The following is a 54,089-nucleotide window of genomic DNA, read 5'->3' as shown; positions in this document are numbered from 1 at the left end:
CTGGGGCACCCTCACCGATCTCAATTCAGCCTCGATCGGCATCGAGCTCGACAACGATGGCCGCAGCCCGTTCAGTGCGGCGCAGATCGAATCGCTGATCGTGCTGCTGCGCGATCTCACCACCCGCCTCAACATTCCGCCGCGACAGGTGATCGGCCATGCCGACCTGGCGCCGACGCGCAAGCAGGATCCGAGCCGCTTCTTCCCGTGGCAGCAGCTGGCCGAGGCCGGTTTCGGGGTCTGGCCGCGCGCGGCCGACGGCGCAGCACCGGAAGGCTTCGACGCCTGGAATGCGCTGGCCCGCTTCGGCTATCCACTGGACAACCGCGACGCCACCGTCGCCGCATTCCACCGCCGTTTCCGTGGCCGCGACGACCTGCCGAAGACGCTGGATGCCGAGGACGCCCGCATCCTGCATTCGCTGTTGCTGCAGACGCAGTGAATGGTATTGCCGGTAGGCGGCCGGCAACGGTGTAGTCCCTCGGGAATCTGACCCGGATCACGGAGTGGGGGGGGCTTCAAGATCTTTTGCAATCCATTCGATATTGTTCAACGAGGTGAATGCCTAACGTCGCCCGACATCATTGATCGAGCGAATCACCTCCCATGCGCTACTCCAAAACCCAGGTGCTGCTGCACTGGATCTCTGCGGTCATCATCCTCTGGGCCACGATCAGTGGCTTCTACGTAGCGCTTCTGGACGTTCCGCATGCCCTTGCGGAAGCCATCGGATTCTTCAACGTTTCCATCACCACGGTATTGATTCCGTTGTTTGTGGTGCGCCTGGTGATCGCCGTCTCAAATCACCGGGCCGCACCCGCCAGCGGAGCGGATTGGGTGGCCTTGATTGCCCACGCGGCTCTGTATCTCGTCACGATCATCGTGCTGCTGACGGGCGTACTGATGATGGAGCGTGAGATCAACGTCTTCAATGTGGTGATCTTTCCACAGCCCATCACCGACCCGCAGCTGACAATGTCGTTCAATACTGCACACCGCTACGCATGCGTGGTTTTGGCCGGGCTCCTGTTCCTGCACATTTCCGCCGTGGTCAAGCATCATCTGTCGGGCAATCCGATCCTGAAGCGGATGAGCTGGTAAACGCCATTGAAGGGCTGCACCGCAGCAGGTCATTTGCACTACATTGGACCGATGACCACATTTGACGCCCGTTCGAACCGCAGGTACTGGAGCCTGGGTACCCTCGTCCTGCTGGCGGGGTGTTCCACGTTGGGAGCACCACCACCAACATCGCCTGCGCCACCGCCTGCCACTTACGCCCAGGCCGCATGGAGCGCATTGCCGCCGGTCTCCGACAGCGACCTGCAGGCCGGTTTCGTCGCCTGGCGCAGCAGCTGCACCCGCCTGAAGAACGATGCGGTCTGGGCCAAACCCTGCGCCACCGCGGCAGCGGTGTCAGACAAGGACCCGGCGGCGATCCGCCAGTTCCTGCAGCGCGATTTGGATGTCTATGCATTGCGTGCCGGCGGCCACCAGGCCGACGGACTGATTACCGGCTACTACGAGCCGATCTATGCCGGCAGCCTGACCCGCACCGACAAGGCGACGGTGCCGGTCTATGGCACGCCGGATGATCTGGTGGTAGTGCAGCTGGAGAGCCTCTACCCTGAATTGAAGGGCAAGCGCCTGCGCGGGCGCGTCGAAGGCAAGGTGCTCAAGCCCTATGACGATGCCGGTACCATCGCGGCCAAGGGCGCCAAGGCGCCAGTGCTGGCCTGGCTGACCGACCCGATGGACCTGCAGCTGCTGCAGATCCAGGGGTCCGGCCGCGTGCGCCTGGCCGATGGCAAACAGGTGCGGCTGGCCTATGCGGAACAGAACGGCCACCCGTACCGTGCCATCGGCCGTTGGCTGGTGGACCAGGGCCAGCTGAAGAAGGAAGACGTCACCATGGATGCGATCCGCGCCTGGGCCCGGGCCAATCCCGCGCGCGTGCCGGAACTGCTGCGCAGCAATCCCAGCTACGTGTTCTTCGTGCGCAACCCGGACAGCCCGGAAGGCCCGCGTGGTTCACTGAACGTGCCGCTCACCGCCGGTTACAGCGTGGCAGTGGACCGCACCGTGGTGCCGCTGGGCAGCCTGCTGTGGCTGTCGACCACGCGCCCCGATGGCACGCCCGTGGTACGCCCGGTGGCTGCGCAGGACACCGGCGGCGCTATTGCCGGCGAAGTGCGCGCGGACCTGTACTGGGGCAGCGGCGATGCCGCCGGCCAGCTGGCCGGCGACATGAAGCAGAAGGGCAATATCTGGATGCTGTGGCCGAAGGGCGTGGCCTTGCCGGCGCCGGCCCGGTGAAGCACCCACCTGCGCGCTGCAAGGTCGGGCGATAATGGCGCCATTCCGAACTTTCCGGCCGCGCCTGCGGCCAGGACCCCTGCAATGACCTACGCAAAGCACAACGCAAAACCCGGCGCGAAATCCTCCGCAAAGAAGTACTACAAGCACTGGGCCGAATCGGGCCTGGGCAAGGGCAACGTGCTGATGGAAGCGCGCGGCGAGAAGATCGTGCGCCAGGTGGAAATCTACGGCACCAAGATGGTCTGGGCCGACGAGCACGCCCACAGCGACGACCGCTTCCTGCTGGCCGACCAGCCGGTGTCGTTCCTGGATTTCGACGAGGACGACGAGATCAGCGCGCGCGAATTCGAAAGCGCCTGGAAGAAGGCCAGGGAAGCCACCGGCTACCCGGTGTAACGCTGCCCGGCCGGGGTCAGAGCCCTTTCCTGACGGAAAGGGATCCGACCCCGGATCCGCGTTTTGCACTACATTGGTGCAATGTCCGACCCCGCACCCCCGCCGTCCCTCGATGCCCTCGGCACGCCGCTGGCCTGGGCCGGGGCCGATGGCTGCATTGCCGGCTGCAATCCGGCCTTCGCCCGCTGGCTGGGCGTCAGCGCCCGGCGCCTGCTGGGTCGGCCGTTGGCCGCGCTGGAAGTGCAGGGCGAGGCACTGGCGCATTTCCTGGCTCGCGATGAGCGCGACAGCCTGCGCCTGAACCGGCTGGCACTGGCGGTGCCCGGTGAGGCGCCGCGCTTCGCCGAGGGCTGGATGAGCCGCCGCGACGATGGCGGCTGGTTGCTGGAGGCGCATCCGGTCGACGAATTCCCCGGGCTGGACCCGACCCAGGCCCTGCCCAGCGCGCTCAGCGCGGCGCTGAAGGGCTTGGCCCACGAGCTGCGCAACCCGCTGGCCGGGCTGAAGGGCGCGGCGCAGCTGCTGGCCCGCCGCGCGGCCCAGCGCGATGCCAGCGAACGTGAGCTGATCGAGCTGATCGGCTCGGAGATCGAGCGCCTCAACGGCCTGCTCGACCAGCTGCTGTCGCCGGCCCCGGCCGCGCCGCATGCCGAACTGAACATCCATGCCGCACTGGAGCGCGTGCTGCGCCTGGCCGAGAGCGAAGCTGGCTGGGCGGTGCGCCTGCAGCGCGACTACGACCCCAGCATTCCCGAATTCCATGGCGACGCCGACCGCCTCACCCAGGCGGTCTGGAACCTGGTGCGCAACGCGATCCAGGCCGGCGCCGGCAACATCACCCTGCGTACCCGCGTGGAGCATGGCGTGCGCATCGCCGAGCAGCTGCACACGCTCGCCTTGCGCCTGGAAATCGCCGATGACGGCCGTGGCGTGCCGGAGGAACTGGCCGAGCATCTGTTCCTGCCCTTGGTGAGTGGCCGTGCCGAAGGCACGGGTCTGGGCCTGGCGCTGGCCCAGCAGGTGGCGCGCGAACATCGCGGCACGCTGACCTACCGCTCGCGTCCGGGCCATACCGTGTTCACCCTGCTGCTGCCGATCGTCAGCGGCGCCGCCCTGGCCGAGGAGGCCCCGCGCGATGTCTGAGTCTTCTTCGTCCCCGCAGCGCATCTGGGTGGTCGACGACGATCGTGCCGTGCGCTTCGTGCTGTGCACAGCACTGCGCGAGGCGGGCTACCAGGTCGTCGATTTCGACAGCGCCGCCCCCGCCCTGCAGGCGTTGAGCGAAGGCCCGCCGCCGGCGCTGCTGTTCACCGATGTGCGCATGCCTGGCGACGATGGCCTGGTGCTGCTGGACAAGCTCAAGGCCGCGTTGCCGCAGTTGCCGGTGGTGGTGATGTCGGCCTACACCGATGTGGCCAGCACGGCCGGTGCGTTCCGCGGTGGCGCGCATGAATTCCTGTCCAAGCCGTTCGATCTGGACGATGCCGTGGCGCTGGCGCAGCGTGTGCTGCCGGCCGTTGCACCGGCACTGGCGGCGCCCACACCGGCGGCGGAAGCGCATGGCGACCAGCCGCCGCAACTGGTGGGCGATACCCCGCCGATGCGCGCGCTGTTCCGTGCCATCGGCCGCCTGGCGCAGGCACCGCTGGCGGTGCTGATCACCGGCGAGACCGGCACCGGCAAGGAGCTGGTGGCCAATGCGCTGCATCGCGAATCGCCGCGCGCGCAGGGGCCGTTCGTCGCGCTCAATACCGCCGCGATTCCCGCCGAACTGCTGGAAAGCGAGTTGTTCGGCCACGAGGCCGGCGCCTTCACTGGCGCGCAGCGCCGCCATATCGGTCGCTTCGAGCAGGCCAATGGCGGCACGTTGTTCCTCGATGAGATCGGCGACATGCCGTTGCCGCTGCAGACCCGCCTGCTGCGCGTGTTGGCACAGGGCGAGTTCTTCCGCGTCGGTGGCCGCGAACTGATCCGGGTCGACGTGCGCGTGGTCGCAGCCACCCACCAGGATCTGGAAGGCCTGGTGGCGCAGGGGAAGTTCCGCGCCGACCTGCTGCACCGCCTGGACGTGGTGCGGTTGCAGCTGCCGCCGCTGCGCGAGCGCCGCGAAGACATCGCGCAACTCGCCAGCACGTTCCTGGCCGCCGCCGCGCGCAAGCTGGATACGCCGCCGAAGCGCCTGACCGCCGCCGCACTGCAGGCACTGCGCGAGCACGACTGGCCGGGCAACGTGCGCGAGCTGGAAAACGTGTGCTGGCGGATGGCCGCGTTGGCCGCCGCCGACACCATCGGCGTGGCCGACGTCGATACCGCGCTCAACCGTACACGCGGTCGTCGCAGCAATACCGCCAGCGCCGATCCGGGGCAGTGGGAAGCGCTGCTGGCCGAATGGGCACGCCGTCAGCTGGCCGAAGGCGTGGACGGGCTGCACGCGCAGGTTCGCGAGCGGGTCGACCATGCACTGCTGGAGGCCGCGCTGCAGATCACCCATGGCCGCCGTGCCGAAGCCGCGGCCCGCCTCGGCCTGGGCCGCAATACCCTTACCCGCAAGCTGGGCGCCGGGCGCCGCCGCGGGGCCCATTGAACGGTCCCTGCACGCGATCCTCGCGCCCGCTTGCCGAACTGTTGATCGTTCATGGACGATGCAACGCTTAGTGTCATCTGCAAGGAGTCTTTGATGCGTCTGTCCTTTGCCATCCTGCCGTTGTCCGCCGCCGTGCTGCTGTCTGCCTGCGGCAGCGCGCCGAAAAAGACCGAACCTACTCCGCCGCCGCCGACTGTGGTCAGCGCAGCGAAGCAGGGCGAGGCCAATCTTGCGCCGGCCTCGGCCAGCATTGTCAGTGGCCGCATCGCACTGATGGTGGAGCCCGGTGGCATCCACATCACCGGCCTGATCGGTGGCCTGCAGCCGATGCAGCAGGCCGGTTTCCACATCCACGAGCGCGGCGACTGCAGCGCAGTGGATGCCAGCAGTGCCGGCAACCACTTCAACCCCGGTGGCGCTGCGCATGGCCGCGCCGGCACCGGCAAGCATCACCTGGGCGACATGGACAATCTGCGTGCCGATGCTCAGGGCCGCGCCAACGTCGATATCCACCTCAAGGGCGTTACCCTTGGCGGAGGCGCCGCCACCGATATCGCCGGACGTGCACTGGTCGTGCATGCCAACGCCGACGACTATCGCAGCCAGCCCGCCGGCAATGCCGGCGTCCGCATCGCCTGCGGCGTGATCCGGGTCGTCCGCTGATCACCGCAGGCTTCATCCAGGGAGAGATTCCAATGCGTCTGATCCACACTTCGCTGTTTGCGGCCATCGCCGCGCTGGGCCTGGCGGCCTGCAACCAGCAGCCGGCCGCTCCGCAGACTGAAACCCCGCCGGCCGCTCCGGCCGAGGGCGCCACCACCGAACCGGCTGCAACGCCGGTCCCGGCGGCTGCGCCGGCCGGCGACACCTCGGCCACCGCAGAACTGGCACCGACCCAGGGCAACGAGACCAAGGGCAGCGTCACCTTCAAGGTGGTTGACGGCAAGGTCCACGTGACCGGCCAGATCAGTGGCCTGAAGCCGGGCAGCGAACACGGCTTCCACATCCACGAGAAGGGCGACTGCAGTGCCCCGGACGGCATGAGCGCCGGTGGCCACTTCAACCCGGGCAAGCAGGATCACGGCAGCGTATCCGCCGATCCCCACCACGGCGGCGACATGCCCAACATCAAGGCCGACGACAAGGGCGTGGCCACCATCGACGGCCCGGTGTCGAGCAACGTCAACATCGGCAAGGGTGATGACTTCGACATCATCGGCCGTGGCCTGATCGTCCATGCCGATGCGGATGACTACAAGACCCAGCCGACCGGCAACGCCGGCGCGCGCCTGGCGTGTGCGGTGATCCAGAAGGCCCCGTAAGGGCGCTTTTGCTGGAAACGAAAAACGCCGGTGCAAGCCGGCGTTTTTTCTTGATCGGTAGTGCCGGCCGCTGGCCGGCAAACGCAGATCCGGAGGTTGCCGGCCAGCGGCCGGCACTACCCACAGATCATCCAGATCAGCGCGCCAGCAGCTCGCGCGCGTCCTGCCCGGCTTCGCAGTGCACGAACAACACCGGCACCCCATGTGCTTCCAGCACGGCGGCCATCTGCCGCTGGCGCATCAGGAACTGCTCGTAGATGCCTTTCAGGCGGTCGCAGTCGTTCTTGCTGTGGTCGTAGTGCGCGCACCAGCCGGCCGGGTCGAACAACGCCATGCGCGCCTCGCCATGCGTGTAGCGCAGCAGCGGCTCGGGCGCGGCGTTGAGCCATTCGTCTTCGCCCGGCGCCATGATCGCGGTCTCGATCAGCGGCCACAGCGCGGCCAGGCCCTGGTTGTCGTACTGCATCGACATCATTGCGGCCAGGTCGTTCACGGTGAAATAGCGCGCGTGCTCGATGCGCGCACCAAAGGTGTTCTGCGCCATCAACGCGGTGTCGGCATGGGCCATGCCGTTGGCCAGCAGCGTGTCTTCCAGCGCCTCGGCCACCGCGTGGGTGGTGGCCACGTCGCTGCCGGTCAGCAGGAACGGCACCACGCGCAGGCCACCGCCCACCAGGCCGGCATCGGCCTGGAACGGCAGCGGTACATCACCGTTGGCATCGGTACCGAACGCCAGCAGGCGCGGACCCTGGTTGCGGCCCGGCGCACGCATCTGCAGTTCTTCCAGGCGGCGGTGGATCGGCCAGCCCGGGCGCAATACTTCGGCCGGGTCGAAATGCGCGGCGGCGAACACCAGGTCCAGCTCGGCCACCTGCGGCACCAGCTTGGACAGGTCACGGCCGACGCGTTCGGCCAGTTCACCGGCCTGTTCAGCGCTGAGCACCGCCTGGCGGGGGATTTCACCGCCGGCCAGTTCCAGGGCCAGCACGCCAAGGGCATTCATCGCGGGGTCGGGTTTGCTCATGGTTCCACGGTTGGCCCATCACAGGGCGGCAGCTACACTTGGCTCCATTATGCCTGCTCCGCCGTGCAGGCCATGTTGCAGACACCCTCATCCATGCCAGGTATCTCCATGCCCAACGCTCGTCCCGTCGCCATCCTCGGTGGCGTCCGCATTCCGTTCTGCCGCCAGAACACCGCGTATTCGGATGTCGGCAACCTCGGCATGTCGGTCCGTACGCTGGGGGCGCTGGTCGAACGTTTCGGCCTGCACGGCCAGCAGCTGGGTGAAGTGGCGATGGGTGCGGTGATCAAGCACTCCAGCGACTGGAACCTGGGCCGCGAAGCCACGCTGTCCTCCGGCCTGTCGCCGCTGACCCCCGGCATCACCCTGCAGCGCGCCTGCGGCACTTCGCTGGACAGCATCATCACCGTTGCCAACAAGATCGCGCTGGGCCAGATCGAATCGGGCATCGGCGGCGGTTCGGACACCACCTCCGACGTGCCGATCGTCTACGGCAAGAAGCTGCGCGCGCGCCTGCTGGCCGCCAACCGTGCCAAGAGCACCGGCGACAAGATCCGTGCACTTACTTCCGGCTTCAAGTTCTCCGAGCTCAAGCCCGAGTTCCCGGGCGTGGCCGAGCCGCGCACCGGCAAGAGCATGGGCGACCACTGCGAGGACATGGCCAAGGAGTGGAACATCTCGCGCGACTCGCAGGACGAGTGGGCGGTGTCGTCGCACAAGAAGCTGGCTGCCGCCTATGAGCGTGGCTTCTTCAACGACCTGATCGCACCGTTCCGTGGCGTCGAGCGCGACAACATCCTGCGCCCGGATACCTCGCTGGAGAAACTGGCGACGCTGAAGCCGGCGTTCGACAAGGTCTCCGGCCGTGGCACGCTCACCGCTGCCAACTCCACCCCGCTGACCGACGGTGCCGCCGCCGTGCTGCTGGCCAGCGAAGAGTGGGCGCGTGCCCACGGCCATGAGCCGCAGGCCTATCTGCGCGATGCGCATGTCTCTGCGGTGGACTTCGTGCATGGCGAAGGCCTGCTGATGGCACCGACCGTGGCTGTGCCGGAAATGCTCAAGCGCAACGGCCTGACCCTGCAGGACTTCGACATCTACGAGATCCACGAGGCCTTCGCTGCACAGGTGCTGTGCACCCTGCGTGCGTGGGAGAGCGAGGACTACTGTCGCAACCGCCTGGGTCTGGATGCACCGATGGGCCGCATCGACCCGGACAAGATCAACCTGCTGGGCTCGTCGCTGGCCACCGGCCACCCGTTCGCCGCCACCGGCGCCCGCGTGATCGCGACCGCAGCCAAGCAGCTGGCCGAACGCGGCGGTGGCCGCGCGCTGGTGTCGATCTGCACCGCCGGCGGCATGGGCGTGGTGGCGATCGTCGAACGCTGAGCATGACGGTAGTGCCGGCCGCTGGCCGGCAAGCGCTGGTACGAAAACGCCGCCCGATGGGCGGCGTTTTTCTTGTTCCGGTGGGGGCCGACCGTTGGTCGGCACGCTTCACGGCAACCGCGGGTTGCCGAATTCGTCGCGCTCTTCGTTAGCGTCATACACCGGCGGCTGCACCGCGATCGGCTGCTCTTCCACCGTGGCGCGCAGAGGAGTCTCGGTGCCGCGCACCAGTTCCACGCTGTCCTCGCCGCGCTGCAGTCGCAGTGCATTGGCCAGGCACTGCGCGGCCAGCGCGTGCTCGCCACGCTGCGCGAACAGTTCACCCAATGCCTCCCACGCCGGGGCACCGGCGCCCGCGGCGATGGCCTCGTGCAGGAATGCATCGGCAGCGTCCCACTGCTGCTGGGCCAGGGCCACGCGGCCCTGTGCCAGGCGCAGCGCGGCCGAGTCGTCATGCACGTTGCGCCAGCGCGCCAGGTTGCTCTGGCGGGTGGCAAGGCGCTCGGCGGGAAGGCGACCATACAGCGCCACCAGTTCGTCGTCCCAGCGATGGTCCAGCGCTTGCTCCAGCGCCAGCAGCGCGGGCTCGTCCCAGTTCAGTGCCACCGCGCGGCTGGCATAGGCGCCAACCACGTCCGGAGTGGGGCGCAGCGCCTTGGGCGTGGCTTCCCACTGCGCAGCCAGCGCATTGACGTCGGCCGCTTCCAGCAGCGCCTGTGCCGCCAGGCGTGCTTCCAGCTCGCTGTTCGCGTCGGCCGGCAGCACCTTGCTCTGGCGCAGTGCACCCAGCTGGCCATACGCCTCGTGGGCGCGACCGGCCTGTGCCAGCGCTTCGGTTCGCAGCCACAGACCACGCGGCGGCAGCGGCTGGATCGCCGCCACATCCAACGCGTTGATCGCATCCACCGGCAGGTCGCGCGCCAGTAGCTGTTCGGCGCGCAGCAGCGCCTGCAGGGTGGCATCGCTCTCGCCCAGACGCTGCAGCAGCGCCTCGCCGGCGGGGCCATCGGCACGCGCCTGCGCACTGCGCACGGCGTTGGCCAGCGCCACCGCGCTCACTTCCGGATCCTTGGCGGCGCCGTCCAGCAGCTTCTCGGCACGCTGCCACTGGCCGTGCTCATAGGCCTGCAGGCCGTCGATCAGGCGCACCCGGCCCTGCCTGCGGCGGTAGCGGCCCCAGGCGCGGAACGGTGCAGCGATCAGGCTCCACAGCAGCCACAGCACCAGCACCGCAATCACCGACAGCAGCGCCACCTTCGGCAGGTTGCTGTGGTAGTCGTAGCCGCCGTAGCGCAGGGTCACTTCGCCGAAGCGGTTGAGGTCATCGGCGCCGAGCCATTGCGCGGCAACCACGCCGATGGCCACGGCCAGCAACAGCACGACCAGGGATTGCAAGGGTTTCATGGGGGATTACCTCCGGTCGGTCTGGGTACGCAGCTGCTGCAGGGTGCTGCCAAGAACAGCGTTGCTGGCCTGCAGCGGAAGCTCGCGCAAGGCCTTCAGTTCAGCACGTTGCGCGCGCAGGGCCGGTGAATCCGGCCAACGCCGCTGTGCCCAATGCTCCACGCGGTCCAATGCGGTATTGCGGCCCGTGCGGTCGCCGCGCTCGATTGCGGCACGTGCCAACGTCAGTTCCAGCTGCAGCGCATCGTCGGCATTGCGCTGCTCGGCGGCAGTCAGCGGGCCGTTCTGGCGGCTCGGGGTGATGTCCACGAACGGCGCCAGCGTGGCCTGCCACCACGGCTTGGCGGTGCTGCTGCCGGTCGTGCCGGTGATCTGCGAGGGCAGGCCCTGCAGCGCGCGGGCCAAGGCATCCAGCCGCTGCAGTGACTGCACACGCGGGCCGGTACCCAGCGCATCCAGCGCATCGCGTTCCTGTACCAGTGCCTGGCGCAGATTCAGGCTTTCGCTGTCGGGCAGATCGGCCAGTGCGGTGGCGGCCTGTGCATACAGACGGCGTGCGCCCTCCACGTCATCCGCGTAATTCAGGCGCTGTGCCGCCTGGGTCAACAGCAGTTCGGCCTCATCGCGCTGTACCGCCTGGCGGCCCTGGTTGGCGCTGTCGACCAGCTTGGCCAGGTTCTCTTCCAGCAGTGCACTGCGCTGCGAGAGGCCCAGCATCTCGTCGCGCAGCACGCGGTTGGTGGTCGCCGCGTCCTGCAGGCGCTGGCTGGTCGCGCGCTGGTCGCGGCGCAATGCGTCCAGCGTCGCCTCCAGGCCCTGCAGCTGCACGGCCATGGTCTGTGCCTGCGCGTGCTGTTCTTCCTGTTGCTGCTGCCAGACGTACCAACCGGCATAGCCGCCCACGCCAAGCACGACCACCCCGGCCAGCGGCAGCAGCCAGCGCACGGGTCGATGGGGTGAAGCAGTGGGCGGAGTGTCGTTCATCGGGCTTCCTTGTCGGCTGTGTTGCCAGTCGGTTCCGGCAGGCCGCGTTGTGCACAGCATCACTGTTGCCGACCACAGCGGCAAGCGTGACCCACGTCCCTGTTCAGGTCGCTGCCGGGACGGTGAGCGTGGCGTGTGCAGCCGCCACCAGCTGCGCGGTGGTGGGGCCGGCGGCGCGCACGATGTGTTGCAGGCCCAGTGCCCGCGCCTGTTCGCCGAGGCGATCACTGGCTACGACTGCGGTTGCGTGTGCCTGCAGGCGCTGCTGCAATGCGGCTGGAAGCTGCTGCCAGAAATGCTGCAGCGCTTCGCCACTGCTCACCGCCAGCACCCACGGCTGCGCTGAATGCGGCAATCGGGCCAACGTGCGGGGCGGCAGGCGCAGCAATCGGCGCTGGTAGACGTCGGCGCGTTCGATCGTGGCACCCGCCGCCTGCAGTTGCGCAGCGATCAGGCCACGCCCGCCGGGCGCGGTCACCAGGCCGATGCACAGGCCCTGTACGTCGGCCAGCACTGGCATCGCGAGCAGCCCCTCGCTGTCCATCCGCCGCGGTGCGTGCACCTCGCCGACGCCCAGCGCCTGCAGCGCACGCGCGGTGCCTTCGCCCACGGTCAGCCACGGGCTGCGCTGCGCTTCGGCCAGCGGCAGCAGGGACGCGGCTGCGGCAACGGCGGCCGGGCTGGTGAACACCACCCGATCGCAGTTCAGCGCGCGTTGCAGCTGGCGCACCACTAGCGTGCCCTTCAAGCGCTGCAGGCGCCACGGCGAAAGGGCCAGCACATGCCCGCCCAGCCCAGCAACGGCGCGGCGCAGCGCCACATGCTGGCCCTGCGGGCGCAGTGAAACCAGGGTCCAGCCCGCGTCGGAACCGGCGGCGCCAGTGGGTATCGTATGGTCGGCCATTGCCTGCATTATGCGGGCCCTTCGTTGTCTGGTCTCTGCTCCGATGTCCGTTGATGCTCTGACTTCCTCGCTGGCCGCCCTGCAGGACGTGCTGGACTGCATGCCGGCGGTGCGCGCCATGCAGATCCAGCTCGACGGCTATGCCGACGGCGTGCTGCGCATCACCGCGCCGCTGGCCGCCAACGTCAACGACAAGGGCAACGCCTTCGGTGGCAGCCTGGCCTCGGTGCTGACCCTGTCCGGCTGGGCGCTGGTCAGCCTGCGCCTGCGCCTGGCCGGCCACGATGCCGAGGTCTACGTGGCCGACAGCAACCTGCGCTACCTGGCCCCGGTCTACGAAGACCTGCACGCCCATGCCGAAGCCGCTGAGGCCAGCGGCTGGGATGCCTTCCTGAACACCTTCCGCCAGCGCCGCAAGGCCCGCATCAGCATCATCGCCACCCAGCCCGGTGCCGATGGCAAGCCCGCCGCCGAGTTCAGCGGTCGCTTCGTTGCCTTCGCCAAAGGGTAGGATGGCAGGCTGACGTTCTGGGGAAACCACCGATGCGCCGCCTCATCCAGTTCCTGATCTGTTCCCTGCTGCTGGCCAGCGCCGTGGCCTCGGCCGACGACCTCAGCCGCAAGCAGCGCAAGCTGCTGGAAGAGACCCAGATCGCCTACGGCGCCACCATCCGCTGGGGCAGCATGGACGATGCCATCGGCTATCTGGACCCCAAGCTGCGCAAGGAAAAGCCGCCCACCGAGTTCGAGCTCAACCGCTACGCGCAGCTGCGCGTGTCGTCCTACCGCGAGCGCAGCAGCGCCTCGCTGGACGGGGGCCTGGTCGAACGCCGCGTCGAAATCGGGGTGATCAACCAGAACACCCAGGCCGAGCGCACCGTGGTCGTGGTCGAGCGCTGGCGCTGGGACCCGGAAGCCAAGCGCTGGTGGCAGACCGCCGGCCTGCCGGACCTGTGGAAAGGGCAGTGACGGGCCGCGTCCGGCTTGTGCGACAATCGGCGCCCGCTTAATCGACCCGTGACCTGAGTGAATTACGAAGAGTTGCTGGCCTTTGCAGGCCGAAACCCGATGCTGTCCGCGGCCCTGGTCGGCCTGACCGTGGCCATCATCGTCACCGAGATCCGCCGCCTGTTCCGGGGCTTCAAGGGCATCAAGCCCGCCGAACTGACCCAGCTGATCAACGCGGGCGGCACGGTGGTGGTCGACCTGTCGGCCAGCGGTGACTTCGAGAAGGGCCACATTGCCGGCAGCCGCAATGCCCAGGCCAGTGCCTTCGGCCCGGACAACAAGCTGGTGGCCAATGCCAAGCAGTCGCCGGTGGTGCTGGTGTGCCGCAGCGGCAACGCCTCGGAAACCGCCGCCAAGGCGCTGAAGAAGGCCGGCTTCGAAAAGGTCTACGTGCTCGACGGCGGCATTCCCGCCTGGCAGCAGGCCGAGCTGCCGCTGGTCAAGGGCCGCAACTGATTGCCGCAGGTGGCGGATCCGGCCTTGTATGGGCCTGATGCCGCCCCCATCGCAGTAATTCGACCATCGTTTTCATTGCATTCACCTGGAGTTACTGGAAATGTCCGAAGAGATCACCAACGGCGCCGCTGCGCCGGTCGATGCCGCCACCGGCCCTGCTTTCACCGTCGAGAAGATCTACGTCAAGGACGTCTCCTTCGAGTCGCCGAACGCTCCGACCATCTTCAACGACCAGGTGCAGCCGGAGCTGCAGCTGAACCTGAACCAGCAGGTGCAGCGCCTGGGTGAGAACGCCTTCGAAGTCGTGCTGGCCGTGACCCTGACCTGCCAGGCCGGTGAGCGCACCGCCTATGTGGCCGAAGTGAAGCAGGCCGGCGTGTTCGGCCTGGTCGGCCTGGACCCGCAGTCAATCGACGTGCTGCTCGGCACCCAGTGCCCGAACATCCTGTTCCCGTACGTGCGCCAGCTGATCAGCGACCTGATCCAGGCCGGCGGCTTCCCGCCGTTCTTCCTGCAGCCGATCAACTTCGAAGGCCTGTACGCAGAAACCCTGCGCCAGCGCCAGGAGCAGGGCGACGCGCCGTCGCTGGCTGACTCCGAGCCGGCTGGCAACGCCTGATTCCTGCCGCGACGTCACGGATGAGCACTCCCGCTGACAAGATCGCCGTGCTGGGCGCCGGTTCCTGGGGAACCGCGCTGGCCAGCCTGCTCGCACGGCACGGTCACCCGACCGTGCTGTGGGGGCGCGATGCTGCCGTGGTCGACGCCATCGACCAGCGCCACGAGAACCCGCGTTACCTGCCGGGCATCCCGCTGCCGGACAGCCTGCGTGCCAGCACCGACCTGGCGTCGGCGGTGGAGGGCGCGGCCTGGATCCTGGTGGTGACCCCGTCGCATGCCTTCGGTGAAACCGTGCGTGCGCTGGCGCCGCTGCGTCCGGCCGGTGCCGGCGTGGCCTGGGCCACCAAGGGCTTCGAACCCGGTTCGGGCCGCTTCCTGCATGAAGTGGCGCGCGAAGTGCTGGGTGAGGACGTGCCGCTGGCCGTTGTCACCGGGCCGTCGTTCGCCAAGGAAGTGACCCAGGGCCTGCCGACGGCGATCACCGTGCACGGCGACGTGCCCGAGTTCGCGCAGACGGTGGCCGAGGCGATGCACGGCCCGGCGTTCCGTGCCTACACCGGCGACGACATGGTCGGTGCCGAGCTGGGCGGTGCGATGAAGAACGTGCTGGCCGTGGCCACCGGCGTGGCCGACGGCATGCAGCTGGGCCTGAACGCCCGTGCCGGCCTGATCACCCGTGGTCTGAACGAGATGCTGCGCCTGGCCGCTGCCATCGGCGCCAAGCCGGAAACGTTGATGGGTCTGGCCGGCCTGGGCGATCTGGTGCTGACCTGCACCGGCGACCTGTCGCGCAACCGCCGCCTGGGCCTGGCCCTGGGCCGTGGCCAGACGCTGCAGGATGCCGTGCGCGAAATCGGCCAGGTGGTCGAGTCGGTGCAGACCGCCGACGAAGTGATGCGACAGGCGCGCCGTCATGGCATCGACCTGCCGATCTCTGACCGCGTGCGTGCCGTGCTGCACGGCGAGCAGACGCCGGAAGAAGGCCTGCGTGCATTGCTGGCGCGGGAACAGAAACCGGAATACCCGGACACGCTGTTCAAGTGAATCGAAAAACCCCGGCCCAGTGCCGGGTTTTTTTTTGTGTGCGCCCCATCCACGCATGGCGTGGATCTACGACGGACCCCGCTTCTGGTAGCTGCCAACCTTGGTTGGCGCCCGGTAGCGCGGGGCCATGCCCGCCGGCATTCATCACCGCGCCCGCGGCGGCGCGCTGGTGTTGTCCATGTCCGAGAAGATCAACCACGGCCCATCGCTCACGCGCTTCAACGTGAGCGTGAACTTGCCGGTATCGACCACGTTGCTGCCGTAGCGGTAGGCACCAATGATGTAGCCCGTGTTGCCCCCCATCGAATACGCCAGGGCACGCAACCGCAACGGGCTGCTGCCCTGGCCGGCATACGCAGCCTCGATCGCACTGCGGCCGCGCACCGGCGGCTGGTTGCTCTGCAGCACAAAGCCATCCTCGGCGAACAGCGCAGCCAGTGCCTTGGCATCACCGTTGCGCCACGCCTGCTCATAGTCGCGCAGTACACGGTCCAGCGGTGCGGGCAGGGCTGCATCCGGGAGAGGCTTCGCGCCTTCTGCATCGTGGGCAATTGCTGGCGATGCCAGCAGCAGGGCACTGCAGAAGATCATGGCGAGTGGTGTACGGCGCATGCGTCCGGCTCCAGGCGATGACGGGAAGCTGTCAACGCATCCTAGCGCGGTGCTGGTTAGAATCACGCGGCCGTCGACGCGGACGATGCAGCGCAGATCAGACAAGGACACGCGATGAAGATGCGAATCACAGGGATGGCGATGATGGTCGCGCTGCTGGCGGCCTGCGGGCAGGCACCGGCGCCGGATGCAGCACCGGCCGCACCGGCACCGACCACCGAAGCACCGGCCGCCGCAGCAACAGTGGTCGAAAAGGAACCGTCCATCGAAGACGGTGTGGATCCCGCGGTATGGGACAACGAAGGCGAACCGGAAGACCCGAGCGCCGGCGGCGAACTGACCTGCGCGGACAATCCGCTGGCGACGCATTTCTTCACCCTGGTGGGTGGCAACGCCGTGGACGACTGCGGTCGCAAGGATCCGAAGGTTCTTGCCGCGTTCAACGCCCTGATGAAGAACACGGCCGCGGCCGAATCCGCCGACAAGGAGATTCCGTCGCTGCGCGAACGCCTGTTGAGCGGACCCAGCGGGCCTGGCGAACTGGTAGTGCTGCAGGGCGAGCCGTGGTGGTTCTACACCGCCTGCCAGGCCCACGACTGTCCCGGCACCGCGTTGGCAATGCTGTACTCGCCCGATCAGTCGAAGCTGGTCGGCCGTCTCACCGCGCGCTGCCGTGTGTGGTGGCTGGGCGAGCCGACGGCGGAACAACGTGCGCAGATCGAACAGCGCCAGCCACTGCAGGATGCTGCGTTGAAGGAAGACAGCGCGCTCTGCGAGTGATGTGGCGCGCGCCGCAGCGCCGGGCCGTGCCCGGCGTTGCAGTGAGCGTTGTTCCCCGTGTCACCCTTCCGGGCGCATGCGTGCGCTGACCTGTGCGGTCAGCGACAGACTGGCCATCATCAGGCCCTCCATCACGCGGTCGCCCACGTACTCCTCGTCGGGACCGTTCTGGCGCACGCGCTCGGCAGCCAGCAGCATTTCCAGCGCCACGCGCAGACCGGTCAATGCGCAATCCGCGTCGGCTAGCGCCATGCGGCGTCCCGGCATCTGGTGACGTTCGGGCCAGGGCTGGCCGTCGGCGGCGGAGCCCTTGCCGATGCGGTCGAGCGTGGCGATGAAACCGAGAGGATCGTGCGCGTGCGCCGCTTCCGAAGGCACGTCCGCGTTGGCGGGTACGTACTGCGTGCGTAGTCGGGAGGATTCGGGTGTGCTCATGGCAGTGCTCCGTGCAGGAAAGACGGTAGCCGCCACACAAAGGTGGCGGGCGGAGACGTGGCTCGAAAACCGGGAGATCACGAACAAGACCGGCAGGCACAAGGCCTCCACGCTCCGCCCGCCATGGCCGGCAGGCGGACCGACCGGCGCCACACAAGGTGACGCCGGCCGGCAAGCGCAAAACAACGTTCGTGATCTGACGGGTTTTCGAGTCCCGGCCACCCTTTCCCGGTGGCACGTCATCTGTACCGCCGTCGCTGCGCAACGCCAATCAGACAAGTTGCAAACAGCGTTCGATCGAAGACGCCTTCGGCATTCTTGCATGCTGTTAAGTAGCCGCAGACCGAGGCGCCGCAATGGCCGCAGCGGCTTGGGCAATATGCGACACGGATCGAAGTTGATGACGTGGCGTATGGATACCCGATCAAGCCGATGACGACAGTGCGGAGCGAAGAACGTAAATCGACATCGATGCACTCTGATCTGTCAGCGCTCTTCGCGTCTCTCGTACCAGGCTTGAGTACGATTCACGATCCGCACCACAGACAGCATCACCGGCACCTCGATCAGCACGCCCACCACGGTGGCCAGCGCCGCCCCGGAATGCACACCGAACAGCCCCACCGCTGTTGCCACCGCCAGCTCGAAGAAGTTACTGGCGCCAATCAGCGCTGAAGGGCCGGCCACGCAGTGCGCCACGCCCAAACGACGATTGAGCAGGTAGGCCAGGCCTGAAGTGAAGTAGACCTGGATCAGGATCGGCACTGCAATCAGTGCAATCACCAGCGGTTGCTTCACGATCTGCTGGCCCTGGAACCCGAACAGCACCACCAGCGTCAGCAGCAGCGCGGACAGGGACAGCGGCCCCAACCTTCGAAGCGCGAGTTGCAGCCCCGCCTCGCCGCTGCGCGAAAGGATCCAGTGCCGCAGCAGTGCAGCGACCAGTACTGGCGCCACAATGTAGAGACCCACCGACAACAGCAGCGTGTCCCACGGCACGCTGATCGCTGACAGGCCCAGCAGCAGTGCAACCACCGGCGCGTAGGCAATCACCATGATCGCGTCGTTCAACGCCACCTGGCTCAGAGTGAAGTTGGCATCACCGCGGCACAGGTTGCTCCACACGAACACCATGGCAGTACACGGCGCCGCTGCCAGCAGGATCAGCCCGGCGATGTAGCTGTCGATCTGTGCTGCGGGCAGCCAGTCCGCGAAGGCATGGCGCAGGAACAGCCAGCCCAGCAGCGCCATCGAAAACGGCTTGACCGCCCAGTTGATGAACAGTGTTACCCCGATGCCCTTCCAGTGCTGCTGCAACTGGCGCATTGCGCTGAAGTCGACCTTCAGCAGCATCGGGATGATCATCAGCCAGATCAGCGCGGCAACCGGCAGGTTGACCTTGGCGACTTCGGCTGAGGCCAGCTCCGCGAAAACAGCGGGTAGGAAGTGGCCCAGCAGCGTGCCGACCGCAATACAAAGCCCGACCCAGAGCGTCAGGTAGCGCTCGAACAGATTCATGGGGGTAGTCACGGCATGCGATCAGTTGGCGGCAGCTGTCCGATCCGATCCAGCGTGTGCTGCAGCGCCTCGCGGTCGGACCACAATGATTCGGGCAAGGCGAGCAATGCACGCAGGCGCGCTTTCACGATGGCATGGGCCAGCGCGAACGCCGCGACTTTCTCGGCATCGCTGCCCGCCACGGCCGCTGGATCGGGCAGGCCCCAGTGGCTGCGGACGAAGTCACCGAACACCACCGGGCAGGCCTCCGCTGCGGCTGAGTCGCATACGGTGATGACCAGATTCATGGGCGCTGCATCCACGAACTCATCCCACGACTTGCTGCGCAGCCCTTCAATGGGCATTCCTTCGGCCTGCAACTGGGCCAGCGCGAATGGATTGACCTGACCGGTGGGCTGGCTGCCCGCACTGAATGCCGTGAAGCGATCGCCGCCCCAGGCGCGCAGGGTGGCTTCAGCAAGCACGCTGCGGGCGCTGTTGCCGGTACAGAGAAACAGGACATTGCGGGTCATGGAGCAATTGCCTTGAGAGGAGAGGATCTGTGTGGGGTCAGCACTTGCAGGCAGGCGCCGTGGGCACGCATTGCTCGGTTGGCGAGCCCGCGCAGCAGTTGTGCGTCAGGTACTCGATCAAGCCGTTCATCGCATCGAAATTGGCGCGGTAGCAGACATGGCGGCCCCGGCTTTCGCTCTCCACCAGGCCGGCCTGCACCAGCTCCTTCAAGTGGAAGCTGAGCGTGGCTGGGGGCACCTGCAGGGCCGTGGCGATATCGCCTGCCATGCGACCTGCCGGGCCAGCCTCTACCAGCAGGCGGAAGGCAGCCAGGCGGGTGGCATGACCCAGCGCAGTCAGGGCGGCAATTGCATTCAATGTTTCCATATTTCTAGAATAGTCGAATGAATAAGCCCAACACAAGCTCCCACCTGCCCAATCTGGTGCACGCCTCGCTGCCCCAGCCCGATCACCACCAGCTCGCCGCGGCAGATCCGGGACCGCCACGCATCCTCCTGCTCTACGGCTCGCTTCGGCCGCAGTCGTTCAGTCGCAAGCTGGCGCTGGAAGCCGAGCGATTGCTGCGTCACCTTGGGTGCGAGACCCGCATGTTTGATCCGCATGCGCTGCCCATGCTGGACAGCGTGGACACAAGCCACCCCGAAGTGCAGCGGTTGCGTGCGTGGTCGCAGTGGTCGGAAGGCCAGGTCTGGGTCAGTCCGGAGCGGCACGGCACGGTCACCGGCGTGTTCAAGAACCAGATCGACTGGTTGCCATTGGAGGATGGCAGCTTGCGGCCCACGCAAGGCCGCACGTTGGCCGTGATGCAGGTGAGCGGCGGTTCGCAGTCGTTCAACACGGTCAACACGTTGCGCGTGCTGGGCCGGTGGATGCGCATGCTGACCATCCCCAACCAGTCGTCGGTGGCCAAAGCCTGGCAGGAATTCGATGACGAAGGGCGAATGAAGCCCTCGCCGTACTACGACCGGGTGGTGGACGTGATGGAGGAGCTGGTGAAGTTCACGCTGTTGACGCGTGGCAGGACGGATTACCTGGTGGACCGTTACAGCGAGCGCAAGGGCGATGCGCATGCCGCTGCATTGGCATGGGCCGCAGGCGCTGCAGCTTCCTGACTTCCAGTACGCAAACGCGCTCCACTACCCACTTCTACTTGCTTGCGCGCCGCGCGCCTTTCTCGTCTTCGTCCTTTGCATCACCGCGGCTCTGCGCGAACTCCGGGAACGTCTTCGCGATCGAATCCTTGTCCGGCAGGATGTAGAACACACCGCCCTTCTCGAACGTGGACTGCACGATCTGGTCGTAGAACGCGGGCGAGACGTTGATGCAGCCGTGGGTGACGCGGTTGTCGTCCGGCGTCGGCGTTGCCAGCCGTTGGGCGCGCTTCTCTTTCGGGGTGCCTGGCGGCAGCGGGTGCATCGAGACGGCGGAATCGTAGTCCACCCACAGCACGCGCCCGGCATCGTCGGAGGGGCCGTAGCCACCAATGAAGCGGCCCGCCGGGGTGGTGCGGTCATGGCCTGGAATCGCACTCAGTGCGAGCTTGGCAACGCCCGGGGCCGAGTGATCACCGATGGCCGAACCGAACAGTGCCGGTGCTGCACCGCGCAGCTTGCCGTCGCCACCGAAGACCAGTACCTGTGCCGCCGCCTTGTCCATGATCGCGAACGGATAGCCCTGGTTGTCCTTGCTGGCGACGACCCAGCCAGCCAGTTCAATCACTGTCTCGGACACGCTCTGGTCGGGCGGAAGCTCATCAACGGCGGCCACAGGTGTTTCAGACGCGTCCTTGTCCTTGTCCCTGGCATTGGCTACGCCGCTGCACGCGACGACCAGTGCCATGGCCAGTGCGGCATGGAGGGCGCGGCGTGCAGGGGAGGAGGAAGTGCGAATGGGACGACTCCTTGCAATGCAATCTTGGTGGAAGGATGCCAGTGGCCGGCGAAGGCCACTGGGTCCCGATACACCCGATACAGAGGTGGATCAATTCAAACGGTGAGGGAGCGATTATCCGCGCGGCTTGCGGCCGGCAGGTGCCCTTTCAAGCTGCTGCACGCGGCCTTCGATCTGGTCCAGGCGCTGGTTGGCCTGCTGTGCGGACTGGTTGGCGGACTCCGCGCTCTGCGCGGCACCCTGCACCTTTACGTCGAGCTGATCGAGACGCGAGTTGATGGTTGCAAACTCGTTCTTGTAAGAGGCGCAGGCGCCAAGGCTGACGGTGGCGATGAGCGCTACAGCAAGTGCGCGGGCCGTCTTCATGTGTTGCGGGTTCAGGTTCATTGCACTCCCTCCTTCGTCTGGGGAAGCTGGAATATAGCGGCGTTTGTTCCCGGCGCTACCAAGCGCTTTCAGCTGGAATTTGAATACGTGGATGCACTGTGAAGTCCGTTTCTGACTCAGCATTAACAAGCGGGATCAGGCGAGCTGATGTACGCCGGCCGATCGCCTTGTGCCTGTTCAGAACAGCCAATTCATCTGTATGAAGCCGCTGTCACATCGATTGCACTTCTGTGCCGTTGTCGGCAGCACCCGCCATCAGGCATCGGCTCGCCTCACGCGCGATTGCGGGGCGCGCGCAGCACGGAATCGCTCAGTCCGCGAACGTCACGCTCTCCATGATTCCGTAATTCTCACTGTCCCCCACCTCCTCTGAGTACGAGTAGGCAGCCCAATCCGGGAGCGAGACGACCACGCTCGTATGGACGAGATTGATCACGACTTCCAGGTTCAACACTTCGAAGCGATGGTGGCCGCGGATGATAGGGACGGTGCCAGTGAGCCGCTATTGGAAAAGTTGCAATTCGCCCTGATGCGAAGGCAATTCGACGCAGGCGTGCTCCACGCACGCCTGCGCAGCAAGTGCGGGGGAGATCGCACCTTGAAATGCGGCCATGCAGAGTTCCCTGAACGGGAACCATATTTATACACCAGTCAGTTCAATATTCAGGGTCGATTAGACCCCCTAACGGATAATTCACACCTGTCGACCGCCTCATCTCTCTCCCCCTCCCGGGAGGCGGCCGACGAAACCAAAATAATTAAAGGTGTGTCCCGATGAACAAGAATTCGCTGCTCGCCCTGGGTCTTCTGGCTGCTCTGCCGTTCGCTGCATCGGCAACCGATGGCCTGTCGTACAACTACGTTGAAGGCGGCTACGTGAACACCGATGCCAAGGGCGGCGACGCCGATGGCTGGAAGGTGAAGGGTTCCGTGGCGGTGCACCCGAACTTCCACATCTTCGGCGACTACAGCGCCCAGGAAACCGACAAGTTCAAGAATGACGTCGACCAGTGGCGCCTGGGTGTCGGCTACAACTATGGCATCGCACCGAACACCGACCTGGTGGCCCGTGTTGCGTACCAGAAGTACGACGAGAAGCGCGGCCTGGACTTCAACGGCTACTCCACCGAAGTGGGCGTGCGCACCGCGTTCAACCCGTACGTGGAAGGCTACGTGATGGCAGGCTACGAAGATTTCAGCAAGAAGCACGGTTACAACCCGGACGGCGAGTTCTACGGCCGTGTCGGCGCCACCGCCAAGTTCAACCAGAACTGGGGCCTGAGCGGCGAAGTGAAGCTGGCCAAGGCCGGCGACCGCGAGTGGTTCGTGGGTCCGCGCTTCACCTGGTAACAAACGCCTGTCGTTAGTGCGTGTTGTGCTGGCGTGTGACTCTCTCTCTCTCTCCCACACGCCAACCGAAGCCCGGCCTCGCGCCGGGCTTCACTTTTATGGGCGCTGTGGCGCCACAATGCGGTATGGGCGACCTTTCCTCCCTCGCAGGCACCGGCACGGCCTACCAGGAGCATCTGGCGCCTGCGCCGCTGCGTGGCCACTTTGGCCAGCTTTGGCAGAGCCAGCTTCCTGCCGATGCCGATGGGCACATCACCGTATTGCCCGATGGCTGCGTGGATATCCTCTGGCGCGACGGTGCGTTGTTCGTGGTCGGCCCGGACCGCGTGGCCGCGCACCCGGCGCTGGCACCCGGTGCACAGGTGCTGGGCGCACGCTTCCGTCCCGGCCAGGCATTGGCCGCGCTGGGCCTGCCTTTGGCCGGGATCATCGGCCAGGCCGTGCCACTGGCCGATCTGAAGGGCACGTGGGCGAACAAGGCTGCGGCCTCCATCGGCGACACCGCGCCTGCACTGCGCCTGCAGCGGATGGCGCACTGCCTGCAGCAGCATATGGGTGCGTCCGCGCTCGATACGTCGGCGCAGCGTGCACATGTCCTGTTCCGGGCGCTCGCCGCGGGTGACGCCACGCTGGATACGCTGGCGGCGCACTTGAGCCTGAGCCCGCGCAGCCTGCGACGTTTCAGCCAGTTGCAGTTCGGCTACGGCGCCAAGACGCTGGAGCGGATCCTGCGCCTGCAACGCTTCCTGCGCCACAGCCGTGCGCTGCCGCAGCACTCGCTGGCGATGCTGGCCGCAGAGGCCGGCTATGCCGACCAGGCCCATCTCAGCCGCGAGGCGCGCGAGCTTGCCAGCATGACCGCACGCGAACTGCGCCTCGAATGGGGCCAATGATGGCCGTTTCGTTCAAGACCGCGATGCCGTGCTGATTGAAGCTGGGCTCCCACCCAGGAGCCACGCCATGAGCCATACCGCGCCCCACGATGCCGAACGCCGCATCGACAACATCGAATTCAACGTCGCCGACATCGCCCGTAGCAAGCGCTTCTACGGCGAGGTGTTCGGCTGGCATTTCACCGACTATGGCCCGGCCTACACCGAGTTCGACGACGGCCGTCTGAAAGGTGGCTTCGTGGCCGACGCGCCGGTGCGTGCCCACGGGGGGCCGCTGGTGATCCTCTACTGCGCGGACCTGGCCGATGCACAGCAGCGTGTAATCGCTGCCGGTGGCGAAGTCGTACAGGCGGTGTTCGCGTTCCCCGGCGGCCGCCGCTTCCACTTCCGTGATCTGGACGGCTACGAACTGGCGGTCTGGAGTGATGCGACCTGAACCTGCTGATACCCGCCGCGGAGCATGCGTACTGGGCCGAGCCAGGCAGAGTCCAGCGCATGCTGATCCCCATTTCCGCGTATGTGCAGCAGGCCGACGGCAATACCGTGCAGGTGGTGGTGCTGGACGCAGACGCGCGTGCGGCGTTGCAGGCACTCGGCATGGCGGGGCAGGCGGCGACATTGTGCGCCGAAGTGGGCGACGACATCGGCAAAGCCCGCTTGTTCGCTGCCCTGCGTGACCGGGGCGTAGCGTTCTTGGCCGGTCGCGAATGGAGCCCGGCCGAGGTGTTTGCCTGGCTTCGCGACCGCGGTCTGCTCGAAGGTCCGTATCTGCGCATCGGCTGGACCGACCCACGGCAGTACGTTGTCTGCATCGACCCGTGATGCGTCCAGGCTGATACGGCCCTAGCGGACCGGCTTGCGATACGCCTCCGACAGCGTGGCCTTGTACTGCGCCAGCGGTTGCAGCCCCATGACCTGGCGCCGTGCGTCCAGTCCGTCCATGTCTTCGGTGGGCCGCAGCTCCATCGTGCCGTCGCCGGCGGTGGTGAACTGGCTGCCGTAACGCTGCGGCTTGCCCTGCGCGAGCAGTACGCGATCGGTCAGCAACGCCAGATCGGGAAGATCGGCCTCGCCGGCCTTCGCCGCATGTTCGATCATCGGCAGTACCTGCGCCTGGAACGCGGGATCGTGATCGGCGTGCTGGACGATCAGCCAGGCCGCCTTGGCCCCGTCATGGCCGACCCGCGAATAGGTCGGCCAGCCCTTGTCGGCAATCATGGTCTTCAACCAATCGGCATTGGCCTGGGCCACCGGTGCTACGCCCTTGAACGCATTGCCACCCCCCGCGTCGATGGCCACATGCTGGGCGGCCTGGTCACGTGCGGCGCGCTCCAGCAGCTCTTTGCGCAACGGGGCGTCCAGCTGCGCGAGGCGTTGCTGCTCGGCGGCTTCCACGCGCCGCTGCATGTCCGGCCACGCCGGATCGGCGCGCAGGGCGTTCAGGCCCGGTCGATCCTTGTGCAGCAGATCATCGAATGACAAGCGCCCGCGGGGCAGCAGTTGGTTCACGTAGTCCATTGCCTGGCTGCGGTCGCCGGCAGCGGCCGTGCATTCCACCAGCAGCAGCTCGCCGCCGTCGGGGAAGCGGCCACCACGCTGCAACAGCTCGCCGAGCAGTCGCGCGCATCCGCTGAAGTCGTCGGCGCCGTAGCGATCGAGGGCGGTGAAGAAGGGATCCTCGGCAGCGGCGTGCGCGCCAAGCGGTGTTCCCAACGCCAGAGCGAGGGCCACGGTTGTGGCGGATGCGCGCAGCCACTGCATCGATGTATGGGACATCAGCGTCTTCCTCCGTGAAGTGCAGGGATGGCCACGTGCTGCCGGCCTCATGGCCCAGGCTAGCAGTGTCATGGCGCTGTCTCAAACGCACGCGGCATCCGCCGCGACCTGAGAACCGCTCCGTCGCCGATCAGGAGCTTCGGCTATGATCGCCCGCACATCGCCACGCGCGATGCGCCCGTCTCAAGCCTGCAGGAACCGCCGTGAACTCCCAGCCCGCACCGATCACCGCCCTCAACCACACGCTCGACAACGAGCCGCAGCAGATCACCGCGCCACTGACCCATTCGGCGGCGTTCCTGGTGCTGAAGGTGAAGGATGACGAGGCGTCGATCGCCAAGGCGCGCGAGGTGCTGGCCAGCACCGATGATCTGATCAAGAACACCGCCATCCGCGAGATCGAGCGCACCTTCACCTGCAACGTGGCCATTGGCTACCGCGTTTGGCAGCCGCTGGTGGGCACCACGCCGCCGCGTGAGCTGCAGCCGTTCCGCGAGATCAAGGGCGCGACCCACACCGCCGTGTCCACACCCGGCGACCTGCTGTATCACATCCGCGCACGCACCATGGACCTGATCGTGGCATTCGAGCGCAACCTGCTGATGGCCTTCGGCGATGCGGTGGAGACGGTCGATGACGTGGCCGGCTTCCGTTATTTCGATGGCCGCGACCTGCTCGATTTCGTCGATGGCACCGCCAACCCGGAAGGACTGTCGCTGCCGGAAGCCACGATCGTGGGTGAGGAAGACCCGGAGCATGCCGGCGGCAGCTACGTGGTGGTGCAGAAGTACCTGCACAACCTCGACGCCTGGCGCGCGCAGAAGACCGAGGCGCAGGAAGCGATCATCGGCCGCACCAAGCACGACAACATCGAGCTGGATGATGCGCCGGCCGATGCGCAGAAGTCGCACAAGACGTTGTGCACCATCGAGGATGCCGACGGCGAGCACGAGATCCTGCGCGACAACATGCCGTTCGCCAACCCGGGTCGTGGCGAGTACGGCACCTACTTCATCGGCTACACGCGCCGCCTGTGGGTGATCGAGAAGATGCTCGAGCGCATGTTCATCGGCAATCCCGCGCCACTGCACGACCGCATCCTCGATTTCTCCACCGCCACCACCGGCGTGACCTTCTTCGCGCCTTCGCGCAAGGTGCTGGCCGATCTCGGCGATTGATCGCGCCTCTCGTCCTTGCGCATGCTACTGGCCGCTCTGTTCCAGTAGATCCACGCCATGCGTGGAAGGTGCACACGTTGCCCGTAGCAGCCACGCATGGCGTGGCTCTACTGTGCCGCCATCTGCCTGTCATCTACCGCGCCGACCATGTCGTGCTGGATGGGAGTGCAGGAGGCGGGCGATGACCATGACCGGAAACAGGAGCGGCGCACGCCGCGGGTGGAAGCGGCTGGCCGCGTTGTTCGGTGCGCTGGCACTGGGGAGCGCTGCGGTGTCCGCGCAGGAAGCCCCTGCGCACTGGATGGCCTACGCCGCCGCCGTGGGTGGTCAGCTGCAGCAGCGCCTGCAGCAGGAGCAGGACCCGCAGGCGCAGCGCGTGCTGGAATGGCTGCAGGCACATCCGGATACACCGACGCCGCTGCCGGTGAGCGTGTGGATCGCGGCGGATGGCCGCATCTCGAAGCTGGAATTCGACAGCCTGGGTGATGCCCAGGTCGACGCCGACCTGCGCGCGACGCTGCAGGCCGGCCCGCTGCAGGCGGGACCGCCGGCGGACATGCGCCAGCCGCTGCGGCTGGGTTTGGCCCTGACCCCGTAGATCCACGCCATGCGTGGATGGCGCGCCGATTGCCCGTAACAGCCACGCATGGCGTGGCTCTACCGGGTTGCCACCTGCGGTTCACGCGCAGCTGCGCTCCATGCGCGCAGCCCGAACACGGCCAGGCCGAGGAAGAACACGTACAGCGCGGCGGTCACATGCAGCGACTTGAACAGGTACGCACCCACGTACACCAAGTCCACCGCGATCCACACCCACCAGCAGGCCACGTGGCGGCGTGCCTGCCACCACTGGCCGACCAGGCTCAGCGCGGTCAGCATCGCGTCCAGCCACGGCAGCGCGGCATCGGTGAAGGTGTGCATGGCCGCACCCAGCGCCACGCCACCGCAGAGACCGATGGCCAGGTCGCGCAGCAGCTTGCCGCGCGCCAGTGGCATGATGCGGACGCTGCCCTCGTCGGCGGCGTGCTGCCGCCAGTTGAGCCAGCCGTAGACCAGGAAGCCACCGAAGGCGACCTGCAGCAGGGTGTCCGAGTACAGCTTGGCCTCGGCGAACACCAGGCCATACAGCATCACCGACAGCAGGCCCACCGGCCACGCCACCAGCCGGCGCTTGGCCATCAGCCAGACGCCGAGGATGCTGCACAGCGCGGCGGCCCACTCCAGCATCAGGCCGCTCACAGCGCGAACGTCACCGACAGGCGGGCCTGTCGCGGTGCGCCGGGGAACAGGTAGTAGTCACCGCCGCTGCTGCCGGTATCGCGCCAGTAGAAGCGGTTGAACACGTTGTCCACCGACAGGTTCCAGGTCACCGCACGCTCGTGCAGGCGATGCTGGAAGCGCAGGCCGGCATCGAACACCGAGTAGTCCGGTGCGCGCACACCACCATCGGCGCGGGCGACATTGGCACCGGCATAGCGCCAGCCGCCGGTCACGTCCAGGCCCTGTACGAACGGCAGCGCATAGGCCACGTGCACGCTGGCGCGCACCTTCGGCACGTTCACCAGCTGATGGCCTTCATAGGCGGGCGTGCCGGTGTCGCGCGCGCGTGCCCGCAGCACGCTGGCGCTGGCCACGATCTGCAGCGCATCGGTCAGCTGGCCATTGGCGGTCAGCTCCAGGCCGGTGTGGGTCTGCTTGCCTTCCTCGACGAAGGTGTAGCCGACATCGCTGCCGTCCGGCTTGGCGTACTGGTACGGCTGCGAAATGCGGAACAGCGCCGCGCCCAGGGTCAGCACCTCGACCGGCATGTACTTCACACCCACTTCCAGCTGCCGCGACTGCACCGATGGCAGGAAGGTATCGGCGTTGCTGGTCCAGAACGGCGCTTCCTGGCCCAGCGAGATGCCGCGCACATAGCTGGCATAGGCATTGAGCTGGTCGGTGGCCTTCCACACCACCGCAGTCTGCGGCAGGAAGCGCGAAAGGCGGCTGTGCCGCTGCGGGACGCCACGCTTGTCGTAGGCGCGCTCGTCGAGGCGCACGAAGCGGCCACCGGCCAGCCACTGCCAGTCATCGCCGAAGCTCATCCGGTCCAGCGCGAAGAACGCGGTCTGGCGGCTGTCCAGGCGACGTGCGGAGGGGCCCGGCATCTTCGGCGACGGCGCGAACACCGGCACCTGCGCATCGTGGATGTTGGTGGTGCCGACGTATTCGTTGACGCTCGGGCGCTTGTCCACGGTACGGCGGAAATAGTCGGCGCCGAGGGTCAGCTCATGGCCGACGCTGCCGGTCTCGAAGCGGCCACGCAGTTCGGCACGGGCCTGCTGGTTGCGGCGGGTGTCGTCCGGGCTGCGGTAGTCGTAGACGTCGTAGTCGCCGTTGGGCGCGAAGTAGTTGCCCGGCACGCTGCCATCGGCGCACTGCACGGCGTAGTAGCAGCCATAGGCGAAGGCGACGTTGTCATCGATCACCGAGCGGCTGTGGCCGACCGAGACGCGCGACTGCCAGGCCTCGTTGAAGTCGTAGGTGTGCAGGGCGGTGATGTTGGTGCTGGCGATATCCACCGGCCGCTGCCACGGCTGGTAGCCGAGCAGGTGCTCGCGGTCGACGCCGCGCGGCAGGTCGCGTGCGCCCAGCAGCTGGTAACCGGACACCGAACGCTGCGAGCTGGTCTGGTAGTTGGCATCCACCTCCAGCTTGCCGCGCTCGCCGATCAGCCAGTCGGCCGCGAGCGAGTAGAAATTGCGGCGGCCATCGGCGTGCTCGACATAGGAATTGCTGGAATCCCACGCGGCATTCAGGCGCAGGCCGAAGCGCGGGGTGATCCAGTGGCCGACATCGACAGCGACGTAGCGCGAACCCTCCGAGTCGGTGCCGAGCGTGGCGGTGCGCACTTCGGCCGGGCGCTTGCCGATGTAGTTGATGATGCCGCCGGGTGCCATCACGCCTGCGGCCAGGCCGGCTTCACCCTTGAGGATCTCCACCGACTGCACGTTCTCCAGCGCCAGGCGCTGTTCGCCGGCGATGGACAGACCGTTGAAGCGGTAGCCGGTGGCGGCGTCCAGGGCGAAGCCACGGATGGCGATGTTCTGGTAGTAGCCCACCGGTGCATACGCATCACCCAGCGAGGCGTCGTTGCTGGCCAGCTCGGACAGCGAACGTACCTGGCGACGGTCGAGGTAGTCGCGCTCAAGCACGTTCACCGACGCCGGCGTGTCCTTCCAGGAACCACCACCGAAGGCGTTCACGCGCGAGGTATCGGCCTTCGGCTTGCCGGCCTGCACGCGCACCGCCGCCAGTTCGGTCGGCGAACGCTCGGCGCCGGTGGCAGCCGCATCGGGGGACGCCTCGGCTTCGCTGGCGTGCAGCGGCAGCGCGGCGCAAAGGGCGAGGGAGAGCAGGGTGGGGTGCAGGCAGCGGTTCATTCGGTTCGTCTTCGGACAACAAGGGAGACGAAGCGACGGCGCGCAGGTGCACCGGCCCATGACGGGGGTGTGGCTGCGGCTCAAAGCTCCCTACGCCGGTGCAAACCGGATCAGGTTCCAAGGGACTCTCTCAGCCTGGCAGATCCAGGCACCCCCGCTTCAGGTGACCATTTCACTACAAATGGTACGGATTTGCGAGCCGGTGCCCTTCAGGCTACCGCGTGCAGCGCCTGCAGCAGTGCCTGCCCCGGCGCGCTGTGGAACCATGCCGGATGCCCCAGCATGAAGGGCTGCCAGGCCACATCCGCGTTCGCGGTCGAACCGGTGATGCCTTCGAAGTACTCCACTTCGGACAGTGCGAAGTCGAAATGGACCATCGGCAGCAGGTCGGCCAGCAGGTGCACGCGTGCCGCCGACAACGGCAGCGCCTGGCGGTAGCCGTCGAGCAACGCCAGCGCGATATCGATGCGCACCGCCTGCATGCCGCGCTCCAGTTCCAGCCACGCCACCGCATTGCGCTCGATCGCGGTGGCGAGGTCGAACAGTGCGCTGGTGGGCGAGGCCAGGCCGAAATCCAGCACGGTACTGACCTGGCCATCCCGCCACAGCAGGTTGGAGACATGCCAGTCGTTGTGCGCCCACAGTCGTGGCTCGTCGCGCAGGCGCTGGGCCAGGCCGGCATGCCATGGCAGCACGTCACGCTGCAGCTGTGCTTCCCATGGAATGCGCGCCAGATAGCGGGCCAGCCCGGGGCGCTCATGCAGCCCTGCCTTGATGGCCGCGATCGGATCGTCGGCGCGGATCAGATCGTCGCGTGCGACCAGCACATGGGTGCTGCGCTGGGGCGCATGATAGCTGGCCCCGGCACGGTGCAGCTGCGCGAGTGCGCGCCCGGCTTCGCGGGCCTGCGCGACATCGGTCAGCAACGACCACGACACCGCGTCGCGGTACAGGTCGTCGCCCACGCCGACATCGTGCAGTTCAAACGTCCATTCGCCATGTTCGACCGCAGTGTGGCCATCAACCGCCGGCAGCACCTGCACCACCGGCACGCCGGCGGCGGCGAGATGGGCGATGAAACGGTGTTCTTCTTCCAGGCAGGCCGCACTGCGCACGCTCTGGTGGTGGCGCTTGATGAACACCGCACCGTCCACGCCGTCGACGATGGCGGCGGCCGACAGCGGCCGTGGGCTGTGCCAGCGCGGTTGGCTGTGCCCGCCCAGCTGCGGGTAACGCGTACTCAGCCACGCGATGTCAGTCGCGCTGATCGGTGGCCAGTCGGCAGCGACCTCGTCGTTGTTGAGGCCCTGCACGCGATGGGAGGAAGACGTCATGCCGCAGCCCCGGTGGGGAAAGTCACATCCAAGGCTGCGCATTCAACGCCATGCACGCGGCCAACGCAAACGGGCGGGTCATCGACCCGCCCGTCCGTGCATCGGCATGGAGGATGCCGCCCTGCTTACCAGCCGCGATGGCGACCGCGGTCGTGGTAGTAGCGGTTGTCGTAGTAGCGCTCGCGCTGCCAGCGACGGTCGTCACCGCGGTCGTAGTAGCCGCTGCGGTAGTAGCCACGGTCGTAACGGCGATCGTAGCGGTCGTCGTAACGACGATTGTCGTAGTAACGGCGGTCGCGACGGTCGGAAGTGGTCAGGTTGCCAATCGCACCGCCGGCCACGGCGCCGCCGACGGTTGCCGCAGGATCGCCGTTGGAGAGCAGGTTGCCGGCCACGCCACCGACCACGGCGCCGACCAGGGTGCGCTTGTCCTTCCTCGACATCGCGCTGGCATCGCTGACCACGGCCACACCGGCCACCAGTGCCAGAGCCATCGCCAGACCACGGAAGCTGAGTGCGGAAGTACTGAGCATGTTCGTTCTCCTGTGAGGTGCATGCCACGCTGGGCAGGGAGGGCGCGGGGCGCCCCGGCTGCCGTGGTGTCCACGCTGGCGTTCCAACATTGCCGGAACATTGCCTGGCCCGCCGTGCGGCTTGCGCATTCATCTAGCGGCAGGCGGCATGAAGCAAGGCTGAAAGCGGCCTCGGCCGCTCAGCTGGCAGAAAGGGAAAGGGCCACGCGGGCGTGGCCCTCCCTTCTCTGCCAAGGCGCTGCGGGCTTAGACGCCCATCGCCTTCTGTGCCTGCCGGGTCTGCTCCTGCTGGGCATCCTGCTGCGGGTGCAGCACGTTCGGCGCGCCCTGCACGGCACCGCTGCTGAGCGCCAGGCTCTGCTCGCTGGCCGCACGGGTATCCACCGCGACACGGCTGGCGGCCGGGTCACCGATCGTGCCCTGCACGGCGAACAGACGCTCGCCGTTCGGGCTGGGCACCACCGAGTCGATGCGCTGCAGGCCGGCGGCGTGGGCTTCCCTGGTCAGCGCCGCGGCGGCGCTTTCCAGCGCGTGGCGATCCTTGAAGGTGCCTGCCGGCATCAGCTCCAGACCCTTGCTGGCCTGGATGAACAACGGATTGCGCGGGTGCCGTTCGTCGTTGAGCAACGGCCGTTCGCGTGCGTCCTTGATCGCTTCCAGGGTCTTCGCCCCGACAATGCCGTCGGCCACCAGGCCGTTGTCCTTCTGCAGCTGGCGCACCGCCGCGTCGGTGTTGCGACCGAAGCGGCCATCCTCGACCAGCGGCTTGCCGTCGGCACCGACGTAGCCGAGGTGGCCCAGCTGCTCCTGCACCTTGCGCACGCCCTCGCTGTGCGCACCCTGCTTGTACAGTTCGGCGTGCGGGGTGGCAGCGGCCTTGTGCTCGGCCGCGGGCTTGCCCTGGGTCTGCTCGTGCGACTGGGTGCGGTTCTCCAGCAGGTCGCGCGCCTTGGACAGCGGATCGGAGGCGTACAGCTTCCAGTTCGGGTGGTCCTTCACCTGCTTGAGGTAGTCCTCCACCGGCATGGTGTGCACGCCCTTGCTGCCGGTGGACTGGCTGATCAGCAGCTTGTCGGTGTTGGGGTCGCGCACCACCATCACGATGTGGTCGATGCCGTTCCAGTGCTCATGGCGGGTCCTGGCCGTATCCAGGCCGATGATCATGCCTTCCTTCAGCGCATCGGGCTTCAGGATCGCGTCGCGGTCCAGCAGCACGCCGGACTGGTCGAACGCCTTGCGCACGATGCCGCCGGAACCCAGGTTGCCCAGGTCGATGCGGTCGGCCTTGCTGAACACCGCATGCCCGGCCTTCTGGTTGATCTCGTCCATGGTCCGGTTCTGCAGCGTGCCGACCCAGCCGGAACAGTCGATGTAACCCTGCTCCACGTTCTTGCCGGTCTTGCCCGGCACGTACAGCGCGTGACCCGGGATGTTGATGGCGTACTTCACGTGGTCGTACTTCAGGCCTGCGTCGTAGGCGGCCTGCAGTTCAATGCCCGGCTTCGGCGCGGCGGCCGCCGTTGCGCTGGCCTGTGCAGGCGCTGCCGGGGACGGGCCCTGGCCCTGCGCCACCGTCTGCGGGGCAATGTTCTTTTCCGGAATGCTGATCGCCGCGTACTTGTGGATGTAGTAGCTGGAGAACGTCCGCGCCAGGTCGCCGTCGTTCATGCCGCGCATCTCGGCCAGCGTGTGGCCGGTCAGCGCCTTGGCATCGGAACCGATCTGGTTGAGCACGTTGCGGCGCATGTTGATCTCTTCACCATGGCCGTTGCGCACCACGCCGAAGGTGCCGGTGGCGATGGCCGTCTGCACCGAGCCATAGCCGGCGCTGCCCTGCTGGTGGGCCAGGTACAGGTCCAGGCCGGTCGGCGTCGCTCCGCCGGACAGGTACGGGTGGCCCGTGCGTTCGTTGCGGCGCGCCATCGAGTCCAGGTTGTCCTGGTACATCTGCGCGGCCGCTTCGGTGTTGCGGGTGGGGTCGAACTCGTGGCCGGTCAGGTGGTACTGGCGCGCGGAACCGGGCACGAACTGGAACAGGCCCTTGGCACCGGACGAGGTGTTGTGGGCGCGCTCGTTGAAGCTGCCGCCGGTCTCGATGTGCGCGAAGCGCATGAAGTCATCGACCGGGATGCCCTTGTGCCGGGCAACCTGCTCGACGATGTCCAGGACTTCCTTTCTGCTGTAGTCATGCTGTGCCATGACGTTTTCCTCGGGGTTGATGGAGCGGCGCATGCCGCGAATCGCCAACCGGACTCATCCGTGAGTCAAGAACATGTCGGTCAACAGGTAACCCGCGCGTGGCGGGTGCTATCAGGGCGCGACGTACTGCTGGGTCGCGCTGTCGAAGGTGTAGTGCACGGCGTCGCCGGCACCCAGAGCGCGGGTCTTGCCGGGGGCTTCGATGGTGGTGCCCTTGAAGGTCACGGTCAGTCGCGGCAGGCCGTTGCCGTCGGCAACGAAGGCCAGTTCGCCATCGCTGCTGGTGCAGGGCATCACGTTGCCTTCGTCGCAGGCCGCGCTGTTGTCCTCACCGATGCGCACCGAGCCGACATAGCGCCAGACCTTGCTGTCCACGTCGTCTTCGCTGCGCTTGGGGTTGAACAGCAGCAGCGCATAGCCGGTGCTGCTGATGCCACGGTCGAAGTTGCTGGTCGGCACCGCCAGCAGCAGGCGGCCGTCGGTGGTGCGATGTTCAAGCGGCTTGCGCCGGGTATCGACATCGTCGGCCTTGTCGTACGCGCCCAGTGCGCCGATGGTCCATTCCTGGCCACGGAACTTCCATGGCTTCCTGGCGTCGGTGCCGGCCAGTACGAAGGTGGCCTCGGCGAGGTTGGCGCGGTCGTCCGGACCGGCCGGCGTCTGCTCGCCCGGCTTGCCGTAGTGCTCGCGGGTATCCCAGGAGAAACCCGTGTAGTACGTGGTGCCATCAAGAGTGAAGGTGTGGCCGAACCAGAAGGTCGCCACGCTGCCGTTCTGGACCTCGTAGGAGGTCGCGCCATCGCCGTCCACCTGGTAGGTGAAATACATCACGGTCGGCGCGTCGGGCGGGATGACGGCGGCATCGGGGGTGGGGGTCTGCATCGGGGCAACATCCTGTCGGGGCGCATTGGCAGCCTGCGCAGGGGCGCCAGGCTGGGAGGACGAGGGGGCCGGATCGGCGGCGCTGCAGGCGGCAGCGGAAAGAGAGACGAGCAGGCACGCCGCGAATGCGCGCAGGGGCCGCAACGGCAGGGTCCAACGTAGCTCAGGGGGGTGATGCATGCGCCTCTCCATGGTCAGCGTTGCCGGGCCAGACGGCCGGCAGGAAACCGCACCCCATCCACCAGGGACGGGAGCGAGGACATGAGCCGGTCGATTCCTTCGACCTCGCATTGAGAACTCATGCCGGGCCATCTTGGCACAGATCCGCGGCACATCAAAGAGGGCGGTGGATGGCCCCCGGCGTGTGTAATCCGGCTCTCAGATCCTGCCGTCACGCAGGTAGTCGAACAGTTCGGCGTCGCCTTTCAGGCCCAGCTTGAGCATGGCGTCACCCTTCTGCCGGCTGATGGTGCTGACGCTCTTGTGCAGCTGCAGCGAGATTTCCTTCACCGTCATGCCGGTGCCAAGCAGCCGCAGCACCTCCACCTCGCGCGGCGACAGCGGCTTGCCGTCGCCCTCGCGCATGCGCCAGCTGCCGGCGGTCTCGACCCGCTCGCGCAGGCTGCGGCTGATATAGGGCTGGCCACGATAGACCGCCTGGATGGCCTGCGGCAGTTCGTCCATCGACGAGCTCTTGTCGACCAGGCCGAGCACGCCGCTGTCGAGCACCATGCGCAGGATGGCCAGGTTGTTGGAGACGCTGAGCATCAATACCGGCAGGTCGGGATGGCGGCGGCGGATCATGCCGATCATGGCGAAGCCGTCGGCCTGGGGGCTGCCGGGCATGGAGTAGTCGGTGACCAGCAGGTCGCAGGGCTGGCTGCCCAGCAGGGCCATCAGCGCCTGTGCACTGTCGGCTTCGCCGACCACGCGGCCTACCCCGCTCGATTCGATGACGGCGCGGGTACCGATACGGACCACCGGGTGGTCGTCTGCGATGATGATGCGCAAGCTCATGCTCTAGTATGGCCACCGGGCTGGCCGGGCCGCGACCATCGCGGTCCCTGGCAGGATTCTAGGAGATCGTCGCCGATGCGTAGCTGGGCTGTTCGCGGACTGGTCCTGCTGCTGGCCCTGCTGGCGCTGCCGGCAGCGTTGGCGCAGGCCGTTCCTGGCCTCCTGCCGCTCAGTCCCCTGCAGCGCGAGTACCTGGCCACCCATCCGAGCATCGTCGTGGGGCAGTATGACAGCGGCTGGCCACCATTCGAGTCACTCCGTGATGGCCAGCAGGTGGGTCTGGGCCCGGATTATCTGTCGCTTCTTGCCCGTCAGTTGGGTGTGAAGGTCGAGGCCCGTCGTTTTCCGGATTGGACCTCCGTGCTGGATGCGGCATGTCGTGGCGAGATCGATGTGGTGATGAATGTCGGTCTGAGTGCCGACCGCACCCGCTGCATGGTCTATACCGCCGCCTATGGCGAGGCACCGCTGGCTCTGGTGGGCCGCCCCGACGACCTGCGTGCCTCGGACAATCCCGATCTGGATGGACTGCGGGTGGTGATCGAGCAGGACTTCCTGACCGGTCCGCAGGTGCGCGCGCGTTTTCCGCAGGCCCGTCAGCTTGTCGCAAACAGCTCGTTGGCGGCACTCGAGATGGTCAGAGACGACAAAGCTGATGTCTATATCGGCAATGCCTATGTCGCCACCGAACTGATCGCCACCCAGCGCCTGCAGGGCGTGGTGTTGCTGCGGCCGAGCGATCTGCCTCCCGAACGCCTGCACTTCGGTGTACCCAACAGCAAGCAGCCATTGGCCGAAGCGCTGGACCTCGCGCTGGCGGCAACCAGCCAGTCGCAACGGGACGCGCTGGCACAACGCTGGCTGCCGCCGCCGCAATGGTCGGCATCGGCGCAGCTGGCGCTGAGCCGGGCAGAGAAGCGGGTGCTGGAACAGCCGTTGAAGATCGGTTTCGCACCGAACGCGGCGCCGCTGTCGTTCACCGACGAGCAGGGCAAGCCCAGCGGGCTGGCCAGTGAGTACCTGCGCCGTCTGATGCAGGCCGGCGCCAACCTGCAGCCGGAGAGCAGCCACGACTGGTATGAGGTGCGTGAGAAGGCCCGCCGTGGCGAGCTGCAGGCGGTGATGGGAATCCCGGCCGATTCGCGCTACCTGGGGCCGGACTGGGTGTTCAGCCAGCCCTTCATCAGTGTGCCGAACGTGATCGTCAGCCGCGTCGACAGCCCAGCCCTGCTGGGCATGTCGGACCTGCAGGGCAAGCGCGTGCTGCTGTCCGATCCCGAGCGTGTGCGGGGCTACGTGCTGCAGCAGGCACCGCAGGCCCGGATCATGGCGGCACGCAGTGCGGAACAGGCGATGCAGCGGCTGCTTGATGGCGAGGCCGATGCCTACGTGGGCAATCTGGCGCTGGTCGACTACCTGCTGCGCAGTCGTTTCCCCGGCCGCCTGCAGGTCGCTGCACCGGCAGGCTTCAATGATCAGCTGGTGCTGGCGGTGGAGCGGCGGCATGCCGCACTGGCGACCACCTTCGACCGCCTGCTGCTGCAGATGACGCCGCGCAAGCATGAGGCGCTGCGTGGCGACTGGCTGGCGGTGGAGTATCGCACTGGCGTTGACTGGAAAAGCGCATTGCACTGGGGCCTGCCACTGGCGCTGGTACTGCTGACCGCGTTGTTGGTGCATGGCATCGGCTACTGGCGCCTGCGCCGCGAAGTGACCGGCCGGCGTCATCTGGAACAGCGACTGGCCGAGGTCACCGACAACCTGCCTGCGGTGGTCTACCAGGCACGCCGCAGCGCTGATGGCGTGCTCAGCTTTCCGTTCATCGCCGGTGATCTGCAGGCGTTGTTCGGGATCAGCCGGCAGCAGGCCGAGCAGGATGCCAGCATGCTGCTGGAACGCATTGAAGAAGACGATCGCGCGCACATCCTGCAGGCCGTCGAACAGGCCGCGCGCCAGTTCGCGCCACTGATCCTCGAGTTCCGCCTGCGCGCCGGGGGCGAAGGCGCGCGCTGGGTGCGCAGCCAGGCCCATCCGTATGCCGCCGAAGCCGGTGCGGTGACCTGGAGTGGCTACTGGGTGGATGTAAGCGAAGCGCGTGCACAGGCCGACGCCCTGGTCACGGCCAAGGCCGAGGCCGAGCAGGCGGCGGAAGCGAAGTCGCGCTTCCTGGCGACCATGAGCCATGAAATCCGTACGCCGATGAGTGGCGTGCTGGGCATGCTGGAAGTGCTGGCGCATTCGCCGCTGGACACCGAACAGCAGCGCATCCTTGGGGTGATCGAGGACTCGGCGCAGATGCTGCGGCAGATCCTGGACGACATCCTCGACTACTCACGGCTGGAGGCTGGCGCACTGCGCCTGGAGCCGGTGCCGCAGCCACTGCGGCCGTTGCTGGAGAGCGTGTGCCGCCTGCTCTCCGCACAGGCCAGTGCACGTGGGTTGGCGCTGCACGTGCAGATCGACCCGCAGCTGGCGCCGGCCCACGAAGTGGATGGCGTACGCCTGCGCCAGATCGTGTTCAACCTGCTCAGCAACGCCATCAAGTTCACCGCGCAGGGCGAGGTTCGCCTGCAGCTGGAGGTGCTGGGGCCGACCAGCGAGGAGGGGGCTCAGCCGCTGTGCCTGAGTGTCACTGATACCGGCATCGGCATTGCACCGGAACAGCTGCAGCACCTGTTCGCGCCATTCACCCAGGCCGGTGCCTACATCCAGCGAGACCACGGCGGCACCGGGCTGGGCTTGAGCATCTGCCAGCGTCTGGTGCAGATGATGGACGGCGAGCTGGCGTTGCACAGTACGCTGGGCGAGGGCACCCGCGCCGAGGTGCGGCTGTCGCTGGTGGAGGCCGGCAGTGGCGATGTCGAAGCCCTGGTGGCCGAGCAGGATCAGATGGCGCTGCTGCCTGCGCCGCTGCGCGAGGCACGGGTGCTGGTGATCGAGGACCACCCGACCAACCAGGCGATGATGGCCTGGCGCCTGCAGCAGCTGGGCGTGCCGCACGTGATGGTCGGTGACGGCCAGCAGGGACTGGATCGGCTGTCGTCGGAGAGCTTCGATCTGGTGATCACTGACTGCCGGATGCCGGTGCTGGATGGCTTTGGCTTCACCCGGCTGCTGCGCGAACGCGAAGGCCGCAATGGCCAGCCGCGGCTGACCGTGCTGGCGCTGACCGCCAGCGTGCTGGATGACGATGCACGTCGCTGCCGTGAGGCGGGCATGGATGAGGTGCTGGCCAAGCCGCTGTCACTGGCAACGTTGCGCGCCGCGCTGCTGCGCTGGTTGCCACAGGCGCAGGGCCAGTCGTTCGAGGTGCCGGTGGTCGAGGTGGCGGCCGACGATGGCGATACGCTGCCTGATCTGGCGGCCCTGCAGCAGCGCTTCGGCTCGCGCGCGGTGGCCGAGCAGCTGCGTGACAGCCTGCTGCAGGCCAGCGAAGGCGATCTGGCGGCCGTACAGCACGCCGTGCAGGCCGGTGATCGCGAGACTGCCGCGCTGCACCTGCATCGGCAGGCCGGCGGACTGGGCGCGGTGGGGGCAACGGGATTGGCCGCGCAGGCCAATGCACTGGTCGAGCGCCTGCAGGATGCGGCGGAAACCGATGTGGCGTCGCTGTTCGCGGCAGTGGCGACCTTCGTGGCGCGGCTGCAGCAACAGCTGCAGCGCCTGGCTCACTGAGCCGACTGCTGCTGCAGGTAGGCGATCACCAGCGCGCGGCGTTCGGCGCTGGGGAAGGCGTTGTACATGCGCGTGCCGGGCACCATGTGGGTGGGCGACTGCAGGAACGCATCCAGCGTCTGCGCGGTCCAGGTGATGTCGGCGCGGCGCATGCCATCGGAGTAGCCGTAGTCGGGCAGGCTGCCGGCGCGACGACCGATCACGCCGTGCAGGTTCGGCCCGAAGCGGTGGATGCCCCCGGGTTGCACGGTGTGGCAGCCGGCACACAGTTCAAACGCGCGCTGCATCGCCTGCTGGTGCGCCTGTTCCGGCGTGGCCGGTGCTGCAGGCGGACGCTGGCAGGCCGTGGCCGCCAGGGCCACGGCAACGGCGATGAGCAGGCGGAGAGCACGCATGGGCGGGCAGGATAGCGGCGCGGTGGAGCGGCCGGGCTGCGACACGCGGTCGCAGCCCGCGGCGATCACATGCCGGAGTAGTTCGGGCCGCCGCCGCCCTGTGGGGTCACCCAGACGATGTTCTGGGTCGGGTCCTTGATGTCGCAGGTCTTGCAGTGCACGCAGTTCTGCGCGTTGATCTGCAGCCGCGCGTTGTCGGCTTCACCGACGAACTCGTACACACCGGCCGGGCAGTAGCGGGCTTCGGGACCGGCGTACTCGGCCAGGTTCACCTTCACCGGAATGCTGGGGTCCTTCAGCGTCAGGTGGCTGGGCTGGTTCTCGTCGTGGTTGGTGCTGCTGAGGAACACCGAGCTGAGACGGTCGAAGGTCAGCACGCCATCCGGCTTCGGGTAGGCGATGCGGGTGTGCTTGGCTGCCGGTTCCAGGCAGACATGATCCGGCTGCGTGCGGTGCAGGGTCCACGGCGGATTGCGCACGCCCAGCTTTGGCAGCAGCCACTGTTCCACACCGGTCATCAGCGTGGCCACGGTCTGGCCCTTCTTGAACCACTGCTTGAAGTTCTTGGCCTGCTGCAGTTCGGTGAACAGCCAGCTGGCTTCGAAGGCCTTCGGGTAGGCGCTCAGTTCATCGTGCTGGCGATCGGCAGCCAGCGCGTCGAACGCGGCGTCGGCGCACAGCATGCCGGTCTTGATCGCGGCGTGGCTGCCCTTGATGCGGCTGGCGTTGAGGTAGCCGGCCTCGCAGCCGACCAGGGCGCCACCGGGGAACACCGTCTTCGGCAACGACAGCAGGCCACCTGCGGTGATCGCACGCGCGCCGTAACCGATGCGGGTGCCACCCTCCAGATGCTTGCGGATGGAGGGATGGGTCTTGAAGCGCTGGAATTCCTCGAACGGGCTCAGCCAGGGATTCCTGTAGTCCAGGCCGACCACGTAGCCGATGGCGACCTTGCCGCCGTCGGCGTGGTACAGGAACGCACCGCCGTAGGTGTCGCTGTCCAGCGGCCAGCCGGCGGCATGCACCACCAAGCCCGGCTCATGCTTGGCCGGGTCGATCTGCCACAGTTCCTTGATGCCGATGCCGTAGGCCTGCGGGTCCTTGCCTTCGTCCAGCGTGTAGCGGGCGATCAGCTGGCGGCCGAGGTGGCCGCGCGCGCCTTCGGCGAAGATCGTGTACTTGGCCTGCAGCGCCATGCCGCGCTCGAAGGCCGGGCCGATGCTGCCGTCCTTCTCGATGCCCATGTCGCCGGTGGCCACGCCGATCACTTCACCGTTGTCGCCGAACAGCACTTCGGCGGCGGCGAAGCCGGGGAAGATCGCCACCTCCAGCGCCTCGGCCTGCTGCGCCAGCCAGCGGGTCACTTCACCCAGGCTGATGATGTAGTTGCCTTCGTTGTGGAAGCACTCCGGCAGCAGCGCGTTGGGCGTGCTGCGTGCGCCGGTTTCGCTGAGGAACAGGAATTCGTCGCGGGTGACCTTCTGCTTCAGCGGTGCGCCGCGCTCGGCCCAGTCCGGGAACAGTTCGGTCAGTGCGCGCGGGTCCATCACCGCGCCGGACAGGACGTGCGCACCCGGCTCGGAGCCCTTTTCCAGTACGCAGACCGACAGTTCACGGCCGGCTTCGATCGCGCGCTGGCGCAGGCGGATCGCGGTGGCCAGGCCGGCGGGGCCGGCACCGACGATGACCACGTCGAATTCCATGACTTCACGCGGGGGCAGGGCGTTGGCTTCAGCACTCATCGATTGCATGACTCGTGGGTAGTGCCGGCATCGGGGCCACCGGCGGTGCCTGGGAATCGCGCGTGCGGCCACGGGCGAAACGGTTGTTTGAATGTGTCAGGGTACCGGGCCGCGCGTGATCGAGCTAGATCGCCGATGTTCACACCCGGATTGCTGCGATGCAGCGTAGGGCCGCGGCTCTGGTGGGTGCCGACCTTGGTCGGCACGCTCTGTCCGGATGACCGACAATGCTCGGGTCCTGACTGCGCGTGAGTGCCATGGCTTTGCATCCGTACGATCTGTTCGATGTCCGTTCCCTGCTCAACGAGGAAGAGCGCGCGGTGCAGGAGAGCGTCGCCCGCTTCACCAACGAGCGCGTGCTGCCGATCATCGGCGATGCCTTCGACCAGGCCCGCTTCCCCGATGAACTGGTGCCGGAGATCGCGTCACTGGGCCTGCTCGGTGCGACCCTGCCGACCGAGTACGGCGGCGGTGGCCTCGGCGCAGTCAGCTACGGCCTGATCTGCCAGGAGCTGGAGCGCGGCGATTCGGGCCTGCGCAGTTTCGTCTCGGTGCAGAGCTCGCTGTGCATGTACCCGATCTACGCCTATGGCAGCGAGGAACAGCGCCAGCAGTGGCTGCCGGCGATGGCGCGCGGCGAGCTGATCGGCTGCTTCGGCCTGACCGAGGCGCATGGTGGTTCCGATCCGGCCAGCATGAAGACCCGCGCGGTGCGCGATGGCAGCGACTGGCGCATCACCGGCAGCAAGATGTGGATCACCAGCGGCCCGGTGGCCGACCTGGCCATCGTCTGGGCGCAGACCGAGGACGGCATCCAGGGCTTCGTGCTGGAAAAGGGCATGGCCGGTTTCACCACCCAGGAAATCAAGCACAAGATGAGCCTGCGCGCGTCGCTGACCGGTGCGCTGTTCTTCGATGACGTGCGCGTGCCGGACAGCCATCGCCTGCCGAACGTAAAGGGCCTGAAGGGCCCGCTGGGCTGCCTGACCCAGGCCCGCTATGGCATCAGCTGGGGGCCGATCGGTGCGGCCATCGCCTGCCTGGATGAAGCGCTGGGCTATGCCAAGGAGCGCGTGCTGTTCGGCCGCCCGCTGGCGGCCACGCAGAGCGCGCAGATCAAGCTGGCCGAAATGGCCCGCCGCATCACCACCGCGCAGCTGCTGGCGCTGCAGCTGGGCCGCCTGAAGGAAGCCGGTCAGTTGCAGCCGCAGCAGGTCAGCCTGGCCAAGTGGAACAACTGCCGCATGGCCATCGACATCGCCCGCGAGTGTCGCGACCTGCTGGGCGGGGCCGGCATCACCACCGAACACGTGGCGATCCGGCATGCACTGAACCTGGAATCGGTGATCACCTATGAAGGCACCGAGACCGTGCACCAGCTGGTGATCGGCCGCGAACTGACCGGCATCAACGCGTTCTGAAACCTGGTTCCGGTGGGTGCCAACCTTGGTTGGCACTTCGGGCGCACGCGAAAGGCATCCACGCATGGCGTGGATCTACCGGGTGGGTGCTCCGACCTGCCTGTGGTAGGTGCCAACCTTGGTTGGCACATTTCTTCAGCGCGCGACCGGGCATCGGTGCGGACCAAGGTCCGCACCCACCAGAAGCGGTTTACGCCCCGCCGGCAAACCCCTGCTGCCGCCACGCTTCGTACATCACCACCGCAACGGTGTTGGAAAGATTGAGGCTGCGGTTGTCCGGCCGCATCGGCAGGCGCAGGCGGCGGCCATCGGGTAGCGCATCGAGCACGTCCTGCGGCAGGCCACGGCTTTCGGGGCCGAACAGGAAGGCATCACCGTCTTCGAACGCCACGCTGTCATAGCGGACGCTGGCACGCGTACTCAGGGCGAACAATCGCTTCGGTGCGATCCGCGCCAGCGCGGTGTCCAGGTCGGGGTGCACCTGCAGGCGCGAGTACTCGTGGTAGTCCAGGCCGGCGCGCTTGAGCTGCTTGTCTTTCAGTGCGAAGCCGAGCGGCTCGACCAGGTGCAGCTGCGCGCCGGTGTTGGCGCAGAGCCGGATCACATTGCCCGTGTTGGGCGGGATTTCCGGTTGGAAAAGGATCACGTGGAACTGGGGCGCGGCATTCATCGGCGCAGTGTACCTGCGACGGCCGCCGCCTTTACGGCGCACGCCCTGCGCTGGGCAGGGCGGCACCGCTTACGGGCGCAGCAGGACCTGGGCGGTTTCGGTGGCCAGGGCCTGCAGGTCTGCAGCGCTCGGACGCACCTGCAGGGCCGGCAGGTTGGTGATGACCTGGTTTGCGACGCTGGTGGCGGCTGCGGCCAGGGTGGCGGCGTAGCGCTGGGCTTCCAGCTCGGCGGCCAGGGCGACGCGCTGTTCCAGGCTCGGGCGCACTTCCACCGAGGCCAGGGTGGTGATCGGCAGTGCGGCGGCGACCGGGGCGGCGACGTAGCCGCTGCGCTCGGCCAGCTGGTCGGCGCTCGGGCGCACTTCCACGGTGGCCAGGGTCGGGATGCCGCTGGCCTGTTCCCAGGCCTGCTGGGCCAGCTGGTCGGCGGCCGGGCGAACCTGCACGGTGGCCAGGGTCTTGATGGATTCGGAGGCCTGCACCGACGAAACAACCGCGGTGCCGGCGATCAGGGCGATGGCGATGGCAATGGTCTTGGCGTTCATGACGGGGCCTGTTTAGTGTTGGTGAGCGGTGGTGTGGTAGTAAGGTAGTACACTAATTCTGGGTCTGCAAGGGAAATTTTCGATTTCCTGCATTTGTTCAGTCTTCAGTCAGCTTTCGTCTGAAGCCCTTCTTGGCGCAGGAAGTACCAAGCAATCCCCGTGCCAACTTTTAGTTGTTGATTTACAAGGCTTTTATTTCGATTCGAAAGTGTCCGGTGGGCGGACACCTGTCCATTCCTCGCGCTGCGGACACTGTCCGGACGCCTTCAGCCGACGCATGTGACGGTTCAGGAGCCCCGTTGGAGCCCGGCCGGATGGGCCTCGGGGCAAAACACCCCCAGTGACTGCTGGCCGATTCCTGCCGTTGCGCGCGCAGGCTAGGATCGGGGTTCACCTATGTGACCAAGGATCCGGAAATGTCTCTCGCCCTTCGCCCGCGCGCTGCACTGCTGGCTGTCGCCCTCAGCACCGCCCTGGGCACGCTTGCGCCCACCTCTGCACTGGCCGCCAGGCAGGCGGCACCGGCCAAGGTCGATATCCCGTTCGAGCAGTTCACCCTGCCCAATGGCCTGCGCGTGATCGTGCATACCGATCGCAAGGCGCCGATCGTTGCGGTCAATGTCTGGTACCACGTAGGCAGCAAGGATGAGCCGGCTGGCCGCACCGGCTTCGCGCACCTGTTCGAGCACTTGATGTTCCAGAGCAGCGAAAACCACGACGGCGAGTACTTCGAGCCGTTCAAGCAGGTCGGTGCCACCGGCCAGAACGGCACCACCAACACCGACCGCACCAACTACTTCGAGAACGTGCCGACCACCGCGCTGGACATGGCGCTGTGGATGGAGTCGGACCGCATGGGCCATCTGGTGGGTGCGATCGACCAGGCCGCGCTGGACGAGCAGCGCGGCGTGGTGCAGAACGAGAAGCGCCAGGGCGAGAACCAGCCCTACGGCCAGGCCTGGGACCAGATCAACAAGGCGCTGTATCCGGTTGGCCACCCGTACCACCACGGCGTGATCGGCTCGATGAACGATCTCAACGCGGCCTCGCTGGACGACGTGAAGACCTGGTTCCGCACCTGGTACGGCCCGAACAACGCGGTACTGGTGCTGGCCGGTGACATCGATCTGGCCACCGCCAAGGAAAAGGTCGCCCGCTACTTCGGCAGCATCCCCGCTGGCCCGACCATGGCGCAGCCGGCGGTGAACGTGGCCAAGCGCAGTGCCGATACCCGCGAGACGATGACCGACAAGGTGCCGCAGGCACGCATCTACCGCGCCTGGAACGTGCCGCAGGTCGGTACCACCGACATCGACCAGCTGCAGCTGTTCGCCGAAGTGCTGGGCGGCGCCAAATCCTCGCGCCTGAGCCAGCGCCTGCAGCACCAGGACAAGCTGGTGGACAGCATCGGCTCGGGCCTGTCGACCTCGCAGCTGGGCTCCAACTTCGTGATCGTGGCGACCGTGAAGCAGGGCCAGGACCCGGCCGAGGTCGAGAAGATCATCGACGAGGAACTGGATCGCCTGATCAAGCAGGGCCCGACCGCCGCCGAGCTGGAGCGCGCCAAGACCGGCGCCCGCGCCGGCTTCATCCGTGGCATCGAGCGCATCGGAGGCTTTGGCGGCAAGGCCGATGCGCTGGCCGAGTGCGCGGTGTTCACTGGCGACCCGGGCTGCTTCCGCACCTCGCTGGCCAATATCGAGAAGGCCAGTGCCGCCGACCTGAGCCGCCTGGGCGCACAGTGGCTGGACAAGGGCAGCCACACCCTGGTGATCGCACCGGGTGAGCGCGTGGCGCTGAAGGAAGACCCGAGCCAGTCGCCGAAGCCCTTCACCGTGCCGGCAGTGGACCCCAAGTACAGCACCCTGCCGGAGCAGGTCGACCGCAAGGCGGGCGTGCCGCAGACACGCGAGTTCCCGCAGCTGAAGTTCCCGGCGTTGCAGCGCGCCACGCTGAAGAACGGCACCCAGGTGATCCTGGCCGAACGCCATGAAATTCCGGTGGTGCAGTTCAGCTACCAGTTCCCGGGCGGCTTCAGCGCCGACCAGGGCCGCAAGCCGGGCACTGCCAACTTCACCATGAGCCTGATGACCGAAGGCGCCGGCAAGCTCGGCTCGCTGGCCTTCGCCGATGCCGCCGACGCACTGGGTGCCAGCCTGGATGCTTCGGCCGGCCTGGATTCGATGAGCGTGGACCTGTCGGCGCTGAAGGAGAACCTGGCACCGTCGCTGGCGCTGTACCGCGACCTGCTGCGCGAGCCGCGCTTCGAACAGGGCGAGATCGACCGGGTCAAGGCGACCTGGATCGCCGGCATCCAGCAGGAAAAGGTCAACCCGGGTGCGGTGGCGATGCGCGTGCTGCCGCCGCTGCTGTACGGCAAGGGCCACCCGTATGCCATCCCGTTCACCGGCAGCGGTGACGAAGCAGCGATCAACGGCCTGACCCGCGAGGATCTGGTCGACTTCCACCACGACTGGCTGCGCCCGCAGAACGGCACCCTGATCGTGGTCGGTGACACCACCCTGGCCGAGATCGTGCCGTTGCTGGACAAGCAGCTGGGCGACTGGAAGGCTGCCGGCGATGCCCCGCAGGTGAAGGCGGCCACCGACGTCGCATTGCCGAAGGGCCCGCGCGTGTTCCTGATCGACCAGCCGGGCGCGGTGCAGGCCAACCTGTTCGCCGGCCAGGTGGTGGCGCCGTCCAGCGCTACCAGCTCGACCCGCTTCGATATCGCCAACGGCGTGATCGGCGGCGACTTCACCTCGCGCCTGAACATGAACCTGCGTGAGGACAAGCACTGGTCGTACGGTGCGCGCAGCAGCGCGGTCAATTCGGTGGGTCAGCGCCCGTGGATGGCCAGCGCGCCGGTGCAGATCGACAAGACCGGCCCGGCGCTGGCGGAAATGCGCAAGGAAATCACCGCGTTCGCCGATGGCAGCAAGCCGGCCACCGCCGCCGAGGTCAACCGCATCCGCAACATCCAGACCCTGAGCCTGCCCGGTGCCTACGAGACCGCCAGCGCGGTGGCATCGACCATCGGCTCGATCGTGCAGTTCAAGCGCCCGGACGATTACGTGCTGCGTCGCAAGGCCGAGATCGCGGCGATGACCCCGGCACAGGTGCAGCAGGCCGCCGCCGAGATCAAGCCGCAGGCGCTGACCTGGGTGGTGGTGGGTGATCTCAAGCAGACCGAAGCGGCCGTGCGTGCGCTGAACCTGGGCGAGGTGACGGTGATCGACGCCGAAGGCAACCCGGTCAAGAAATAAGGGATGTGCCTGCCCGCCCCGGCGGGCAGGCCTCCCCGGTAGTGCCGGCCGCTGGCCGGCAACTCCGTGATCCCTACCCGGCTACCCTCGATTCAGGCTGTTCAGGCAGAATCCCTCCATACCCTTCCAGGATCTGCCCATGCGCGTTCTGCTGCTTTCCTCCCTGCTGCTCACCGTCACCGCCTGTACCTGGGTGCCGATCGAACCGGCCGGCAAGGCGACCCGCGTGCTGCCGGCAGGTCCGGTTCCGGCCGGCTGCATCGCCAAGGGCGAGGTAGCGGTCACCGTGAAGAGCAAGGTCGGCTTCTACAACCGCAACCCGCTGCGCGTGCAGGAAGAGCTGGAAACCCTGGCCCGCAACGAGGCCCCGAGCGCCGGCGCCAATGCCGTGCAGGCCGCCGCAGCCCCCGCCGATGGCAGCCAGCGCTTTGCGGCTTTCCAGTGCCCGCCGCGCTGAACGCTTCACCATACGGCCAAGCCTGAATTCGTAAAGATGCGGTGAAGGCCCCGGGGGTTATAGAATAGCGCCCCCTTTTGCCTGAGCCTTGGCGCTAACCTCGATGCTCTTCAAGAATGTCTCGATCGCCGGCCTGGCACACGTTGATGCGCCGCATACGCTGACGACCAAGGAAATCAACGAGCGGCTGCAGCCGACGTTGGATCGCCTCGGTATCCGCACCGACGTGCTCGGCGATATCGCCGGCATCCATGCCCGCCGCCTGTGGGACAACGGCGTGCTGGCGTCCGATGCCGCCACCATGGCCGGCCGCAAGGCGCTGGAAGACGCGGGCATCAATGCGACGCAGGTCGGCCTGCTGGTCAACACCTCGGTCAGCCGCGACTACCTGGAGCCGTCCACCGCCTCCATCGTGTCGGGCAATCTCGGCGTCAGCGACGAGTGCATGACTTTCGACGTCGCCAATGCCTGCCTGGCCTTCATCAACGGCATGGACATCGCGGCGCGCATGATCGAGCGCGGCGACATCGACTACGCGCTGGTGGTGGATGGCGAGACCGCCAATCTGGTGTACGAGAAGACCCTGGAGCGCATGACCGCCCCGGACGTCACCGCCGACGACTTCCGCAACGAACTGGCGGCGCTGACCACCGGTTCGGGTGCTGCGGCGATGGTGATGGCGCGCTCGGAGCTGGTGCCGGACGCGCCGCGCTACAAGGGCGGTGTCACCCGTTCGGCCACCGAGTGGAACCAGCTGTGCCTGGGCAACCTGGACCGCATGGTCACCGACACCCGCCTGCTGCTGATCGAAGGCATCAAGCTGGCCCAGAAGACCTTCACCGCCGCCAAGATCGCCCTGGGCTGGGCCGTGGAAGAGCTGGACCAGTTCGTGATCCACCAGGTCAGCCAGCCGCACACGGCTGCGTTCATCAAGAACTTCGGCATCGACCCGAAGAAGGTCATGACCATCTTCGGTGAGCACGGCAACATCGGCCCGGCCTCGGTGCCGATCGTGCTGAGCAAGCTCAAGCAGCTGGGCAAGCTGAAGAAGGGCGATCGCATCGCGCTTCTGGGCATTGGTTCCGGCCTGAACTGCTCGATGGCCGAAGTGGTCTGGTAAGACCCCCTGTAGAGCCGAGCCCATGCTCGGCTCACGCGCGCAGCGCGGCTCTTCCGCAGCGGACCGGAGAACAGCCGAGCATCGGCTCGGCTCTACACCGCGCCGCGATTCTCTCCAGGTACTCCGCATGCGCGATCTTCCCGGTTACCCCGCCCACCCGCAGCGCTTCGAGGTTCGCCCGGGCCTGTCGATGAACTATCTCGACGAAGGCCCGCGCGACGGCGAGGTGGTGGTGATGGTGCACGGCAACCCGTCGTGGAGCTATTACTGGCGCACGCTGGTGGCCGGCCTGTCGGACACATACCGCTGCATCGTGCCGGACCATATCGGCATGGGCCTGTCGGACAAGCCCGATGACAGTCGCTACGAGTACACGCTGCAGTCGCGCGTGGATGATCTGGACGCGTTGCTGAAGCACCTGGGCATCACCGGCCCGGTGACCCTGGCCGTGCACGACTGGGGCGGCATGATCGGTTTCGGCTGGGCGCTGTCGCACCACGACCAGGTCAAGCGCCTGGTGGTGCTCAACACCGCCGCGTTCCCGATGCCGGCGGCGAAAAAGATGCCGTGGCAGATCGCGCTGGGCCGTCACTGGAAGATCGGCGAGTGGATCATCCGCACCTTCAATGCGTTCTCGTCCGGTGCGTCGTGGCTGGGCGTGGAGCGCAAGATGCCGGCCGACGTGCGTCGCGCCTACGTGTCGCCGTACAACAGCTACGCCAACCGCATCAGCACCATCCGCTTCATGCAGGACATTCCGCTGTCGCCGGCCGACAAGGCCTGGTCGCTGCTGGAACGCGCCGGCAAGGCGCTGCCGTCGTTCGCCGACCGCCCGGCCTTCCTCGGCTGGGGTCTGCGCGACTTCGTGTTCGACCACCACTTCCTGAAGGGTTTCCAGGCCGCGTTGCCGAAGGCGCAGGTGCATGCCTTCGAGGATGCCGGGCATTACGTGCTGGAAGACAAGCACGAGGTGCTGGTGCCGGAGATCCGCGCGTTCCTGGACAAGAACCCGATCTGAGCGGTGTGCCGACCAACGGTCGGCACCCACCGGAAGAGGTAATGGGTAGGTGCCGACCGTTGGTCGGCACACCGGCCGGGTTCATGAGGTTGCCGGCCAGCGGTCGGCACGACCGCTACGCGGCGACCGGTGCCTGCGGCGGCGAAGACGGGCTGTTGCCGTTGTCATCGGGATGGTCGTCATCATTGTCGGCGTCATCGCGCCAGCGCCAGTCGGCCAGCGTCAACGGATCCAGGCCATAGGCGATGCGCGCCTTGTCGCACTGCGGGCTGGCCTTTCCGTACTCCCACGATGCATCCACCTCGCGGCACACGCTGGGCCGGTTGGGATGGATGGTGCAGCGTGAATACACGCCGATCTGCGCATCCAGTGCCACGCAGCGCACCGGATTGGAATGGGTGCCGCGCATGCACAGGCGGTGCGGGTCCAGCACCTCGGTCAGCTGGTGCGGCACGCCGCCGGGGGTGACCTCGTCTGATTCCATCCAGTGGAAGGCCACGCGGTATTGAGTGCAGCAGGCGCCGCAGGTCATGCAGGGATGTTGCATGGGCAAGCCGCCTCGGGCGGCAGTCGGAATCAGGAACGAGGGTGCGGATTTTCCACGAAGTGGGCCGCCGCGCAAGAAATTCCGTAAGCGGCGACAATGAACGGATGAACCGACCCTGCAATATTGCGGCCCGTCTGCCTGAACTGGCGCGTGAACGCCCCGACCAGATCGCCATCCGCTGCCCCGGCCGCCGGGGCGCCGGCAACGGCATGGCCGCCTACGACGTCACCCTGGATTACCGCCAGCTGGATGCCCGCAGCGACGCCATGGCCGCCGGCCTGGCGGGCTACGGGATCGGCCGCGGGGTGCGCACGGTGGTGATGGTGCGGCCCTCGCCGGAGTTCTTCCTGTTGATGTTCGCGCTGTTCAAGCTGGGCGCGGTGCCGGTGCTGGTCGACCCGGGCATCGACAGGCGCGCGCTGAAGCAGTGCCTGGACGAGGCGCAGCCGGAAGCCTTCATCGGCATTCCGCTGGCCCATGTGGCACGGCTGGTGCTGCGCTGGGCGCCCTCGGCGACTCGCCTGGTGACCGTCGGCCGCCGCCTCGGCTGGGGCGGAACCACCCTGGCCGCGCTGGAGCGCGCCGGCGCCAATGGGGGGCCGATGCTGGCCGCCACCGACGGCGAGGACATGGCCGCGGTCCTGTTCACCAGCGGCTCCACCGGCGTGCCCAAGGGCGTGGTCTACCGCCACCGCCATTTCGTCGGCCAGATCCAGCTGCTGGGCAGTGCCTTCGGCATGGAAGCGGGCGGGGTGGACCTGCCGACCTTCCCGCCGTTTGCCTTGTTCGACCCGGCGCTGGGCCTGACCTCGGTGATCCCGGACATGGACCCGACGCGGCCGGCGCAGGCCGACCCGGCACGCCTGCACGATGCCATCCAGCGCTTCGGCGTGACCCAGCTGTTTGGTTCGCCCGCGCTGATGCGGGTGCTGGCGAAGCATGGCCGGCCGCTGCCGACCGTGACCCGGGTGACGTCGGCCGGTGCGCCGGTGCCGCCGGACGTGGTCGCCACCATCCGCAGCCTGCTGCCCGCCGACGCACAGTTCTGGACGCCCTATGGCGCCACCGAGTGCCTGCCGGTTGCAGTGGTGGAGGGCCGCGAGCTGGAGCGCACCCGTGCCGCTACCGAAGCCGGCGCCGGTACCTGCGTGGGCAGCGTGGTCGAGCCGAACGAGGTGCGCATCATCGCCATCGATGACGCGCCGCTGGCCGACTGGTCGCAGGTGCGCGTGCTGGCCACCGGCGAAGTGGGCGAGATCACCGTGGCCGGACCGACCGCCACCGACAGCTACTTCAACCGCCCGCAGGCCACGGCCGCGGCGAAGATCCGCGAGACGCTGGCCGATGGCAGCACGCGCGTGGTGCATCGCATGGGCGACGTCGGATACTTCGATGCGCAGGGCCGCCTGTGGTTCTGCGGGCGCAAGACGCAGCGCGTGGAAACCGCGCACGGCCCCCTGTACACCGAACAGGTCGAGCCGGTGTTCAACATCGTCCCAGGCGTGGCACGTACCGCACTGGTCGGCGTTGGTGCCCCGGGTGCGCAGGTACCGGTGCTGTGCGTGGAACTGCAGCGTGGCCAGTCCGACAGCCCGGCGCTGCAGGAAGCGCTGCGTGCGCATGCCGCAGCCCGTGTGGCAGAGGCCGGTCTGCAGCACTTCCTGGTGCATCCATCGTTCCCCGTCGATATCCGTCACAACGCCAAGATCGGCCGCGAGAAGCTCGCCGTCTGGGCCAGCGCCGAACTGGAGAAGCGCGCATGAAGATCCTGGTCACCGGTGGTGGTGGTTTCCTTGGCCAGGCGCTGTGCCGCGGGCTGGTCGAACGTGGCCACCAGGTCCTGGCGTTCAACCGCAGTCACTACCCGGAGTTGCAGGCGATGGGCGTGGGCCAGATCCGTGGCGACCTGGCCGATGCGCAGGCGGTGCTGCATGCGGTGGCCGGCGTTGACGCGGTATTCCATAACGGTGCGAAGGCCGGCGCCTGGGGCAGCTATGACAGCTACCACCAGGCCAACGTGGTCGGCACCGACAACGTGATCGCCGCCTGCCGTGCGCACGGTATCGGCCGGCTGGTCTACACCTCCACGCCCAGCGTGACGCATCGCGCCACCCACCCGGTGGAAGGCCTCGGCGCCGACGAAGTGCCTTACGGCGAGGATTTCCAGGCACCGTATGCGGCGACCAAGGCGATTGCCGAACAACGCGTGCTGGCAGCCAATGACGCCTCGTTGGCGACGGTGGCGCTGCGCCCGCGCCTGATCTGGGGCCCGGGCGACCAGCAGCTGGTGCCACGCTTGGCCGAACGTGCGCGGCAGGGCCGCCTGCGCCTGGTGGGCGATGGCAACAACAAGGTGGATACCACGTACATCGACAACGCCGCGCTCGCGCACTTCCTCGCTTTCGAGGCATTGGCGCCGGGCGCCGCGTGTGCGGGCAAGGCCTACTTCATTTCCAACGGCGAACCGCTGCCGATGCACGAGCTGGTCAACAAGCTGCTGGCCGCTGTTGGCGCACCAACCGTGGACAAGGCGATCAGCTTCAAGACCGCCTACCGCATCGGCGCTGTCTGCGAGCGGTTGTGGCCGCTGCTTCGCCTGCGTGGCGAGCCGCCGCTGACCCGCTTCCTGGCCGAGCAGCTGTGCACGCCGCACTGGTACAGCATGGCGCCGGCGCGCCGTGACTTCGGCTACGTGCCGCAGGTCAGCATTGAAGAAGGGCTGAGAAGGCTGAAGGCTTCATCTGCTGCATAGATCGCCATCACTGGTTGCACACCGCAGGATCGGGAGGATGGACCCACGCCATCCAAGGCTCGACCACCCGCGAGGAGCGCCATGCTGCATTACGCCATCATTTTCTTTGTCATCGCCATCATCGCCGCCGTTCTGGGCTTCTCCGGCATCGCCGGCGCCGCAACGAACATCGCCTGGATCCTGTTCGTGGTGTTCCTGATCCTTGCGGTGATTTCGATGTTCCGCAAGCGCGGATAGAAGACCGCAGGGTGGTGCCGGCCGATGGCCGGCACTGTTCTTTCCGGTGGGTGCCGACCGTTGGTC

The 54,089-nt window shown here is 67.1% G+C and carries 56 protein-coding genes and 1 riboswitch (1 of these 57 running past the window's edge); of the genes, 32 read left to right on the top strand and 24 right to left on the bottom strand.

What is annotated here, in order from left to right; all coding sequences use genetic code 11:
* From R1H25_RS13035 to R1H25_RS13000, 8 genes are all read left to right on the top strand, one after another.
* Window positions 1–442, top strand: the 3' portion of a protein-coding gene (locus R1H25_RS13035) for an N-acetylmuramoyl-L-alanine amidase (protein ID WP_317223788.1). It extends 305 nt beyond the left edge of the window; the window shows 442 of its 747 coding nt (coding positions 306–747); its start codon lies beyond the left edge, outside the window; the stop codon is at window positions 440–442.
* 164 nt (window positions 443–606) lie between these two features.
* A complete protein-coding gene (locus R1H25_RS13030) occupies window positions 607–1,101 on the top strand; it encodes a cytochrome b/b6 domain-containing protein (protein ID WP_317223787.1) in 495 nt (164 codons plus the stop codon).
* 51 nt (window positions 1,102–1,152) lie between these two features.
* Window positions 1,153–2,316: an MltA domain-containing protein gene (locus tag R1H25_RS13025; protein WP_317223786.1), complete on the top strand. Its 1,164-nt coding sequence runs from the start codon at window positions 1,153–1,155 to the stop codon at window positions 2,314–2,316.
* A gap of 84 nt (window positions 2,317–2,400) precedes the next feature.
* Complete coding sequence (locus tag R1H25_RS13020) at window positions 2,401–2,715, top strand: hypothetical protein (RefSeq protein ID WP_317223785.1); 315 nt, start codon at window positions 2,401–2,403, stop codon at window positions 2,713–2,715.
* Between the two features lie 81 nt (window positions 2,716–2,796).
* On the top strand, window positions 2,797–3,858 hold the full coding sequence (locus R1H25_RS13015) for an ATP-binding protein (protein WP_317223784.1): 1,062 nt from the start codon (window positions 2,797–2,799) through the stop codon (window positions 3,856–3,858).
* Window positions 3,851–5,299 (top strand): nitrogen regulation protein NR(I), encoded by a 1,449-nt coding sequence (ntrC, locus tag R1H25_RS13010; protein WP_317223783.1) that lies wholly within the window; start codon window positions 3,851–3,853, stop codon window positions 5,297–5,299. Before R1H25_RS13015 ends, ntrC begins: the two co-directional genes overlap by 8 nt.
* A gap of 93 nt (window positions 5,300–5,392) precedes the next feature.
* Window positions 5,393–5,962: a superoxide dismutase family protein gene (locus tag R1H25_RS13005; RefSeq protein ID WP_005407586.1), complete on the top strand. Its 570-nt coding sequence runs from the start codon at window positions 5,393–5,395 to the stop codon at window positions 5,960–5,962.
* A 32-nt stretch (window positions 5,963–5,994) separates the two neighbouring features.
* Window positions 5,995–6,621, top strand: coding sequence for a superoxide dismutase family protein (locus R1H25_RS13000; protein ID WP_317223782.1), 627 nt, complete (start codon window positions 5,995–5,997; stop codon window positions 6,619–6,621).
* A 136-nt stretch (window positions 6,622–6,757) separates the two neighbouring features.
* On the opposite strand, the gene R1H25_RS12995 is transcribed toward R1H25_RS13000, so the two are convergent.
* Entirely contained in the window at window positions 6,758–7,645 is an 888-nt protein-coding gene (locus tag R1H25_RS12995; RefSeq protein ID WP_049446113.1) for a hypothetical protein, read from the bottom strand.
* 93 nt (window positions 7,646–7,738) lie between these two features.
* Here R1H25_RS12995 and R1H25_RS12990 point away from each other — a divergent pair, with 93 nt between their 5' ends.
* Window positions 7,739–9,034, top strand: coding sequence for an acetyl-CoA C-acetyltransferase (locus tag R1H25_RS12990; RefSeq protein WP_012478738.1), 1,296 nt, complete (start codon window positions 7,739–7,741; stop codon window positions 9,032–9,034).
* A 108-nt stretch (window positions 9,035–9,142) separates the two neighbouring features.
* On the opposite strand, the gene R1H25_RS12985 is transcribed toward R1H25_RS12990, so the two are convergent.
* The 3 genes from R1H25_RS12985 to R1H25_RS12975 form a co-directional block, all read right to left on the bottom strand.
* Entirely contained in the window at window positions 9,143–10,438 is a 1,296-nt protein-coding gene (locus tag R1H25_RS12985) for a heme biosynthesis HemY N-terminal domain-containing protein (RefSeq protein ID WP_317223781.1), read from the bottom strand.
* Between the two features lie 6 nt (window positions 10,439–10,444).
* Window positions 10,445–11,422: a uroporphyrinogen-III C-methyltransferase gene (locus R1H25_RS12980; RefSeq protein ID WP_317223780.1), complete on the bottom strand. Its 978-nt coding sequence runs from the start codon at window positions 11,420–11,422 to the stop codon at window positions 10,445–10,447.
* A 103-nt stretch (window positions 11,423–11,525) separates the two neighbouring features.
* On the bottom strand, window positions 11,526–12,335 hold the full coding sequence (locus R1H25_RS12975; protein WP_317223779.1) for a uroporphyrinogen-III synthase: 810 nt from the start codon (window positions 12,333–12,335) through the stop codon (window positions 11,526–11,528).
* A gap of 34 nt (window positions 12,336–12,369) precedes the next feature.
* Here R1H25_RS12975 and R1H25_RS12970 point away from each other — a divergent pair, with 34 nt between their 5' ends.
* The 5 genes from R1H25_RS12970 (at window position 12,370) to R1H25_RS12950 (ending at window position 15,455) form a co-directional block, all read left to right on the top strand.
* Window positions 12,370–12,837, top strand: coding sequence for a YiiD C-terminal domain-containing protein (locus R1H25_RS12970; RefSeq protein ID WP_008266702.1), 468 nt, complete (start codon window positions 12,370–12,372; stop codon window positions 12,835–12,837).
* A 32-nt stretch (window positions 12,838–12,869) separates the two neighbouring features.
* Window positions 12,870–13,295, top strand: coding sequence for a hypothetical protein (locus R1H25_RS12965; protein ID WP_014035526.1), 426 nt, complete (start codon window positions 12,870–12,872; stop codon window positions 13,293–13,295).
* A gap of 57 nt (window positions 13,296–13,352) precedes the next feature.
* Window positions 13,353–13,790, top strand: coding sequence for a rhodanese-like domain-containing protein (locus tag R1H25_RS12960; RefSeq protein ID WP_004134671.1), 438 nt, complete (start codon window positions 13,353–13,355; stop codon window positions 13,788–13,790).
* A 100-nt stretch (window positions 13,791–13,890) separates the two neighbouring features.
* Window positions 13,891–14,409, top strand: a complete 519-nt coding sequence (gene secB, locus R1H25_RS12955) for a protein-export chaperone SecB (protein WP_005407596.1) — start codon at window positions 13,891–13,893, stop codon at window positions 14,407–14,409.
* 20 nt (window positions 14,410–14,429) lie between these two features.
* Window positions 14,430–15,455, top strand: coding sequence for an NAD(P)H-dependent glycerol-3-phosphate dehydrogenase (locus R1H25_RS12950; RefSeq protein WP_317223778.1), 1,026 nt, complete (start codon window positions 14,430–14,432; stop codon window positions 15,453–15,455).
* A 144-nt stretch (window positions 15,456–15,599) separates the two neighbouring features.
* On the opposite strand, the gene R1H25_RS12945 is transcribed toward R1H25_RS12950, so the two are convergent.
* Window positions 15,600–16,046 carry a DUF4440 domain-containing protein gene (locus R1H25_RS12945; protein WP_088480010.1) on the bottom strand — a complete coding sequence of 149 codons (447 nt, stop codon included), beginning with the start codon at window positions 16,044–16,046 and terminating at the stop codon, window positions 15,600–15,602.
* A 135-nt stretch (window positions 16,047–16,181) separates the two neighbouring features.
* On the opposite strand from R1H25_RS12945, the gene R1H25_RS12940 reads away from it, so the two are divergent.
* Complete coding sequence (locus R1H25_RS12940; RefSeq protein ID WP_317223777.1) at window positions 16,182–16,847, top strand: Ivy family c-type lysozyme inhibitor; 666 nt, start codon at window positions 16,182–16,184, stop codon at window positions 16,845–16,847.
* 60 nt (window positions 16,848–16,907) lie between these two features.
* Here R1H25_RS12940 and R1H25_RS12935 read toward each other — a convergent pair whose 3' ends face one another.
* From R1H25_RS12935 to R1H25_RS12920, 4 genes are all read right to left on the bottom strand, one after another.
* Window positions 16,908–17,282, bottom strand: coding sequence for a hypothetical protein (locus R1H25_RS12935; protein ID WP_317223776.1), 375 nt, complete (start codon window positions 17,280–17,282; stop codon window positions 16,908–16,910).
* A gap of 486 nt (window positions 17,283–17,768) precedes the next feature.
* Entirely contained in the window at window positions 17,769–18,800 is a 1,032-nt protein-coding gene (arsB, locus tag R1H25_RS12930; protein WP_317223793.1) for an ACR3 family arsenite efflux transporter, read from the bottom strand.
* Between the two features lie 8 nt (window positions 18,801–18,808).
* Complete coding sequence (locus R1H25_RS12925; RefSeq protein WP_317223775.1) at window positions 18,809–19,312, bottom strand: arsenate reductase ArsC; 504 nt, start codon at window positions 19,310–19,312, stop codon at window positions 18,809–18,811.
* 37 nt (window positions 19,313–19,349) lie between these two features.
* Window positions 19,350–19,679, bottom strand: coding sequence for a helix-turn-helix transcriptional regulator (locus R1H25_RS12920; RefSeq protein ID WP_057501315.1), 330 nt, complete (start codon window positions 19,677–19,679; stop codon window positions 19,350–19,352).
* Between the two features lie 17 nt (window positions 19,680–19,696).
* Here R1H25_RS12920 and arsH point away from each other — a divergent pair, with 17 nt between their 5' ends.
* Complete coding sequence (gene arsH / locus R1H25_RS12915; protein ID WP_317223774.1) at window positions 19,697–20,425, top strand: arsenical resistance protein ArsH; 729 nt, start codon at window positions 19,697–19,699, stop codon at window positions 20,423–20,425.
* A 34-nt stretch (window positions 20,426–20,459) separates the two neighbouring features.
* Here arsH and R1H25_RS12910 read toward each other — a convergent pair whose 3' ends face one another.
* Together R1H25_RS12910 and R1H25_RS12905 are read right to left on the bottom strand one after the other, a co-directional pair.
* On the bottom strand, window positions 20,460–21,152 hold the full coding sequence (locus tag R1H25_RS12910) for a hypothetical protein (RefSeq protein WP_241882068.1): 693 nt from the start codon (window positions 21,150–21,152) through the stop codon (window positions 20,460–20,462).
* Between the two features lie 165 nt (window positions 21,153–21,317).
* Entirely contained in the window at window positions 21,318–21,590 is a 273-nt protein-coding gene (locus R1H25_RS12905) for a hypothetical protein (RefSeq protein WP_010487149.1), read from the bottom strand.
* A gap of 418 nt (window positions 21,591–22,008) precedes the next feature.
* On the opposite strand from R1H25_RS12905, the gene R1H25_RS12900 reads away from it, so the two are divergent.
* The 5 genes from R1H25_RS12900 (at window position 22,009) to R1H25_RS12880 (ending at window position 24,655) form a co-directional block, all read left to right on the top strand.
* Window positions 22,009–22,368 carry a hypothetical protein gene (locus R1H25_RS12900; RefSeq protein ID WP_317223773.1) on the top strand — a complete coding sequence of 120 codons (360 nt, stop codon included), beginning with the start codon at window positions 22,009–22,011 and terminating at the stop codon, window positions 22,366–22,368.
* Window positions 22,365–22,940 (top strand): Ax21 family protein, encoded by a 576-nt coding sequence (locus R1H25_RS12895; protein WP_004153562.1) that lies wholly within the window; start codon window positions 22,365–22,367, stop codon window positions 22,938–22,940. The genes R1H25_RS12900 and R1H25_RS12895 overlap by 4 nt, the downstream gene beginning before the upstream one ends.
* A gap of 125 nt (window positions 22,941–23,065) precedes the next feature.
* Window positions 23,066–23,833, top strand: coding sequence for a DUF6597 domain-containing transcriptional factor (locus R1H25_RS12890; protein ID WP_049446136.1), 768 nt, complete (start codon window positions 23,066–23,068; stop codon window positions 23,831–23,833).
* A 67-nt stretch (window positions 23,834–23,900) separates the two neighbouring features.
* Entirely contained in the window at window positions 23,901–24,269 is a 369-nt protein-coding gene (locus R1H25_RS12885; protein ID WP_107378920.1) for a VOC family protein, read from the top strand.
* A gap of 59 nt (window positions 24,270–24,328) precedes the next feature.
* Window positions 24,329–24,655 (top strand): hypothetical protein, encoded by a 327-nt coding sequence (locus tag R1H25_RS12880; protein WP_317223772.1) that lies wholly within the window; start codon window positions 24,329–24,331, stop codon window positions 24,653–24,655.
* Between the two features lie 21 nt (window positions 24,656–24,676).
* On the opposite strand, the gene R1H25_RS12875 is transcribed toward R1H25_RS12880, so the two are convergent.
* On the bottom strand, window positions 24,677–25,609 hold the full coding sequence (locus R1H25_RS12875; protein WP_317223771.1) for a DUF6624 domain-containing protein: 933 nt from the start codon (window positions 25,607–25,609) through the stop codon (window positions 24,677–24,679).
* A gap of 203 nt (window positions 25,610–25,812) precedes the next feature.
* Between R1H25_RS12875 and R1H25_RS12870 the strand changes: the two genes are divergently transcribed.
* The gene (locus R1H25_RS12870) at window positions 25,813–26,787 is read left to right on the top strand and encodes a Dyp-type peroxidase (protein ID WP_208043808.1); all 975 of its coding nucleotides are present in this window, start codon (window positions 25,813–25,815) and stop codon (window positions 26,785–26,787) included.
* Window positions 26,788–26,968: 181 nt separating this feature from the next.
* Window positions 26,969–27,385 carry a hypothetical protein gene (locus R1H25_RS12865; RefSeq protein WP_317223770.1) on the top strand — a complete coding sequence of 139 codons (417 nt, stop codon included), beginning with the start codon at window positions 26,969–26,971 and terminating at the stop codon, window positions 27,383–27,385.
* A gap of 59 nt (window positions 27,386–27,444) precedes the next feature.
* Here R1H25_RS12865 and pnuC read toward each other — a convergent pair whose 3' ends face one another.
* From pnuC to R1H25_RS12830, 7 genes are all read right to left on the bottom strand, one after another.
* Window positions 27,445–28,014, bottom strand: coding sequence for a nicotinamide riboside transporter PnuC (gene pnuC / locus R1H25_RS12860; RefSeq protein ID WP_317223769.1), 570 nt, complete (start codon window positions 28,012–28,014; stop codon window positions 27,445–27,447).
* A gap of 8 nt (window positions 28,015–28,022) precedes the next feature.
* On the bottom strand, window positions 28,023–30,212 hold the full coding sequence (locus R1H25_RS12855; RefSeq protein WP_317223768.1) for a TonB-dependent siderophore receptor: 2,190 nt from the start codon (window positions 30,210–30,212) through the stop codon (window positions 28,023–28,025).
* Window positions 30,213–30,282: 70 nt separating this feature from the next.
* A riboswitch (TPP riboswitch) is annotated at window positions 30,283–30,378 on the bottom strand.
* Window positions 30,379–30,421: 43 nt separating this feature from the next.
* The gene (locus tag R1H25_RS12850; protein WP_317223767.1) at window positions 30,422–31,546 is read right to left on the bottom strand and encodes a phosphotransferase; all 1,125 of its coding nucleotides are present in this window, start codon (window positions 31,544–31,546) and stop codon (window positions 30,422–30,424) included.
* 125 nt (window positions 31,547–31,671) lie between these two features.
* Window positions 31,672–32,079 carry a glycine zipper 2TM domain-containing protein gene (locus R1H25_RS12845; protein ID WP_005411889.1) on the bottom strand — a complete coding sequence of 136 codons (408 nt, stop codon included), beginning with the start codon at window positions 32,077–32,079 and terminating at the stop codon, window positions 31,672–31,674.
* A 246-nt stretch (window positions 32,080–32,325) separates the two neighbouring features.
* Window positions 32,326–34,278 carry a peptidoglycan-binding protein gene (locus R1H25_RS12840; protein WP_317223766.1) on the bottom strand — a complete coding sequence of 651 codons (1,953 nt, stop codon included), beginning with the start codon at window positions 34,276–34,278 and terminating at the stop codon, window positions 32,326–32,328.
* Window positions 34,279–34,389: 111 nt separating this feature from the next.
* A complete protein-coding gene (locus tag R1H25_RS12835; protein WP_317223765.1) occupies window positions 34,390–35,160 on the bottom strand; it encodes a hypothetical protein in 771 nt (256 codons plus the stop codon).
* Window positions 35,161–35,538: 378 nt separating this feature from the next.
* Window positions 35,539–36,177: a response regulator transcription factor gene (locus R1H25_RS12830; RefSeq protein ID WP_049446154.1), complete on the bottom strand. Its 639-nt coding sequence runs from the start codon at window positions 36,175–36,177 to the stop codon at window positions 35,539–35,541.
* Window positions 36,178–36,252: 75 nt separating this feature from the next.
* Between R1H25_RS12830 and R1H25_RS12825 the strand changes: the two genes are divergently transcribed.
* Complete coding sequence (locus tag R1H25_RS12825; protein ID WP_317223764.1) at window positions 36,253–39,852, top strand: ATP-binding protein; 3,600 nt, start codon at window positions 36,253–36,255, stop codon at window positions 39,850–39,852.
* On the opposite strand, the gene R1H25_RS12820 is transcribed toward R1H25_RS12825, so the two are convergent.
* Together R1H25_RS12820 and R1H25_RS12815 are read right to left on the bottom strand one after the other, a co-directional pair.
* Window positions 39,846–40,247: a cytochrome c family protein gene (locus tag R1H25_RS12820; protein WP_049446178.1), complete on the bottom strand. Its 402-nt coding sequence runs from the start codon at window positions 40,245–40,247 to the stop codon at window positions 39,846–39,848. The two genes, R1H25_RS12825 and R1H25_RS12820, sit on opposite strands and share 7 nt — an antisense overlap.
* 65 nt (window positions 40,248–40,312) lie before the next feature.
* Window positions 40,313–41,989, bottom strand: a complete 1,677-nt coding sequence (locus R1H25_RS12815; protein WP_317223763.1) for an electron transfer flavoprotein-ubiquinone oxidoreductase — start codon at window positions 41,987–41,989, stop codon at window positions 40,313–40,315.
* Window positions 41,990–42,246: 257 nt separating this feature from the next.
* Between R1H25_RS12815 and R1H25_RS12810 the strand changes: the two genes are divergently transcribed.
* On the top strand, window positions 42,247–43,410 hold the full coding sequence (locus R1H25_RS12810; RefSeq protein ID WP_049446160.1) for an acyl-CoA dehydrogenase family protein: 1,164 nt from the start codon (window positions 42,247–42,249) through the stop codon (window positions 43,408–43,410).
* A 190-nt stretch (window positions 43,411–43,600) separates the two neighbouring features.
* Here R1H25_RS12810 and R1H25_RS12805 read toward each other — a convergent pair whose 3' ends face one another.
* Together R1H25_RS12805 and R1H25_RS12800 are read right to left on the bottom strand one after the other, a co-directional pair.
* Window positions 43,601–44,080: a tRNA (cytidine(34)-2'-O)-methyltransferase gene (locus R1H25_RS12805; RefSeq protein WP_317223762.1), complete on the bottom strand. Its 480-nt coding sequence runs from the start codon at window positions 44,078–44,080 to the stop codon at window positions 43,601–43,603.
* A 69-nt stretch (window positions 44,081–44,149) separates the two neighbouring features.
* Complete coding sequence (locus R1H25_RS12800) at window positions 44,150–44,626, bottom strand: hypothetical protein (RefSeq protein WP_317223761.1); 477 nt, start codon at window positions 44,624–44,626, stop codon at window positions 44,150–44,152.
* A 416-nt stretch (window positions 44,627–45,042) separates the two neighbouring features.
* Between R1H25_RS12800 and R1H25_RS12795 the strand changes: the two genes are divergently transcribed.
* The 4 genes from R1H25_RS12795 to R1H25_RS12780 all read left to right on the top strand — a co-directional run bounded on the left by R1H25_RS12795 (window position 45,043) and on the right by R1H25_RS12780 (window position 50,487).
* Entirely contained in the window at window positions 45,043–47,892 is a 2,850-nt protein-coding gene (locus R1H25_RS12795) for a pitrilysin family protein (RefSeq protein WP_317223760.1), read from the top strand.
* A gap of 139 nt (window positions 47,893–48,031) precedes the next feature.
* A complete protein-coding gene (locus R1H25_RS12790; protein ID WP_099523388.1) occupies window positions 48,032–48,349 on the top strand; it encodes a DUF4156 domain-containing protein in 318 nt (105 codons plus the stop codon).
* Window positions 48,350–48,452: 103 nt separating this feature from the next.
* Window positions 48,453–49,469: a 3-oxoacyl-ACP synthase III gene (locus R1H25_RS12785; protein ID WP_004135358.1), complete on the top strand. Its 1,017-nt coding sequence runs from the start codon at window positions 48,453–48,455 to the stop codon at window positions 49,467–49,469.
* Window positions 49,470–49,596: 127 nt separating this feature from the next.
* A complete protein-coding gene (locus tag R1H25_RS12780; RefSeq protein ID WP_049446167.1) occupies window positions 49,597–50,487 on the top strand; it encodes an alpha/beta fold hydrolase in 891 nt (296 codons plus the stop codon).
* A 115-nt stretch (window positions 50,488–50,602) separates the two neighbouring features.
* On the opposite strand, the gene R1H25_RS12775 is transcribed toward R1H25_RS12780, so the two are convergent.
* Window positions 50,603–51,034, bottom strand: a complete 432-nt coding sequence (locus R1H25_RS12775; RefSeq protein ID WP_317223759.1) for a YkgJ family cysteine cluster protein — start codon at window positions 51,032–51,034, stop codon at window positions 50,603–50,605.
* Window positions 51,035–51,138: 104 nt separating this feature from the next.
* Between R1H25_RS12775 and oleC the strand changes: the two genes are divergently transcribed.
* The 3 genes from oleC to R1H25_RS12760 all read left to right on the top strand — a co-directional run bounded on the left by oleC (window position 51,139) and on the right by R1H25_RS12760 (window position 54,023).
* Entirely contained in the window at window positions 51,139–52,797 is a 1,659-nt protein-coding gene (gene oleC / locus R1H25_RS12770) for an olefin beta-lactone synthetase (RefSeq protein WP_317223758.1), read from the top strand.
* Window positions 52,794–53,786: a 2-alkyl-3-oxoalkanoate reductase gene (oleD, locus tag R1H25_RS12765; protein WP_317223757.1), complete on the top strand. Its 993-nt coding sequence runs from the start codon at window positions 52,794–52,796 to the stop codon at window positions 53,784–53,786. Before oleC ends, oleD begins: the two co-directional genes overlap by 4 nt.
* Window positions 53,787–53,867: 81 nt before the next feature.
* Window positions 53,868–54,023: a DUF1328 domain-containing protein gene (locus tag R1H25_RS12760; protein WP_005407633.1), complete on the top strand. Its 156-nt coding sequence runs from the start codon at window positions 53,868–53,870 to the stop codon at window positions 54,021–54,023.
* Window positions 54,024–54,089: the final 66 nt, after the last annotated feature.

The organism is Stenotrophomonas veracruzanensis (assembly GCF_032911525.1).
GTDB classification, from domain to species: Bacteria; Pseudomonadota; Gammaproteobacteria; order Xanthomonadales; family Xanthomonadaceae; genus Stenotrophomonas; species Stenotrophomonas africana.
Note: the sequence above shows the minus strand (reverse complement) of the source record. Positions and strands in the feature narration are given on the sequence as shown.

What these genes read in the sequence shown, in the direction of transcription:
- R1H25_RS13030 (WP_317223787.1), top strand. Translation starts at nt 607, where the DNA reads ATGCGCTACTCCAAAACCCAGGTGCTGCTGCACTGGATCTCTGCGGTC.
- R1H25_RS13025 (WP_317223786.1), top strand. Translation starts at nt 1,153, where the DNA reads ATGACCACATTTGACGCCCGTTCGAACCGCAGGTACTGGAGCCTGGGT.
- R1H25_RS13020 (WP_317223785.1), top strand. Translation starts at nt 2,401, where the DNA reads ATGACCTACGCAAAGCACAACGCAAAACCCGGCGCGAAATCCTCCGCA.
- R1H25_RS13015 (WP_317223784.1), top strand. Translation starts at nt 2,797, where the DNA reads ATGTCCGACCCCGCACCCCCGCCGTCCCTCGATGCCCTCGGCACGCCG.
- ntrC (WP_317223783.1), top strand. Translation starts at nt 3,851, where the DNA reads ATGTCTGAGTCTTCTTCGTCCCCGCAGCGCATCTGGGTGGTCGACGAC.
- R1H25_RS13005 (WP_005407586.1), top strand. Translation starts at nt 5,393, where the DNA reads ATGCGTCTGTCCTTTGCCATCCTGCCGTTGTCCGCCGCCGTGCTGCTG.
- R1H25_RS13000 (WP_317223782.1), top strand. Translation starts at nt 5,995, where the DNA reads ATGCGTCTGATCCACACTTCGCTGTTTGCGGCCATCGCCGCGCTGGGC.
- R1H25_RS12995 (WP_049446113.1), bottom strand. Translation starts at nt 7,645, where the DNA reads ATGAGCAAACCCGACCCCGCGATGAATGCCCTTGGCGTGCTGGCCCTG.
- R1H25_RS12990 (WP_012478738.1), top strand. Translation starts at nt 7,739, where the DNA reads ATGCCAGGTATCTCCATGCCCAACGCTCGTCCCGTCGCCATCCTCGGT.
- R1H25_RS12985 (WP_317223781.1), bottom strand. Translation starts at nt 10,438, where the DNA reads ATGAAACCCTTGCAATCCCTGGTCGTGCTGTTGCTGGCCGTGGCCATC.
- R1H25_RS12980 (WP_317223780.1), bottom strand. Translation starts at nt 11,422, where the DNA reads ATGAACGACACTCCGCCCACTGCTTCACCCCATCGACCCGTGCGCTGG.
- R1H25_RS12975 (WP_317223779.1), bottom strand. Translation starts at nt 12,335, where the DNA reads ATGCAGGCAATGGCCGACCATACGATACCCACTGGCGCCGCCGGTTCC.
- R1H25_RS12970 (WP_008266702.1), top strand. Translation starts at nt 12,370, where the DNA reads ATGTCCGTTGATGCTCTGACTTCCTCGCTGGCCGCCCTGCAGGACGTG.
- R1H25_RS12965 (WP_014035526.1), top strand. Translation starts at nt 12,870, where the DNA reads ATGCGCCGCCTCATCCAGTTCCTGATCTGTTCCCTGCTGCTGGCCAGC.
- secB (WP_005407596.1), top strand. Translation starts at nt 13,891, where the DNA reads ATGTCCGAAGAGATCACCAACGGCGCCGCTGCGCCGGTCGATGCCGCC.
- R1H25_RS12950 (WP_317223778.1), top strand. Translation starts at nt 14,430, where the DNA reads ATGAGCACTCCCGCTGACAAGATCGCCGTGCTGGGCGCCGGTTCCTGG.
- R1H25_RS12945 (WP_088480010.1), bottom strand. Translation starts at nt 16,046, where the DNA reads ATGATCTTCTGCAGTGCCCTGCTGCTGGCATCGCCAGCAATTGCCCAC.
- R1H25_RS12940 (WP_317223777.1), top strand. Translation starts at nt 16,182, where the DNA reads ATGAAGATGCGAATCACAGGGATGGCGATGATGGTCGCGCTGCTGGCG.
- R1H25_RS12935 (WP_317223776.1), bottom strand. Translation starts at nt 17,282, where the DNA reads ATGAGCACACCCGAATCCTCCCGACTACGCACGCAGTACGTACCCGCC.
- arsB (WP_317223793.1), bottom strand. Translation starts at nt 18,800, where the DNA reads ATGAATCTGTTCGAGCGCTACCTGACGCTCTGGGTCGGGCTTTGTATT.
- R1H25_RS12925 (WP_317223775.1), bottom strand. Translation starts at nt 19,312, where the DNA reads ATGACCCGCAATGTCCTGTTTCTCTGTACCGGCAACAGCGCCCGCAGC.
- R1H25_RS12920 (WP_057501315.1), bottom strand. Translation starts at nt 19,679, where the DNA reads ATGGAAACATTGAATGCAATTGCCGCCCTGACTGCGCTGGGTCATGCC.
- arsH (WP_317223774.1), top strand. Translation starts at nt 19,697, where the DNA reads ATGAATAAGCCCAACACAAGCTCCCACCTGCCCAATCTGGTGCACGCC.
- R1H25_RS12910 (WP_241882068.1), bottom strand. Translation starts at nt 21,152, where the DNA reads ATGGCACTGGTCGTCGCGTGCAGCGGCGTAGCCAATGCCAGGGACAAG.
- R1H25_RS12905 (WP_010487149.1), bottom strand. Translation starts at nt 21,590, where the DNA reads ATGAACCTGAACCCGCAACACATGAAGACGGCCCGCGCACTTGCTGTA.
- R1H25_RS12900 (WP_317223773.1), top strand. Translation starts at nt 22,009, where the DNA reads ATGGACGAGATTGATCACGACTTCCAGGTTCAACACTTCGAAGCGATG.
- R1H25_RS12895 (WP_004153562.1), top strand. Translation starts at nt 22,365, where the DNA reads ATGAACAAGAATTCGCTGCTCGCCCTGGGTCTTCTGGCTGCTCTGCCG.
- R1H25_RS12890 (WP_049446136.1), top strand. Translation starts at nt 23,066, where the DNA reads ATGGGCGACCTTTCCTCCCTCGCAGGCACCGGCACGGCCTACCAGGAG.
- R1H25_RS12885 (WP_107378920.1), top strand. Translation starts at nt 23,901, where the DNA reads ATGAGCCATACCGCGCCCCACGATGCCGAACGCCGCATCGACAACATC.
- R1H25_RS12880 (WP_317223772.1), top strand. Translation starts at nt 24,329, where the DNA reads ATGCTGATCCCCATTTCCGCGTATGTGCAGCAGGCCGACGGCAATACC.
- R1H25_RS12875 (WP_317223771.1), bottom strand. Translation starts at nt 25,609, where the DNA reads ATGTCCCATACATCGATGCAGTGGCTGCGCGCATCCGCCACAACCGTG.
- R1H25_RS12865 (WP_317223770.1), top strand. Translation starts at nt 26,969, where the DNA reads ATGACCATGACCGGAAACAGGAGCGGCGCACGCCGCGGGTGGAAGCGG.
- pnuC (WP_317223769.1), bottom strand. Translation starts at nt 28,014, where the DNA reads ATGCTGGAGTGGGCCGCCGCGCTGTGCAGCATCCTCGGCGTCTGGCTG.
- R1H25_RS12855 (WP_317223768.1), bottom strand. Translation starts at nt 30,212, where the DNA reads ATGAACCGCTGCCTGCACCCCACCCTGCTCTCCCTCGCCCTTTGCGCC.
- R1H25_RS12850 (WP_317223767.1), bottom strand. Translation starts at nt 31,546, where the DNA reads ATGACGTCTTCCTCCCATCGCGTGCAGGGCCTCAACAACGACGAGGTC.
- R1H25_RS12845 (WP_005411889.1), bottom strand. Translation starts at nt 32,079, where the DNA reads ATGCTCAGTACTTCCGCACTCAGCTTCCGTGGTCTGGCGATGGCTCTG.
- R1H25_RS12840 (WP_317223766.1), bottom strand. Translation starts at nt 34,278, where the DNA reads ATGGCACAGCATGACTACAGCAGAAAGGAAGTCCTGGACATCGTCGAG.
- R1H25_RS12835 (WP_317223765.1), bottom strand. Translation starts at nt 35,160, where the DNA reads ATGCAGACCCCCACCCCCGATGCCGCCGTCATCCCGCCCGACGCGCCG.
- R1H25_RS12830 (WP_049446154.1), bottom strand. Translation starts at nt 36,177, where the DNA reads ATGAGCTTGCGCATCATCATCGCAGACGACCACCCGGTGGTCCGTATC.
- R1H25_RS12825 (WP_317223764.1), top strand. Translation starts at nt 36,253, where the DNA reads ATGCGTAGCTGGGCTGTTCGCGGACTGGTCCTGCTGCTGGCCCTGCTG.
- R1H25_RS12820 (WP_049446178.1), bottom strand. Translation starts at nt 40,247, where the DNA reads ATGCGTGCTCTCCGCCTGCTCATCGCCGTTGCCGTGGCCCTGGCGGCC.
- R1H25_RS12815 (WP_317223763.1), bottom strand. Translation starts at nt 41,989, where the DNA reads ATGAGTGCTGAAGCCAACGCCCTGCCCCCGCGTGAAGTCATGGAATTC.
- R1H25_RS12810 (WP_049446160.1), top strand. Translation starts at nt 42,247, where the DNA reads ATGGCTTTGCATCCGTACGATCTGTTCGATGTCCGTTCCCTGCTCAAC.
- R1H25_RS12805 (WP_317223762.1), bottom strand. Translation starts at nt 44,080, where the DNA reads ATGAATGCCGCGCCCCAGTTCCACGTGATCCTTTTCCAACCGGAAATC.
- R1H25_RS12800 (WP_317223761.1), bottom strand. Translation starts at nt 44,626, where the DNA reads ATGAACGCCAAGACCATTGCCATCGCCATCGCCCTGATCGCCGGCACC.
- R1H25_RS12795 (WP_317223760.1), top strand. Translation starts at nt 45,043, where the DNA reads ATGTCTCTCGCCCTTCGCCCGCGCGCTGCACTGCTGGCTGTCGCCCTC.
- R1H25_RS12790 (WP_099523388.1), top strand. Translation starts at nt 48,032, where the DNA reads ATGCGCGTTCTGCTGCTTTCCTCCCTGCTGCTCACCGTCACCGCCTGT.
- R1H25_RS12785 (WP_004135358.1), top strand. Translation starts at nt 48,453, where the DNA reads ATGCTCTTCAAGAATGTCTCGATCGCCGGCCTGGCACACGTTGATGCG.
- R1H25_RS12780 (WP_049446167.1), top strand. Translation starts at nt 49,597, where the DNA reads ATGCGCGATCTTCCCGGTTACCCCGCCCACCCGCAGCGCTTCGAGGTT.
- R1H25_RS12775 (WP_317223759.1), bottom strand. Translation starts at nt 51,034, where the DNA reads ATGCAACATCCCTGCATGACCTGCGGCGCCTGCTGCACTCAATACCGC.
- oleC (WP_317223758.1), top strand. Translation starts at nt 51,139, where the DNA reads ATGAACCGACCCTGCAATATTGCGGCCCGTCTGCCTGAACTGGCGCGT.
- oleD (WP_317223757.1), top strand. Translation starts at nt 52,794, where the DNA reads ATGAAGATCCTGGTCACCGGTGGTGGTGGTTTCCTTGGCCAGGCGCTG.
- R1H25_RS12760 (WP_005407633.1), top strand. Translation starts at nt 53,868, where the DNA reads ATGCTGCATTACGCCATCATTTTCTTTGTCATCGCCATCATCGCCGCC.